Origin of the sequence: Bacillus sp. AFS015802, assembly GCF_002561455.1 — a bacterium.
Lineage (GTDB): Bacteria > Bacillota > Bacilli > Bacillales > Bacillaceae_B > Rossellomorea.
Window position 1 is genome coordinate 1 of the sequence record NZ_NTUP01000013.1, and the last position, 57,671, is coordinate 57,671.

Genomic DNA, 57,671 nt, shown 5'->3' on the forward strand with positions numbered 1-57,671 from the left:
ATACGACTAGGTCAGTCTAAGGAGCTGTTTTTCTAACTCTTCAGCCTCCAATTTCAAATCCTTTTCATCCATTAACAACCGGAATAATCCTTTAATGATCAACTTGTCCGGATCCGATTCCCGGCATTCTGCTGAAATTCGATTCGCAATGTCCATATAATACGTAACTCTAGCTTTATCCAGGCCCTTTATCTTTTCATACAGGGACTTCCAAGCATTTTCCCTCTTTTCAAACGATATGAACGCGCCTTCCTTGTCCATGTCGACAGAAAAGGATTTCATCATGTCATCATCCAGAAGGGGTCTGCTGTTCCCACAAAGGAAATCACTTGCAAGGAGTGAAATCTGCCTGACCAAATGGGTCCCAAGTGTAGCGGGATCGAGGGTGTCATCCTGTGAAATCATCAACATCATATAAGATGAATAGATGGATTGAGTCATCCACATCAGGTCCCATTTATAGGGCCGGATTTCTTCACCATATACATCCAACAGGTTATGCTCGAGCCAGCTGAACAATCTCCCCCTCATCCTGTGCTCCATGGCCGCCAGTTTTTCACTATTCTTGGCGGACTCACCTCTCATATGCATCTTCATATAAGACTTATACTCCAATATTCCTTCGAATTGCACTTGGAACTGTTTGGCGAAACGCTCCTTTGGAGGCAAATTCCCGTCCAGCCCTACAACGAATGCCCGTTCGAAGACGAGCTGCTGATAATGTTCATAGATCGATATGATCAAATCTTCTTTTGATTGAAAGAAGGAGTATAGGGACCCTTTTGATATGCCGACGCTATCGGCAATTTGCTGCATGGATGTCTGATTGTACCCATGAGCTGCAAAGAGTTCCACTGCTGATTCAAGTATTGCATTTCGTTTATCCATTTAATCCACCTCTATATCCAGAGAACAACATTATTTTATCATTTTAACCATACCCGGTAAAAAATAGAAGAGCATTATTTCTTGACTGCATTTTATTTTTAGGTAAAATGACTAATGAGTCAATTATTAAAACAACTGATATATCAGTGTTTTATTATCTCATAAAATGAATAAATGACCCACAAGTCAAACACTATTAAAGGAGGAATCATACATGCTGAAAGCTATACTAAACCGTTCGAAAATCGTTTTGATATTCGTTTTATTGTTTGTCATTATCGGGATTTTCACATTTTTCCAATTACCCCAAAGGGAGATACCGGAAACTAGTGTCAACATCGGCACGGTAACGACCGTATATCCTGGTGCAACCGTTGACTCAGTGGAAAGGACGATTACCAACCCCATAGAGTCATCTCTGCAATCAATTGATGGCATCAAGGAAATCAATTCCTCATCAGCTGCAGGATTCTCTACCATCATTGTAGAGGTAGAAGATGGAGAAGACAAAAAAGAAGTGTTCGGGGATGTGCGGCAAGCGGTCTCGGATGCTTCAACATCTTTTCCGGAAGAGGTATTCGACCCTGAAGTCAATGAATCTACGGTGAAGATGCCGATTGTTTCTTACCACTTAACCAGTGATAAGAAGGAAACACTTCTTGAGCTGGATGATGAAGTGAGCAGATGGAAGGAAGAAGTCGAAGACCTTTCAGGTGTCTCAAGCGTGACGGTGAAAGGTCTGCCTGAGGAAGAAATTATCATCGCACTAAAACAGGATGATGTAAAGGCGGCAGGCCTCAATCCCGCTGCAGTCATGAGCGCCATCAATAATGAATATTACCCCACTCCCCTTGGTAAGCAGGAAGTGGATAAAGAAGTGGTTCAATTAACCGTTGATCACTTTAGGACCCTGGATGAGATGAACAACCTATTTGTCGGAAAGAATCCCCAAGGGGAATCGGTTTACCTCGATGACATCGCTGACGTCAAGGTATCCCCTAAAGAGATCAAAGACATCGTAACCTTTGAAGGAAAACCTTCCGTGTCCTTCACTGCATTTGTAAAACCGGGTGAAGACATCCCAACTGTAGATGAAAGAGTGAGCGATAAAGTCAAGGAACTATCAGATTCCCTGCCGCCGGATGTGAAACTTGTTCCTTACTATTCTCAAGCATCCACAGTAACGGACATTTTCGATGGATTATTTAAATCCCTTGCCATTTCGGTTGTAGCTGTCATTCTGACGACTGCCCTCGGACTGACGATTTCCGGCGCATTCGTCGTGGCACTTGCCGTACCGATTTCTGTGTTAATGGGACTGATTCCCCTGCCATTTGCCGGAGTGGACCTGAATCAGATTTCCGTCATCGGGGCCATCATTGCCCTCGGGATCCTGGTGGATGACTCCATTGTGGTGAATGACAATATTCAACGTCGTTACAAACTTGGTGACGGGGCACTGATGGGCGCTGTAACCGGTGTAAAAGAGATCTGGGTGTCAATCGTGACCTCCTCTCTCGCCATTGTGTTTACTTTTCTTCCGCTCATTTTCCTGTCAGGCGGAAATGGAGCTTTCATCAGGGCATTACCGACAGTCTTGATTACGACCATCATTGCGTCTACACTCGTCGCCCTGATTTTCGTTCCTATCATGAGATACTTGCTTTATAGTAAAACCAAGAAAAAAGTATCCGATGCTCCTGGACTTTTAGGAAAACCGTTGAATAAGATCGCGGACTTTTATGCCGATACGGTTCTTAAGAAATTTTCAAAAAGACCTTTCATCGTTTCTGCTATTGGACTTGTGTTTACGACGGCCATCTTTGGGTTGATCGCATTGACACCATTTGAATTCTTCCCGTCTGCCGACCGTGAAGAAGTAACCGTGGACGTCACACTCCCAATCGGTACAACGATAGAAGAAACATCCAGCACTCTGGAAGAAATGCAACAATTATTAAAAACAGATGAAGGTGTCTATGAAACTTCTGCGTTTGCAGGTACTGGATTACCGAATCTCTTCAACAGTTCTTTATCCAACACTGGGCAAAATACTGGCCAATTAGTGGCAAGAGTCGACCGTCAAAACCAGACTGCACAAGGATTGATTGATGAGTGGACGGACAAATTACGAAAGAAATACCCTGAAGCGAAGATCTTCATGGAAACGATCCAGCAAGGCCCCCCTGCAGGAGCACCTGTAACGGTAACGGTTTCAGGACCTGATATCGATCGATTGGTAGAGCTCCGGGATAAAATTTCGACTGAAATCAACACCTTGGATACCGATTTGGTCGTTGATAATGTCGGGGAAAAGGAACCAACGATCGAGTATGTGCCAAATCGTGAAAAACTCGAAGAAAATGGCATCACCATTAATGATGTCAGTCAACAGCTGCGCTTAGCGACAGAAGGCATCCCTATGAAAGCATTTGATAATGGGGTTACAAAACGTGATATGACACTCCTTTTAGCAGGAAACGAAGATGAAGTGGACCTTTCTTCCCTGGAAGTGCCTGCAGCCGCTTCAAACCCTGAAGGACCGCCAAAGCTGATTTCTCTTGAAGAGCTTGTGACTCCAGAGAAGAAGGAAGAACTTCAGCTGATCCCGCATAAGAATGGAGAGCGGGCCATCACGATACGAGCCTTCCCAGGGGACGAAGAGAACTATAAAGAGAATGTACAGAAAATCGTGAAAGAAGTCCGGGAAGATCTTGATGACAATAACTACTCCATTACATTGGGCGGAGAAAATGAAGCGCAAAATGATTTCTTTGCGGAAATCACCATATTGTTCATCATTGTGATTTTCCTGGTGTATTTATTAATCGCCCTTCAGTTCAACTCTTTATCTCTGCCATTTTTGGTACTGGTTGCTGTGTATCTGGCGATTGCCGGTGCGATTCTCGGTTTGTTTGTCACTCAAACACCGATCAGCTTCCTGGCCGTGATGGGCATGGTTTCCCTGACAGGAATTGTGGTGCGGAATTCGGTTGTATTAATCGAATTCATTGAGCAGGGACTGAAAAGTGGAATGAGTGTCAAAGACGCAGTCATTGAATCCGGCCGTACGCGTCTGCGCCCTATCCTGCTCACCGCCCTGACCTCGATAGTGGCACTGATCCCAGTGGCAGTCAGCGGCGATGCTTTATTCACTCCGTTAGCGGTTACGATTATTTCGGGTATTCTATTCTCAGCCATCTTAACGCTGATCATTGTTCCAATGATGTACCTGGTCTTCCACCGCTTCAGAAGAAGAAAACGTGAAGCTTAAATCGAAACATCCTGAGGGGAGACATGGTCTCCCCTTTTTTACATTTCCATACCACTTATGTGGTTAAGAATAAAAGATCAAAGACAGTTTTTTTATGAAATAAACTTTCCCCTTGAGATATTTACCTCCATCAAGCATTATAAGATGGTGTTATATTTTATACTTTTTTGGAGGAACAACATGACAACTAAAATAAATTCAAAAGCGATCCTCATAACCTTTATGATCGGTGCGTTTTTCGCCATATTGAATGAAACGTTATTAAATATCGCCCTGACAGAATTAATGGAGGTCTTTGACGTGGATGCCCCCACGGTCCAATGGCTTGCAACAGGCTTCATGCTGGTGATGGGTGTGTTGATGCCCATCTCTGCCCTCCTGATTCAGTGGTTCACGACAAGACAGATGTTCATCGGGGTCATGAGTGTATTCCTTCTCGGAACCGTGATAGCAGCCTGTGCCATGAATTTCCCCATCCTCCTTGCTGGCAGGATGATTCAAGCTGTAGGGACAGGATTATTGATCCCCGTCATCATGAATGCCCTGCTATTGATCTACCGGCCGGAAGTACGAGGGAAAATCATGGGGACATTCGGTTTGGTCATCATGTTTGCACCAGCCATCGGACCTACTTTGTCAGGTGTCATCGTCGATTTCCTTGGTTGGAGGTGGCTATTCATCACCGTCATCCCCTTTGCCATATTTTCGATCCTTTTCGCAATGAAATACTTACAAAATGTCGGTGAGGTTTCCCGTCCTGCTGTCGATGTATTCTCCATCATCCTATCATCCATCGGGATTGGCGGGATCGTCTATGGATTCAGTGCCGCAGGTGAAGAAGAAGCAGGATTCACGTCGGTCAAAATCATTGCGATAATCGCCATATCAGTAATCAGTATCCTACTCTTTGTCCTGCGGCAATTAAAGCTTGAAGAACCCCTGCTTGATGTCCGGGTCTTCCGGTATAAAAGCTATACAAGGGGTGTGACGATTTTCGTCATCGTCATCATGGCCATGTTTGCATCTGAAATCGTGATGCCGATGTACTTGCAGGGACCTCTCGGATATTCAGCTAAAGCAGCAGGTCTATTGTTACTCCCAGGTGCACTCCTAAATGGTTTGATGTCTCCCACAATGGGCTCCCTTTTCGATAAATACGGACCAAGAAAACTCATCATCCCTGGTACACTGACGTTGGTGGGGGTCATGATATTCTTTAGTTTCATCAATCCGGCAACACCCATTTGGTTATTTGTTCTAGTCTACATGCTTCTCATGTTGTCCATCTCAGCCATCATGATGCCTGCCCAAACGAATGGGTTGAATGAGCTGCCCAAACACCTTTACCCGCATGGGACCGCCATTGCCAATACATTGCAGCCCGTTGCCGGTGCCCTTGGTGTTTCCATCTTCGTCAGCATCATGACGCAAAGTCAGGCAGGGTATCTCAATGGGCACTCAGGTCCGGTAACTGAGGGTATCCTTCATCGCGCAATGACCTATGGCGTTCATCATGCATATTGGTTCGCATTGGCCCTGGCCTCAATCGCATTCTTGATTTCAATATTTATCCGTAAAGCGATTGCCCCTGATTTTGACGAAGCAGAAAGTGAATAAGTCCAATCTATATATAACAAAAAGTCCGATGCCATTTCGGGCTTTTTTCATTTTTACTTATTAAATCATATCTTCTTGAGAGCTATGACTGTACGTCACTCATCTTCAAGAGTAAAATGAGCTTGAAAACAAATAAGAGGAGGACCATTATGGAGAATGAGATAAAAATCATTGAGGATATTCGTGCTGAGTTACTAAATAGCGTGAATGATCTAACAGATGAACAATTAAACAGCAAATTGGAGGAAGATCGGTGGACGATCATGCAGGTGCTCGATCATCTATATTTAATGGAAAGATCCCTGACGAAAGCCATCCAGATGACCCTACAGAAAGGCGAAGAGCAACAAGTCGAGTCTAAACCGATTCACTTTACGGTCGATCGATCGACTAAGGTAGACGCCCCCCCTTTTGTCGTCCCTTCAGAAGAAAAACAGACCCTACAGGAAATGAAAGATAAATTGGGAGCGTCACGTAAAGATCTTCTTGCCTTCCTGGAAACCACAAACAAGGAAGCCTTACAGAAAAAAGCATATCCTCATCCTATCTTCGGTCAGATCCGTTTAGATGAGTGGGTTCCGTTCATCGGCTATCATGAGAAGAGACATTTAGAACAGATAGAAGAGTTGAAGTCAAAATTATAAACGTACATTAAAAGGATCTGTTTCTTATTGAAACAGATCCTTTTAGAATAGACATCCCCTCTACACATTCAAATCCCGCTTATCATAAAACATTAACGTCACAACTCCCAAAAGACCTATCAACACAATCGATATCCACACAAATACGAGGTCCAACCCTCCACCATCCATTACATTCTTTGCTTCAAAATACTTAAATGGAGTGAAATATTTCAAACCCTCGATTTTTTCACTCAAGTCGATGGCAAAGGATAGAATAAAGGTAAGTAACAATACGGCTGTTGCGATTGCCGCTGCTTTACCCGGCTTTTTGGAGTAGGATGCAATGGCTGTTCCTATCACTAAATATAATACTTGTAAAATGAACATTCCCAGCATGGTGATTCCGATATCGCCTGCTACCCGAGCATCACTGTAATGTCCCACAATCATCAAGGAGGAAATCCAGGTGATCAGGGAGAGTATCCCTATTTGAGTCAATGCAGCCAAAAGCTTGATCCCTATAACTTCCTTCCTGGGAAGAGGTTTGACAAATAGAAACTCGGCAGTTTTATCCCTTTCCTCCTTGGAAATGATCGTTGCACCTGTGATGGCCGCATGTATGGTTGCCAGTAACAAAATATAGAGAAAGAGCACTCCGTAATATCCAGTCGCCGTCGACATATCAAGGGTACCGATACCAAGAAATGCTTGCAGAGATTTAGGCATCTCTGCCATCAACTCATTCATGGATTGACCTGAAGACGAGAAGCCCGCATACTTGCCCATTCCAGATCCAATCAAAGCGATCATCCCTATACACCAAATGATGAGGGATTTGCGATGAGCCTTCATTTCTCTTAAATATACGTTCATATGATCTCCTCCTTCTATACCGTATGAATATCTTTTTTATTGTAGATGATAAAACCGGCGATCAGGGAGACGGCGATCAACGCGATTCCCACAACCAGGAAGGACCATTCATAACTTTCATGATTCATAATATACGTGTAATCAAAGTATTTAAAAGGTGTGAAATAACGACTCGCTTCTTCCGTTGCAGCCACCATCCCTGTTAAAAAGAAAGCGAATACCACTCCCAGAGATAGGCTGATGACGGATTTCACCTTACTAAATACTACGGCGATGAGCATTCCAATGGAAAACATGATCAATTGAGTAAAGAGAAGTGTAATAGAAATCAAGAAAAACACGTTCAGGCTGAATGCCTCCACCTTTACTATGTTGGCGACAACGATGGCTGAAATCACGTAGACGATATTTGTAATAAGGATCGACGTCAGGGCTGCCAGCACTTTTGAGGAGAGTATCCTCGTACGTGTGACGGGCTTGGTTAAAAGAAAATCAGCCGTCTTTTCCCTGATTTCCTTCGAGCATATGGAGATTCCCAGATTCATGGCCTGAATGGCACCGCATAAAGTGATATACAGAAATATATAAGAATAATATCCGTTTAGGGACCCAATGCTTTCAACCTCAATACCCAGAGCTTTTCGGACACCCTCTGGAAACCCTTCCAGCAGCTTTTTGAATTCGTCGATTTCTTTAGAAATCGACGGAAACATGGACATGAATAACATCATCAATGCAACGAGTACCAATGTCCAGGTAAGGGTCGACTTTCGGGAAGCCTTTAGCTCATACAGGAAAATATTCATAAAGGATCAGGCCTCCTTTTCGTAATAGTGCATAAAGATTTCTTCTAAGTCAGGCTCCTCGATCCATAGATTCGTAATTTCAATATCTGCTATCTTCTTCATGACCATATTGATATCCCCTCTGAATAGGAAGCTGACATGATGGTCTTTTACTTCAAGATTGCTTACGCCCGCCAGTTCAAAGTATGAAAGATCGATATCATCCATGATTTCTATCTTAAACTTTTTGTGATTGTTTTCTTTTAACGTACTGATCTTCTCGACTTGCACGATTTTTCCTTCTTTAATGATCGCCACCCGATCACAAAGTCGCTGAACTTCACTCAGAATATGAGATGAAAAGAGGATGGTCGCTCCTTTTTCATTTTCAGCCTGGAGAAGTTCAAAGAATTTTTGCTGCATAAGGGGGTCCAGCCCTGATGTAGGCTCATCTAAAATGATCAATTTCGGTTCATGCAGCAATCCCTGAATGATACCAACCTTCTTTTTATTACCAAGGGACAGATCATCAATCTTTTTGGTTACGTCCAGATTCAACATGTCGGCCAATTCTTTTATCCTCTGAGTACAATCCTTTTTATAGAAACTGGCGGAATACTTCAGAAGGTCGATCACCTTCATATTATCGTAATAAAACACTTCAGATGGCAGATAGCCTACTTCCTTAGCAATTTCAGGCGCATACTCAATGCAGTCCTTACCGAAGATGGTTGCACTTCCACTCGTAGGCCGAATCAGTGAAAGGAGCGTCCGGATAGTCGTCGATTTCCCTGCTCCATTCGGTCCGATAAAACCAAAGATCTCCCCTTCTTCTACATGGAAACTGATGTCAGTGATTCCCCTTGATTTCCCATAGGTCTTTGTCAGCGAATGAATTTCGATTACATTCATCAACTTATCCTCCCTCTACTTTCTTCTATTTATAAAATGAGACTTTCAATAATTCCACATAGGCATCCATTTCCGCCAGCACTTCTTCTTGATTGATCTCAGCTACAGAAAGTGATTTTGCTTTCTGCTGTTGTTGATTGGCAATCCCTTCAAAGGTCCAGTAAATAATTTGAATCGATTTTCCCACATCGATCCCATCCTTGAATTTTGATGTATCGACATTAGAGAATAAAGTCGCAAAACTACTCTCCACCATCTTCGCTTTATATTTCTCGATGTCGTCTTTCACATCAGGAGCTTCTTCAGAAAAAGCACTAGTAAGAAAATTGATCAGGTCGGGATATGCAGAAAAAAGTTCAAACTTAATCAATGTCACTGAGCGAATCGTGACGAAAATATCATGTTCCTCCCGGTCGATCCTCTCATATATCTTCTCTGTGAACAGATCCGATAGATGCTCATACAGGGAAACGTATAGTTCCTTTTTACTTTTAAAATAATGAAAAAGGATGCCCTTTGATATCTTCGCTTCCTTCACGATGGCATTCGTCGAGGCTTTCTCATAACCGTTCTCGGCAAACACCCGGGTTGCCGCCTTGATGATCCGTTCCTCTTTCTCCGGATCGATGTTTAGCGATTTAAACAATCGTTCTCTACCTCCTTTAAAAGGACAAGCGTTTGACCACTGTGGTCAATTTCATTTTAATACTTTTGACCACAGTGGTCAATGTTATTTTTGAATAGTAATTCTTCTTCTACTTCTTTAAAAAATGAATGGAGTTTCACGATATACAAGTATATAACCGAAAAAAATAGCAAAATTTCATAGATAAACTTGCACAAAAAAGAACAAACGTGTAGTATATTTTTAAAAGGAGGAATATTATGGTATACAGAGTACGAACCTATGAGATCATTCCAGATGTTTTACCACAGTTCAATCATTTTTTTCATGAGTATTTACTCCCCAACCAGATACGCTTTGGAGCTGTATTAATTGGCAGGTGGGTGAACATGGGAAGGACAAAAATCACCGCAATATGGAAATATGAATCAATGGATCACCTTAAACAAATTGAAAAGAGTATAAAGGAAACAAGCCTTCATCAGATAGCTCAATCTTATAGAAAGACGATTGAGCCTCTGTTTATATCGACGCATGAAGAATATTGGAACATGACAGGGAGCTATAATGGAGAAGGAGATGTAAAATGAAACCGACCATTCCAAGAGAACCGTATGTACCGCATCTAACCCTGAGCGAAATAGAGTTTTTAACAGAGCTTACATTTGGCTTGGAGGTAAAGCCGAAAGAGTGTGACGCCCTTTTCGTCTTCAGTGGAACTCATTCTTGGCATTGGGAGAAATCCGTAGAAGCTTACGATGAAGGGTATGTCCGTAAAATCATTGTTACCGGTGGTAGAAGTTTGACAGGAGTCCCTCATCCGGAATGGGAAGGAAACCGACAAGAGAATCTTTCCGAAGCCGGGATCATTATTTCCCATCTCCTGCAGGCAGGGATCCCGTCTCACTCTATCGTTTATGAAGAAAAATCCACGAATTCCCTTGAAAATGTTCTTTATGCAAAAAAGGTTTTTGATTTCAACACAGTACATTCACTGATGGTGGTATGCAAAGGTCATGCAACGGGGAGACAACTTCGTACCCTACAGAAGCATTTACCTGACGGAATCGAATATATTCCTTATACATTCCCCACCACGTATGAGGAGAACGAGGTGGACAGATACAACTGGATGGAGTCCGATATTGGTAGAAAAAGAGTATGGGGAGAGTATTTACGGATTGAAAAGTATGGGAAGATGGGGCATTTACTTCCTTTATAAAATGGATTTGTCATTACGAAAAAAGGGATCTAAACAAGCTCAGGGGGACCCCTGAGCTTTCTCATTTATTTCACCCGTACAAACGTGCGGTTTCCACGCCTAAATAAGCGAACGAAACGCCAAACGTGTAACTGAGTAAAAGATACGTAATCAGTAGTTTCCACTTTCTATCGGCAAGCAGCTGAATGTTCTCCAGTTTGAACGTGGAAAAGGTGGTGAAAGCTCCGAGAAAACCGGTTCCTAGAAGAAGGATGCCTGATTCGTTGATTCCAGTCCCAATCACGAATCCGAGAAGAAATGATCCGATCAGATTCACGCATAAGGTGGCGTATGGAAAGTCCGATGTAATATATTTCTTGAACAAGCGGCTGATCCAAAAGCGGGACATGGCCCCAAAGAAACCGCCTAATGCGACCATCATTCCTTGAACTATCATCTTTATGCCCCCTTCTGTTTAGATTGAGTGAATGTGTGTTTTCCGAACGTATAGCCAGCCCATGACATCAACAGCCCACCGAACGCACTCCCCAATACATACAAAAAGGCCGTAAACAAATGGGAATGGGAAAGAAGATTCACCGTTTCCACACTGAATGTCGAGAACGTCGTGAAGGATCCGATCAATCCCGTTCCGATGGCGGTTGCTGCCATTGGATGGATCTTCTTCAGTTGAAATAAATAGGTGGTCACCCAGCCCAAAGTGAAGCTTCCGATCATATTCGCCAGAAAGGTACCGATAGGAAACGTAAAATCCCACCAATCCCCTGCAAGTATTCCAAGATAATATCTCAATAGAGCACCCACCATACCGGCAGCACCTACGAGGATATAGACCATATTTTCACCTCAATCATTGGATTTCTTAATGAAAGGACTCCTACCAATACAACTGTATCAGTAGGAGTCCGTTTCTTTTCAATACATAAGGCAAACTCCTTTGCCGTTCACTCTATTTTACCAACCCCAGAATTTATTGCCAAATGCTCTACATTAATTTCGTAATAAACATGGTAGCAATGCCGAAATAGATGAGGAGTGAGAGGATATCATTAATCGTGGTGATCAATGGCCCCGATGCGACGGCTGGATCAACGTTGAACTTGTACAGGATGAGGGGGATGATGGTTCCTGCCAACGTCCCGATGATCAGGGTGATCAGCAAAGAGCTTCCCACTACAAGGCCAAGCACGATATTCCCCTGCCACACAAATGCGATGATGGCGATCATGAGGGCACATGTCACACCGATGATGATGCCCACCCATAGCTCACGGAAAATCAGCTTAATGACTTGTTTCACATCCAGATCATTCGAGACCAATCCCCTTACGACAACGGCAAGAGATTGCGTACCCGTATTCCCGGTCATTCCCGCAATCATCGGCATAAAGAATGCGAGCGCCACCACTTGTTCCAGGGTGGCCGAGAACCTGTCAATGATACTTCCCGACACAAGACCAATGAACAACAGCAGGATCAGCCAAGGCAGACGGCGATAGGCAGCGACGAGTGGTTTGGTTGTAAAGTCAATTGATTTACCTGATGCGGATAATTTCTCGATGTCTTCATTGGCTTCCTGGATGACAACATCAATGATGTCATCGACGGTAATGACCCCAACAAGCCTTCCATCTTCTTCGATGACAGGAAGAGTGATGAAATCATAACGGCTGATCAATTTCGCCACTTCTTCCTGATCCGTATGGACATCCACTTTCACCACACGGCTGTACATAATATCTTCTATTTTATCTAATAACTCACCAAGCAATAAATCCTTATACGAAATGACACCGATCAATTTTTTCTCTTCATCGATGACATACAAATAGTTCAGATACTCCGCAAGTTCCGCGAAATGCTTCAATTTATCCACAGCTTCACGGACCGTATAATGTTTAGGTATCCAGACATACCGATTGTTCATGATACGACCGGCCGTTTCCGGTTGATAGGTCATGAGATTCTGGACGACCTGAGACTCAGCCTGGTTCATTTCTGATAGTAGTTCTTCTATCTTCTCAGGCTCTAAGTCGGTCAATAATGTGGCGAGATTATCATTTTCCATCAAGTCGAGGACTTTCGTCGACTTTTCGATTCCCAATTTTTCCAAGACGACCAACTGATCTTCTCTTTCAATCTCCTGAATGAATTCCGTTAATTCTTCGAGAGGTAAATATAGCAGAAATTTATTCCGGTGCTTGGAGGGGATATGTAAATATTGCTGAGCGATATCATAAGGCTGCAGCTCTTCAATAATCGTTAAAAAAGTATTTTTCTTGCCATCTTTCAAGCTTTGAATGATGGCAAGGGTGATTTCATTTTCCGTCATGGCTAATGTCATAATGCGTACTCCTTATGATGTGTTTCTATTTGGATGAATGACATGGGGAGATACCTTAAGGAAAGATTCCCCCACCTTCCTAGTCTCTCCTAAATTAGATGGAAACCCCACTTCAATTCAAGTCTGAGTCTATCGATAGGATTTCCATCAACTCATCCTCCGTCATGATCTTATCGATTCTTTCATCCGGATCCAAGACTTCCTTTATCAAGTGCCTCTTTTTATCCTGAAGCTCGTTCATTTTCTCTTCGATCGTCCCTTTGGCGATAAGTTTTATCACCTGGACCTTGTTCTTCTGTCCCATCCTGTGAGCACGATCTGCCGCTTGTTCCTCGACAGCTGGATTCCACCACGTATCATACAGAATGACCGTATCGGCACTCGTTAAGTTAAGCCCAGTTCCTCCTGCTTTGAGTGATATGAGAAACAGATTGCGTTCCCCTTCATTAAATCGATTGCACATTTCCACCCGTTCTTCTGAGGGAGTGTTCCCATTAAGATAAAAGTAAGATTGTCCGTTACTGGATAGCTCTCTTCCCATCATCTCAAGCATTTTTGTAAACTGAGAAAATACAAGGACCCTTCTGCCAGACAACCGTGCCTCCTCCAGCATGTCCATGAGCTGTAAGAATTTCGCTGAGGAACCCTGATAACCATCTACGAATAGTGAAGTATGGCAGCAGATCTGTCTTAACCTGGTCAAGCCGGCGAGAATTTTGATTTTATTTTTCCTCAATGTGTTCTTATCCAGATGCTTCATTGTATCGTGCTTCAGCTTCGCAAGGTAGGCTGCGTACAACTCTTTCTGCTGGGGGAGGAGTTCCGTGGAATCTATGGACTCTTCTTTCCCTGGAAGCTCAGACAACACGTCTTCCTTCAATCTGCGAAGAACAAATGGCCGGATTATTTTCGCTATCTCTTTTTTAGTCAACCTGCTGTAATCCTTAAGACCCCGGAATAATCCGGGAAAAACAACGTGAAAGATGGCCCACAGTTCTTCAAGTGAATTCTCCACAGGCGTCCCTGTCAATGCGAACCGATTCTTTGCCTGTATCCCTTTGACGCTCTTCGCCGTTTGGGTGAGTGGGTTTTTAAATGCCTGTGCCTCATCATAAAAGACCGTATGGAATTCCTGAAGCCCAAACCACTTGCTGTCGCCCCGCAGTAAAGGGTAGGAGGTGATGATCACATCCGCATCCATCATTTTTTTCTGTTTCTTCCTTCGTTCAGCTTTGTTCCCATCCAGGATGAGGGTATTGAGGCCTGGAGCAAATTTTTCACATTCACTTTTCCAGTTATAGGTCAATGAAGAGGGACACACAATCAGAGCCGGATGCTTACCAGCCCGGATTTCTTCCAGTTCCGACACGATGAAGGCAATACTTTGTACCGTTTTCCCCAATCCCATGTCATCGGCTAAAATCCCTCCGAATCCATAATGGGATAGGGTCTTCATCCAGCGGAAGCCGGTTTTCTGATACTCTCTCAGCTTGGTGTCCAATGCGGGTGGGTCAGAAATCTCCATACTGTCCGGATTCATAATATGATTGTAAAATTCTTTAAATGAGTTTTCAAACGTAAACGGATGTCCTGCATCTACAGTATCGAGAAGATGAAGGCTCTGGTGCAAGGGAAGCTCGAGTCCCTTCACGAAATCATTCTTATCAGCCTGAGAAGTATGAAGGAATCTCTGGATCTCTTGAAATTCCTTGGACTCCAGCGACAGCAGTGAGCCGTTTCGCATCCTGTAAAATTTCCGCTTTTCTTCAAGGGCGTCCAGGATTTCCATTACCTGTCTGTCGGGGATGCCATCCATCTCAAACGAAAACTCCAACCAGTTCATTCGTTCCTTTTTCACTTTGACCCGGATTTTTGGTACATGATTCCCTTTGGAAATCCTGTTTCTTACGGCCGTAGTCGCATAGATTTGGACATCCTTTTGAAGCTTCGTCACTCCATAGGTTAAAAACTCATATTCCAGATCCTCATTGTGTAAAAAGTAGCCTCCTTCCGTTTTCCCGAAAGAAAACTCGTCCATCCATTCAAGAATCCTATCCTCTTTCTCAACATCCCGCATCAACAGGGACCCTGCTTTGGCTTGCCGGGTTTCAAGGGGATGGATGACGACATGCTCATAATGGAATTCAAGTCCCGCCAACAAACGATTTTTCACTCGGTCGAGATATAATTTGGCCACAAGGGGAACCGATTCCAAGCTTCGGGAAATGTCTTCTGATATATCGACTTTCCCTAATTTCTTCAAACCAACAGCGACTTTCTCAAGGAAAAATCCGATTTGATTTTGAGGAATCGTTATGTAATCTGCCCCAGAATGGTCCAGCAGTCGTTTTAATTCAGAAAGTCGTTTGCAGTCCATGGTTTCCAGCTGTGTAAATGAGCCATCATGAATGACAGTTTGATACTCTTCCATGACGATCATATCCATTAAGCCCGAGATGAATAGACGATATCCGCCTTGTTCCTCTTGTCTGAACTGAAACTCCAATGGAAGAGGCAGTTCCTTTTTCCCTATGCCTTCGAAGATGCGATCACTGTACTGTACTTTCACGTTTTCCTGACGCATTAATAACGATAATAAGGCCTCCCATGACGATGATGGGATAAGTAAACATTCACCCTGGTTTTTTCCCGCAGGGGAATCCTTCGAACATTTCAGGAGATATTGAATGACGGCATCCGTTTCATTCTCAAAGCAATGAAATTCGGGATTGAAGATAAAAGAGTCTGTCAGTGCAAAGGGCTTCCCTTCGGTGATGTTTGTCAGAAACTCCCCTACCCTCTGGACCTTGTGACCCTGTATGGAAAACTCAATTCCGAGCATTCCCCGCCCATCTTTGATCTGTACCGGTTTGATCAAAAATTCGGTTGGGAGTATCTGTCGGTTTTCAAAATGCCGTAGCTTACTTGTCGAGCGGAATGACTCTTCCTGAAACAGGGTGATAAATTCCTCCGTTACTCCGGTTTCATTGTTTTCAAGCGGTCTCTGTTGATCCTGTATGGCCAACAGCGCACCCGCAATATGCTGACAATCCTTATCAAATGAAGCAAGCTTCGGACAGCTGCACCGGGCTTGTATTTCTCCGGTGGTGATTTCTTGAATGATGACTTGGAAATCTTCCTCCCCCATTACGGTTACACTATAATAATCGCTGGTATTTTCGCCTATCTTCACTTTTCCGGATCGGTAATATGCCTCTCCCCGTTTGAAAGAGACTGTACCACACCGGTCTTTTATCAGTTTTTGATGTATAGCCTTCAATGGTATGGTTCCTTCCATGAAAATGTTTATGAATGAATCATAGTAGATCATTCTTATGATAACAACAAAGTGGGAAATTAGAAACAATGAGAGGGGAATACTATATTAATAGAAACGTATAATTACGGAATGATCAACATAGGATATAGGGAAGCAGAAAAAAATCCGCACTATGAGGCCAGTCATAGTCCGGAAAAATGATCATCGGATTGTCTACTTTTCGATGTGGTTCAATAAGGATATGATGAAACTTCCCGCTTGGAACATGAGCATGAAAATGTAGTATTCCTCCATCATCTTCACCTCCTTCCGGGGGAAATATTTGTCCCCATTTGATATCTATGTTGGAATGACTCATTTCATGCGTTTTTTTGTAGTGAAATGGATATTGCCGATGTAAAATCGAAAACCCTGGAGGTCTTTTGAGAGACCACCAGGGTTTTTGATTGATAAAGTAGAGACACGGACGAAGAAAAGCATCAGCGAAATATCTATTCTATTTGCGAACATGCGTCCTGCCACACACACCGTGTAAACCTTAAAGTTCATGAAAGTTTCGCTTACATCATATTTTCTATTGCATACCGGGACTTTTTTATGTAAATTAGTCAAGTATGTTTAATAGGAGGTATCATCATGAATCACACACAAACCACTCAACGGGTTCAAATAGCGGCAGCCGATCCATCGGCACTTGGACTTTTCGGACTGGCTATGGTCACCCTTGTCGCTTCGTCGGCAAAACTTGGATGGACAGACGGGGTTTCGTTCGTATTGCCATGGGCGATTTTCCTCGGAGGCATTGCTCAATTGATGGCAAGCTTTGGGGATGCCAAACATAATAATACGTTTGGAATGACGGCATTTGGTGCGTTCGGATTATTTTGGCTTGGAGTCGGAACATCCTGGCTGATCTCATTCGGAGTATTCGGTCAGGCAGCAGCTGCAGCAGTCGATCCACAACAGCTGGGGATTGCTTATATTGGCTATCTGATATTCAGTATTTTCATGACAGTTGGAGCGATGGAAACCCATAAGGTTTTATTAATTATCTTTGTTCTCATTGATTTCTTATTTATCGGTCTTTCCTTGTCTACATTGGGGATTGCACCTGAAGCTACACACAAATTGGCAGCGATCTCTGAATTGTTTATCGCCCTATTCAGCTTTTATGGTTCTGCCGCAAGTGTGCTGAACACACACTTCGGGAAAGAAACCCTTCCGGTCGGAAAGCCGTTCGGAATATTTAAATAAACACAAAGAAGAGCTGGATGAGTGACTCACCCAGCTCTTTTCATAGTAAAAATAACCACCTTAACAGACGGTCACCTCACCTCGCCAATCCTCTCTCGAATGCAGCTAAATGATTCTGTGAAGCATCTCTCAATTGTGTGAAGACGATCCTGACATCCTGAGGAAGATTAAAAGTCAAGAACCGATCATACATAGCAATATTATCAATCTCCCCTTGGACTCCTGCCCCATAGGCACTCTTGAGTGAATCAGGGGTGGTTGTGTAAGATTGGGATTGATCTTCAGGAAGCGGTATTCCGTAGCGTTGGAACAAAGTCTGCAATGCTGTTATATGGCGCAACTCTGCTTCTTTAATCCTTAGAAAAGTCCGTACGTTTCCGAAATTCTGGATGATCCGGTCATATCGGGCCTGTGCCAGGTATTCATCCTGCATGGCATATATAAGCATTTGGGGAACCGAGAGCGTAGAGGCAGCGAGAGCTCCTTTTGCACCATAATCCACTTGTCTTGATAAACCCCTGCTTCCTTTATTCTTCATCATATAAAATAAAAACCACACGGCGTGATTCTGTTCATCTGCAGCTGCACGGCTGAATGTTTCTTTTATATATGAATCTTGAACCCCATTTGCAACGCTATGATAAAAATCAACAGTATCCTGCTCATCCCTAAAGGCAAATTCAAGTCCCTTTTTGTATGAATCCGGACAACCTTCCTGCAGCTCGGGACTGGGCTTCATTCCTGTAAGGTTTGCATAGATTTCACTGAATGCCTTCAAATGACGTTTTTCGTCTTTACGGATTTCAAGAATCCGCATTCTTTCATCTTCTGTCGGTGCTTTATTCGCAAGCTTTTCGTAACAAATAATCGCACTGTATTCACCATTGATGGCTTTCTGAAGATTGGTCACCAGAGTATGACTCTCCGGTGCCCTCGAGTATGCATCCAGGTAAAAGGGTTTGAATTGACGGTAAAACTGATATGGATTCATTCTACGTAACACCTCTTTTTTTCAGTCAATACATATTGTATGAACAATAGAAAAATAGGTGTCAGTACCGGGTCAGCTCTTTCCCTGGACGTTTGTGTAGACTTCCAAAAGATCGGTCACCAACATGCCATTGATTTTCATACCTGCTAACTCACTTCCAGAAATTTCAACATTCTTCAGATTGCAATTTTGAAGCTTACTGCCACTAAGGTCACAACGGTCAAATCTTACTGGTTCATCTGCACCCTCGAGGTTGGTGTCGTGAATGGTTACACCATTCAGTGTTACATGAGCAACCTCACTGCCCGACAGATTCAGGTCGGCAATCAAGGATTTTTGCAGATTGATATTTTGGAAGCAAGATTCACTGAGATTGCAGTTGTTAAACACCGCTCCCATTAGATTGCTGTTAGTAAACGTGGAGTGACTCCCATTGATTCCGTAGAAGTCTGTCTTCTCCATATTGCAATGTTCCACCTGAAGTTCAGAAAGGTCCTCGCGCTTTAACGTATCGCCATGAACGCAAAGCCCCCTCAACTCCCCATCAAGAACAGCCTCTTCATTCATTTCTTTCTCATAGCAGAATTCATCATCGGTTTCAAAAACTTTCCTATATCCCATCTTTTCATAAAAATAATGATTGTTCAGCTGACGGCTTGACGTCTCAAGCTCCCAAGTCCTCACATGGGGATACTCATATTCCATTCGTCTCATCACGTTAGAGCCGATTCCTTTTCCTTGTTGCGAGGGATCAATGAATATCCGATCGACTCTTCCATGACGTTTGCCAACCACCGTTAGAATCAATCCACCAACAATGGCACCTTCAAAGAGGATCTTGAAATAATCCAATTCCCTTATCATATATTTTCCCATTTCTACGGAATCATAGCCGGGCGGCTGAATGTTGTAATCAACGACACCGGTGTGACCACTGAGCCATTTTTCTTTTTCCATGTCGAAAACGTTCTTTTTTATTGTGGTTAGGATGGAGGCGTCCTCAATATGCGCCTTCTCTATTTTAACTGAGCTCATGTTCGTTTCCCCTTTTAACTATTGAAATAGGTTTCTATCACTTTCAACACCCCGAAAGCACCGGAGCTCTTATTTGATAGTACAACTGCTTTGATATCCTTCTCGGGGTAATATGCAGAATGAAAGCTCACCCCTGGATCATATCCCATTACATGATGCTTATCGGGTTGATTCAACCACATCCCATACCCATAGTCCACACCCTCTTTAACCTTTGCATGGGATTTTGAAATCAGCTTTGTTCCCCTTTCACTTAGGAGCTTATTTGTCAAAAGGGATTCCCAAAACGAAATCATATCAGGTCCAGTAACGTATGCCCCTCCGTCCGCCCCGCCCTGTATGGGGATGGAAAACACATTGGTCCTCCAGGAATCTTCTGGTTCATCAATGTATCCGTAGGCCGTATTTGCTGGTAAACGATCCAGACGAAAATATCCCGAAGTGTGCATATTCGCAGGTCCGAAAATGTGTTCCTTGATATACTCCTGCACCGTCTTCCCTGAAAGCTTCTCGATCACCAACCCGAGAATGATGTATCCGGCATTATTATAATCAAACCGCTCGCCAGGAGGGAATTTCATATGTCCGTTTTGAAAAAGCGGGAGAAAATCTTCTCCCTTCCTCATTAAATACATAGGGGTCTGCTTCCATAGCTCTTCAAAATCATCCATCACATCCTCGTCAAAATAATCTGAAATTCCAGAGGTGTGTGTAAGTAAATGATGAATGGTCACTTTGTCATCAAAATGTGGGAATCCAGACCCCAGACATTCTTTTATCGGTGTATGAAAAGACACTCTTTCCTCTTCGACAAGCTGGCAGATGGCAACAGCGGTGAACAACTTACATCCTGAAGCAATTCCAAATCGCGTATCAACAGAGTTGGACCGTCCTTCACTTCGATCGGCATGGCCAAAAGCAGTTTCAACAAGCAGCTCCTCCTGTTTCTTAACGATAACCGTTCCTGAAAAACCCTCTTTTTCTGCATGTTCTTTGATCTTGATATGTAGATCCTTCATCTGGAAACCCCTTCTCTATTTTTGTGATTATGGTAAATTATAGCATATAAATCTGATCTCTTTCTCCATTCGGAGGCAAACTTATTAGACATAGATGCTCTTTACCGATATAGTTGTAGTAACATTATTGACCCGATAGAGTTTTTACATGCAAGATTAATAGATTAAAGGAGGAACGACTCGTGTCTAATGAATACAATCTGGCTTCATCGGAATTCCATTCTTTAATCACCACTTCTAAAAAATTGTTCCAAAGCATCAGTAAGCACCTCGGTGTTCAAACCGCTTACATCACCAGACGGGGTGATGATGCAATGACCGTATTAAGTTCTTATAATGAAAAGGAGGACATCATACCTGAGGGATACTCCGTTGCATACGGGGATACATACTGCCGTCTAATTATTATGAATGAGAACAATGAGATGCATAAGGTCAACCTCGCCAAAGATGTCATAACGAGGGAACTAGAAGTCACTTCTCAACTTGGGGTAAAAGGATTCCTGGGAGTAACCTTAAAGGACCCAACTGGAGGAGTGTTCGGCACACTTTGTGTGATGGATAAAAATGAAAAGGTCTTTTCTCAGGAGGATATTGACTATCTTCACGTGATGGCGGACGTCCTTTCTCACATCTTGGAGTTGGATCAGACTAAATTTAATTTGAATTACTTGAGTGTCCCCATCATCCCCATAACGGAAGGAATTGCATGCCTTAGTATTCAGGGGATCATGGATGCCAATCGATCGGAACAGATGATCAATAAGGTCCTGGAACATGGAGCAAGTCACGGTACAGATTACTTTATCATCGATTTGACCGGGCTTCTCATTCTGGATGGGAAATTTCCCGTTGCATTCAGTAATCTCGTACAGTCTCTTCACCTAATGGGCATTGAAACCATCTTAACGGGCATCACCCCGACCATCGCCATGCACGAAAAGGAGAATGACCAACTCAATCATCTGCCTATCGTCAAGGTGCGTAATCTAGAATCTGCACTTAAGCATATTGGATTCAAGCTGACTGAAACGTCCATCCATTGACACAAAGAAAAAGGAGAGTCTCCCTTTCTGACTCTCCCTGACTGTCACCCTGCATCAATCTGTTTCCGGGGCAGGCTTCCTGGTGCCTTTATTTTTTCAAGATTAGCTTCTTAAACTTCCTCTTCCCCACCTGAACAATCATTCCATCTTTGATTTCCACGACCGACTGCACATCCAAAACCTTTTCCGAATTGATTCTGATGCCTCCATTTTGAATCATTCTGCGTGCCTCACTTTTTGAACTTTGCATGTTAAGGGCCACCAGAAGATCGACTATGGAGATCTTTTCTTCACCCTCCCATTCTATTTCTGGAATTTCATCAGGAAGGGCACCTTTTTGGAATACGTTTTTGAACTGGCTTTCCGCTTGTCGAGCCGCCTCTTCTCCGTGATACATTCTAACCATCGTTTTTGCTAACAGAATTTTGGCGTCTCTCGGGTGAAGGGTCCCTTCGTCTAATTCTTTCGCTAACCTCTTCTTCTCTTCCAGTGATAAATCAGTGATCAGATTAAAATATTTGATGATCAACTCATCGGGAATCGACATCGTCTTTCCGAACATTTGATTGGGATCTTCATCAATCCCGATATAATTATGCTTGGATTTCGACATTTTATCTACACCGTCAAGACCTTCAAGCAAAGGAAGCAAGATGACCACTTGTTTCTCCTGGTTGTAATGTTCCTGTAGATGTCGTCCCATCAGGACATTAAACTGCTGGTCCGTCCCTCCGAGTTCTACATCGCTCTCTAGTGCGACGGAATCGTATCCCTGCATCATAGGGTAAAACAGCTCGTGAAGTGAGATCGGTTTCCCTTCTGATAACCGGCTGGAGAAGTCATTTCGCTCAATCAACCGGGCGACGGTGATCTTCGATGATAATTGGATGACATCCTCCAGATTCAAGGCTGAAAGCCATTTTGAATTGTAATGGAGCTCCACCTTTTCTTTGTCGAGGACTTTGCCAAATTGTTCAAAGTATGTCTTTGCGTTTCGCTTCACTTCTTCATCCGTCAATTGTTTTCTTGCTGCGGTTTTTCCGGTTGGATCCCCGATCTTACCGGTGAAATCGCCAATGATAAGCTGGACGATATGACCGTTTTCCTGAAACTGCCTTAATTTATTCAGAACGACCGTATGACCGATATGAACATCTGGTGCGGTTGGATCAAGCCCCAGTTTGATCTTTAACGACTTTCCAGTTGAGATTGAATTCACCAGTTTTTGTTTCAATTCCTCTTCCGGAATGATATCCTGTACTCCATTTCTGTATTGTGCCAACTGCCTTTCGACTTCGTGTTGTTTATCTTTTGTAAGTGATTCCCATTTACAAACCATGATTGTTCCTCCTTGACTGATGATGGTAAAAAAGCATTTCAATTTAAATCTCCGTTATATTTGTGATTTCGCAGCTAAAGCAAATGTTTTTCCGTTAGCTACTCAAAATCAACTTAAAAAACCACGCCCCTAAAAAAAGGGACGTGGTTTACGCGGTACCACCCTTATTGAAGATCTCTCTTCCACTCGATACGGATAACGGACCGTCCGTTCTTTGCTACTGTTGTGTTCACAAAAAATGTTCAGGGAGGTAATTCGCGCTTATCCGTGTACTGATTTTCACCAAGCATCAGTTCTCTACGACAGGGAGATAAGTCACTACTGATTCCCATCATGACATGTATGATTTTGAATTTTCATTCATTTTACAGAAAAATGAAGAGTATGACAATAAGAATGTTAAATATTATTTCACAACTCCCATTACAAAACCATCGTACCCCTTTGATCCGACGGTCTGAACGACTGTTGAGTCAATCCTGTCTTCTTTCGATAACATATCGACAAAGGTACGCACACCTTGAACACTATCGTCTTCGCTGTTTTCATCGATGACCCTTCCGGAGCGAACGACGTTATCCGTAATGATGACCGTTCCAGGCTGTGACAATTGAAGCGCCCACTTCAGATAATTGGCATTATTTTGTTTATCGGCATCGATGAAGATGAAGTCAAAGGTCCCCTCGAGTGTCGGCAGTGTATCAAGTGCTGCGCCTACCTTGATTTCCACCTTTTCTCCAAAACCTGCATTCCTGATATTCTCCTCTGCGACCTTTGCATGTTTATCACTATATTCCAAGGTAACAAGCCGTCCATCCTCAGGGAGAGCACGGGCAAGCCAAATGGTGCTATAGCCTCCAAGAGTCCCGATTTCAAGAATGGATTTTGCCCCTTTGAGCCGGGCAAGTAATGAAAGGAATTTACCCTGATTCGGGGATACATCAATAGCTGGCAGTTCTGCTTCACTATTCGCTTTCAATACAGATTCCATGATTGAATCCTTTTTTTGAAGTTTACTAGTATAATATTGATCGACTTTCGTCCAAGTATTGGCTGAGGTCATCTTTTTCACTCCTTATGTATTGAACTTGTTTTATCATAGCATATTTTACCATATTTAGTGACATTGTTTTAAACTGTTTTCAATCTCTATGATTGAATAATCCAACCTAAAAGAAAAAGCACCCGGCCGGACGCCGGGTGCTTTACACGTAATTATTTCTCGATTTTATTCCCTTCGTATATCTTCACATCAAGAGGTGCAGCCAAGTATTCTGGTGCCCTTCCTACAAATGATGTGAAATGTTCACTCGTATTGTGACTCTCGACGGCAGATGAGTCCTTCCAAACCTCTACCATAGTATAGACACTTTCCCTCTCCGTATCTTTCATTAGATCATAAGAAATGTTGCCTTCCTCGGACCTGGATGAGGACACAAGAAGGCGTACCTCTTCTAAAAATGCCTGTTCTTTGATTGGGTTAATCTGAAATTCTGCATGAATGATAATCATATTATTTCTCCTCTCTATCGTAACGTTATTTCCATTCCGTAATGGATTCGATCGGTAAACGGACCGATTTGTATCCTGCGTCCGCAGCTTTACCGATTGATATCAGCATAACTGGATAATAACGGTCTTTATCCATACCGTATGCTTCAGCAATTTGATCCTTTTCGTAACCGCCAATCGGATTTGTATCGTATCCATGGGCACGAGCCGCAAGCATCAACTGCATCGATACCAATCCTGCATCGATCAGATTCATTTCCCTGAACTGATCCACTGACATGGTTTCAAGCAAACCTTTAATGGCAGGAAGTTGTCTGTCTCTTACTTCTGCTGGCATATAGCCTTCTTCCACTGCCTTATTATAAATTTCATCTGCATAGTCAAGACTGTTCATATCAACGAATACAGCAATCACGGCAGAAGAAGTCTTCACCTGGGTTTGATTGAATTTAGCAAGTGGTGCAAGGGTTTCTTTCCCTTCTGCACTGTCGATCACAACAAAGCGCCATGGCTGCAGGTTAACAGATGAAGGTGCCAGTGTTGCTTCCGTAAGGATTTCCGCCATTTCTTCTTTGCTTATTTTCACAGATGGATCATAGTTTCGGATGGAACGGCGACCTGTGATGATTTCATTAAAGTCATTGATTTTTGTTTGATTCATGATGCATTCTCCTTTTACGCTAATGTTTAGAATTTAATGTCTTGTACATTATGTTGAATTCGATTCAGCATATCGGACAGAACCGAACGTTCTTCTTCTGTGAAAGTCTTGAAGACATTAGAGATGAAAATTTCCTTCTCTTCCCGGTAAGCTTGTATCTTCATTCTTCCCTCATCCGTCAAGCGGACAAAGGTAAACCGGTTGTCTGCAGGATTTTTACGCCGGGAAACCATCCCTTTTCCTTCAAGATGCTTTAAGTGCCTGGTCACAGCAGCCCCATCAATATTGACTTCACGTTGAAGGGCGGTCTGACTGATTTCTTCCACCTCAAACAGCTTGTGCAAAAGTTCCAGACGAGATTGACTGATACCGGTACAACGCTCAAATTTCGGACTCATTTGCTTATATATATCATTGAGTTGAACGATGATCTTCTCTTCTTCACGACACGAGTTGGTCAAAGCATCCTCCTCCTTTTAAATGGTTGACAGGTCAATCATTGACCCGTCAATTAATATAATATATTTCTAGATCATAGTCAATCAATTGGATTTTAGAAAGAAAAAGCCGGCTAAGATGGGTACTACCCCCTTAACCAGCCATAATCATTTCTTCACTTCCCTGTATTCAGTAGATAGCACCTTTAATTTAGTAATGATATCTGATTCATAGTCACCTGTCAGGGGGATATGATCATCTGCATATCTGGAGAGCCCCTCGTGATATCCTACCATGACGGAATACCTCGCTTTACTGAACATACTGATATCATTTGCATCGTTACCGAATGAAATAAAGTCTTCTTCAGCCACTCCGAAGGATGATAGTGCACTCCATTTATGTATATTAGCGGGACTGATATCCACTACCATTTCATTCATATGTATATTCACGACAACCTCCATTGCTTCCAATTCACGTGTTAAACCCTGAAAGTTCGAAGAGGTTAACAGCAATACCTTCACAATCGGATCCAATGATTCGACAGGAAGTGCCTTGGCAAGATTGGCAGGATCAAGGAAATGTAGAATGGGATGATTCTTTGGTCCTGTGTAAGAATAATCCCACTCGCCATCGATTAAATAAGTCGCTTCATAGTGATCAATCAGCTCATGGATCTTTTGCAGATCTTTTGGATGGAAGGAAGTAGAGTGAATCATTTCTCCCTCCTGATAAAGTAAAGATCCGTTTCCACCTATCAAAGGAAAAGAATGCAATCTCACATCCAGTACAGGAAGCATATCCCTGATTGGTCTTGCAGAAGCAAAATATATTTCGTGCCCACTCGATTTTAGTTCCAATAAACAATTGACGATTTTTTCTGAAACCGGTTTCCCTTTAAAGCATATCGTCCCATCTAAATCAAAAACAAACTTCATGAAAACCACCCTCTCTCAATATGTATGATTTTACCACATGATTGAAAAGTGAGTAATCATTTTTTTCAGTAAAAAGACTTACTCCTTCGGTAAGTCCATTGCTTGATAGGCTGCCTGATACTTTCCACCATCCGCCACTTCCGAATGATACAGCGCTTTAAGGGCGAACGTTCTCTCTAAATTCATCTCTTCCATCAATACCTTCAGTCGTGCCTGCAATTCCTTATTATCCCTGACTAAAAGTTTCATTTGTGATTTCATATATCTCATAAGGCTTTCATTCCTCTTTTCTTGTTGAACAATTCATCAAGTATAACACTGATGGTGCCGGTACTGAAGGTATTTATTATGGTACACCCTGTTCAATCTTTCACAGCATACCCATTGGCAAGAACTATCCGCTATTTCTATTCCATGAACAACCCGGTCACGATGATCCCTACCCCATTCAATGCAAAAAAAATACCATAAATCATCATGATCATTCCCGTTCCAAACCCATAAGGATCGAATGGGCTTACGGATAAACCAGTCAAGATAAATACCGCGGGTGTGAGCACTACACATACGAAGCCAGACCAAATTCTCTTCTTTTTATTCTTTCCTGAAAGCTTCACTACCGTAAAATTGGTTAAAGCTAATATCGTCATAATGATGATCAACAACAGAAACAAAACGCCCCAATCAGACAAAAAGAGCCCTCCTTATTTTCTCTAAATATACGCAATCCAGAATGAAATCCCCCAGCTAAAAGCGAGAAACAACAGACTCGCAATCAAATATGGACTTTTATTCGAAGTGCTTGCTGATTCATAATCATGCTTAAATTGGTTATTCGTAATAAACTTAGCGACGGTTCCTGCCTGATTGATTTGTGCTTTCTTCGAAATATTGGTGATCCATCCCAGTCCAAAAAAGCAGAGACTGGAAATGAAAGCCGTATCCATTAAGCTCCATTCTTTCAATAAGCTGACCATCACAGTAGAGCCCGTCATCAGCGAAAACAGGATCAATATGATCGTCAAGGACAGGAACCTGGAAGGAATAATCTTTTCCAGTTGTTTACTGAATTGATCAATAAAAAATGCCAAACCGGTTCCTATTATCAAGATGACAATCGTTAATAATAAATTGAAGTAATAACTCAAACTCGGGCTGCCTCCATTCATCGACTATTCATCTCGTTTGTAGGATAATGGCAAAAAGCGAGTACCTATTCAGGGGATCTGTTCAAGCACCACCTTCTTTTGCCATCCTTCGAACCAAAAAAATCCTTTCTGTTTCGTCTTTTCTACTAAATACGAAAAAACAAACAGAAAGGTTTCAAATTATCCCAAAATGATTATTATTTGGAAATTCCTATCTTGCCAGGTGTTTCCCCAAATAAATGCCACTTGCCGCTGCCTGCGATAAGGAATGGGTTTCTCCTGAGCAGTCTCCTGTCAAGTACAAATTGGAGACATTTGTCTCAAAGTACCGGTCCGTTTCTAACTTAGGCTCATAAAATTTCGCATCCAAACCGTACAATAGTGTGTCTGGGTGCATCGAATCACCAATAAGCCTTTCCACTGAGGCTAAAAACTCCTCAAGGGCCATCCCATACAATTCAGGAACCTCTTCCCGAACATTTCCGCATTCCGCGTTAAGGGACGGACCTACCAGATTTCCTTCCAACGTTTCAGTGTTCCTATGTAATTTGAAATCTTCCAATCTCTGTACGACAATCCGCTCCCGACCTTGATTAATCCCTCCTATGATATCCACTGCATAGTCCATCGCTTCATCATGGGATTGAAAATAGCGTGGTACGAACAAGCTGAAGTTCAGATTCGCACTTGGTGTATCTTCTTCACGGGCATTCTGTCCGTCCGGCATCACCACTCCATGCTGGTGTTTCCTTATGATCCTCCCCCGTGGATTCATACAATAGGTGGTCGCACTGAATGAATCCCTTTCGATCTTAAGCTTGGTTTCAAATGTATCCTGTAAGATCGATTGAAGCTGATCACCCTTCATTTCCACTCGAATCCCCATATCCAGCCTTGTCTTTCCCGGATAAAGCCCAAGTGATCCAGCTTGTTCTTTCAGCCACTTGCTTCCACTCATTCCGGTACCGATCACTAATTTTTCTGTAGTAAACTCACCTTTAGTGGATTTTAAGTGAAAGCCCGCCTCGTCTTTAGAAATGGTCTCGACACGGGTTTCAAAACTGAATGTAACACGATTTTTCAGCACCTCATACATCTTATGAAAAATGTCACTTGCCAGGCGTGTTCCTAAATGCCGGACCTTCGTTGAAAGAACCTTCACATCCACCTCAGCCGCTCTACTTGAAAGCGTCTCATTTCTAGTACTATAAGAAGGGATGATGTCACCGCCAAATTCACAGAGGATACGGTCTACTTCAATCATCAATTCAAGTGTGGTTTGCTGTCCGATTTTCCTGCCAAGTTCCCCGCCGAAATCATTCGTATAATTAAATTTCCCCTCGGATTTCCCAAGGCCAGCAAACCCAATGTACTTACTGCACAGCCCTTCACACGTACACTCTCCTCCCTCATCCAAACCACATGTACGTTCGCTCAGTTTCTTGCCAAGATCAATCATGTGGATCGAAGCATATTCATTGTGCTTCATCAATGTATAAGCGAGAAACACACTGCTTACGCCTGCTCCGATAATGGTGATGTCGTGATGATTCGATTGCATTCTCCCCTCTCCTTTCTTAGTTATAATTGTGGTTGTGCCACTTTTCCAGCACAGTTTCGATATGATCTCTCACTTTGATTCCTGCCCCCTGCCACTTCAGGCGGAAGTAACAGGTCTTAAAGAAATTTTCGATGTTCATTTTCTTCCTATAGAAAAGATAGGAATAGCCTTCTTCCTTGAAATGTTTATTTACCAGCTCCGACAACTCTTTTATCCATACGAATAGAGATTCAGCATTCATTTCTTTTTCAAGGAGTGCTTCAATGGCAAAAAATAGTCGACCATCCTCCTCGTCCATATAAGCACCATCTTTCAATAAACACCCTTTTATTACATTCAGACAACGTTGATGAAGCTCACTAGGAAAAGCAGGATGACGGATCCCTTCCACCAAATAATCCGCTCCGTGTGCAATGCTATGCGCCCATCCTTTTCCGTCTACATAGCCACGCGTATCTTCTTCAGCTTCTAAGTAAAGAAAACTAGCTTCGATTGCTTTATGAACCTTGTCAGCAGACAAAAAAGGCTGAGCACGATCTTTATTTAGAAGTACCGCTAGGACTAATGATGAAAATGCCCGGGTGAAAACCGAATCATCCTCCCTTTTTCCGATGCCAAAAAACAAATGATGTTCATCCATACAAGTATCGAGAAGAAATGACATTTGTTCTGATGATAAATAGTTTCCTTCCATGAATCTGTAAAAATTTGTATAGATTAATTGATCTCTAAGTTCTCCATCGGTCGAACCAATATGGATGATCATTTCATTTAAAAGCTGATCCAAATCCATACCTTTCAATGAATCAGGATGATTAAAATCAATCTTTCTTAATTTCTCTTTCAATAGACTTTCTGTATACATATAGGCATTCTCCTCACCAAAAGGTTTCCATTTCCATCCTATCATATATAACGGCTTGAGGTCCGTCCCTCTACTTATCTTTCAAACTGTGATGAAGATAGGGGATGGAGGCGAGTGTGGAAATGGTTCCAGCCAGCATGATGGTCAGGTTCGTTCCAATGGCCTCGGCCAGTACTCCTGCGAGGAATGCTGCGAGGGGCATGAATACCCATGTCATGAGGCGGCTTGTGGCCTGGACCCTTCCCAATAAGTGATCGGGTGTCAACGTTTGCCGGATCGTGATGATGCAGGGACTCATCATCGAAGCACAGAAGGTTCCGACTGCATTCATGATCACAAGAGCGAAATATGAGTCCAGCATACCGAAGCACAAAATGGAAAGCCCTCCGATGACTGATGAGGTGAACAGGATCCCACGATACGAAAACCGTTTTCGAAGGAGGGATGAGGCTACCGCACCTGCTATGGCACCTACTCCACCCATTGAGAGTAACCATCCAATCATGACCGTATTTAGTTGAACGGAATCTTTTAGATGAAAGACCAATAAGGTAAGGAATAATGTCGTTCCGAATACAGAAGAGACCATGGCCAGATTGGTGTAAAGGATCGGCTTGGTCTTTGCAACAAACTCAAATCCTTCCCGGATCTCACCCCAAATGGAATACGTTGAGGGAATTCTCTCCTTCACCTTCATCCGAAGACTCGCAATGGCAAGAAATGATACAAGGAAGCTGATGCTGTTTATCAACAGGGCAAATCCGGGGTTGCAAAAGGAAATGATCAACCCTCCTAAACCGGGTGCTAAAAAAACTGCTAAGTTGAATATCCCCGAATTCAGTGAATTCACAGCCTGAAGGTCTTCTCTCCTCACCAGGCCAGGCACTGAAGCAAATTGAGAAGTATTATAGATTTGGCTTAATGCTCCGATACCAAACACAACGGGATATACCATCCACATCTCCAGGGCACCCATGATAAATAGAATCCCGATCATCCCGACAAGTATACAACGTCCTAAATCGCATAATAGGAGAAGGCGCTTCCGGTTAAATTGATCAGACAAAATACCCGCAAAGGGCTGCAATAGAATCGGCAGCCGCTCAAGAGCTGCTACAATCCCCATACTGACTGGTGATCCCGTGATGGATAACACCATGAGTGGAATCGCAATTAAATAGATTTGATCCCCGAAAAAAGAAACCAGATTCCCACCCATAAACCTGAAAACAGAATAGTTTTTCTTTAAGGGCGGGAATTCATCCAATTGATTTAACTTGACCGCACGCTCTCCCATGTACATCCCCCTTTTACTAATCAGTTAAATACTGCATCAGTTCATTCGATAATGATTGAACAGCATTCTCTTTCAAGCGATACTTACCATCTCCTGTTTCCACAAGCCTTGCGGACCTGAGAATTTTCAAATGGTGATGGACGGTGGATTTCCCCATGTTCAGCTCATTCGTGATTTCCTGGAGTGTACGCTCTGAGCCCTTCAGCAATTTCACCATTCGGAGGCGCGCTTCATCACCAAGGGCTTTATGCTTCTGAACCAGAAAGTTACTTGGCATGTATTTATCATCCGGATAGATGCTTTCGTTGGCTACAGGGTAATAAAACACCTTTACTCCTTCCACATCCCCTTCCACGTTCCAAGGGCGGTAAATGGACTGGGGGATCAACAGAACTGTATGCACACTCGGCTCGGGAAGATATGTGATACCGCCTGTCGCCCATTCCACCATGGCCTCTGGCTTCAGATTTCTTCTCATCTTCTCCTTGGATTGTTTATCCCTTTTCAGTATTTGAGAAAGATTCTCTTGCTCCGGAACGATCACCTCTTCATACCACAGAGTCATGACCCTCTTCAGGTGATCACGAAGATCGCGAACATTTGTAGTGCAAATAAACTCAATATAATCGGGAAAATACGGGTTATCCTCTGTATACTTCTTCAATTTGTTTCGTGATGACACATCTCCCTTTGAAGCAAGTATTCGAAGGTCTTGAAATTTGAGTCCTATGTATGGAATGCAGATGAATCTGAGTTTTTCATCGTCCAACTCATCCAGAAACGTGATAAATTCAGATAAATCCTGGAATTCTTTTTGATGCAACAAAAGGAGCAGGGATTTCCACGTATTATTCTTTTCAATCAATTTCAAGTCCACTATCAAGGGTTCAGATAAAGATTTTTTCAGCCTGTCCCATGATTCTTTTGATTTTTCCAACGTGTCAATAAGCCTTGAATTCGTGATTGCAGCAATACCTAACGCGCATTCCCATAGAAGAGAAGCCTCGATCCTCACCTCATACGTCTCTCTTTTTCGACTGATCATATGGAGCACATCCATTTAGAAACACCTCTTTTCCAAAAATTTCTTCCTTACGTATATTCTATATTTATAGAATGTAAAATTCAATGATAATCGAAACTAAATTTTTGTAAAGATGCTATTTTTTTTAAAAAAGTAATTCTCCATTCATTTTCTGATAAAAAAGGGCTAGAAACTGATGAATCCATTAGATTTGAAAAATAAAAGCGGATATATATGTACATATTCATAGAGAGTGTGGTGGTTCCCGATAGGAATTCGCGTCATTTCAGATAACCATTGCGTCATTATTTACTAGAATTGCGCCCTTTAACAAATTATGGAATCCATTCTCCCATCCCGCACCGCTTTCAACCTGCAAAACAAAAAAGCACACAAATCCCATACCGGAATTCATGTGCTCCATCAATAATATTACGACTTAACTTTATCCTTCTTAATCTGCTTACTTCTCAACTGACCGCAGGCTGCATCGATGTCCGTCCCTTGTTCTACGCGGACTCCACAGTTGATTCCGTGCTCAAGTAATGTACCGTAAAATTCCACGATCGCTTCTTTCGTACTTCTTTGATATTGGTTGTGTTCGTCAACGGGATTATAGGGAATCAGGTTGACGTACGAAAGGTGACGCTTATTCTTGAGGAGTTTGGCCAGCTGAAGGGCCTCTTCCTTATGATCATTCACATCACTTAAGAGAATATACTCGAAGGTGATGCGACGATTGGTCTTTTCGAGATAATAATCAATCGCCGGCATGAGCTTCTCTAAAGGATACGCACGATTGATCTTCATGATCCTTGTACGCAATTCATTATTTGGCGCGTGCAGTGAAACGGCCAGGTTGATTTGAATATTTTCGTCAGCGAATTTGTAGATCTTATCTGCGAGACCACTTGTGGAAACGGTAATGTGACGCGCTCCGATGGAAAGACCTTTTTGGTCATTTACCACACGGAAGAAGTCCATCATATTATCATAGTTATCGAACGGCTCACCGATTCCCATCACAACGATATGACTGACACGTTCTCCGTTCCCTGCTTCATCCAGATGGTGCTGCACATTCATGATCTGTTCCACAATTTCACCGCTGGATAAGTCGCGGTTCTTCTTCAATAGTCCACTTGCACAGAATGTACACCCGATGTTACAGCCTACCTGTGTTGTGACACAGACACTCAGGCCGTAGTTGAAACGCATCAAGACGGTTTCAATCAGGTTTCCGTCTTCAAGCTTGAATAGGAATTTAATCGTACCATCCTTTGATTCCTGCTTGATTTCCTGAGTGAGCGTATGAAGATAGAAGTTTTCCTCTAGAAGCTGAACACAATCAGCGTTCAGGTTCTTCATATCGGCAAAGTTTGTCACTCTCTTTTTATATAACCAATCCCACACTTGAGCCGCGCGGAATTTCTTTTGTCCGTTTTCAACAAGCCAAGACGTCAGTTGATCTAATGTTAATCCATATATGGATTTCTTTTCCATTTAAAACCCTCATTTCAAAACTCTACAATTTTCTACTTATCTATACTACTTAAAGTATGGGAATGTTTCAAGGGATTTATAAGTGTTGAGAAGAATTGGAATTCCGTAATTTAGTATAAAAAGCACCAAAGTACGCCGGGTATTTGACCCGGCGCATGGTGTTAATGATTGATCCGGTGGATGAAATCATCCAATTTTTCTTTAGATCGCAGCTTTTCATTACATTCACCACTGTCCTGACAAATATAATTCCCCTTCTTTATAAAGGTTCCCTGAGCAGAGGCTTTGGATTCGGACATGTAAAATCCGATGCTTCCAAACGTATTGCAAATCGTGCAAATCCCTTTTTTACTGCTATTTTTAAACGTAGCTTTGAACCCTTTCAATTTCCCTTCGTATTCTGCGACAATATATTTTCTTTCCTGACCATAATCATTCCAGCCTAAATAGGAAATGTCCCTGAGATCAATCTCATCCAAAGCCGGGGTTTTCAGCTTTTTTACCTTAGGGAATAATTTCTTCACAGAGTGATCACTCACTGTTGGAAAGGGGATCACATATGGCTTTAACCCAACCAGAAAATCTTCTGCGTGTTCCGAGTCCCGGATATCCACAATCGGTTCAAGTACCGTTCTCTGTGTTGGGGAGAGCACTTCAAACAGATTGGTCACCTTATCTTGCACGAGGCCCTTCATGGCCTGTAGAACACCAAGGTCATTCACGGTTGCATATCCATTGATCAGCACCTGTGTCTGATACGTAATGAAATTGTATTGATCATTCCGAATAAACGGCTCCATTCTAATCGCTCCTAGAAACATTTGTTATATTACATCCTAAATTCTATGTTTAAATCGAGTCAAGCATCACGTTTAAGTGCCTTCCCTTATACTATATACCTCAGCACCCCATAAGCATATGTAGAGTTTCATTTAGAATTGATCCTTACACAGAAAAAAAAAGCACTGATAGATCTCAGCGCTTTTTGTAAACGATTTTCTTGATTGTTTCACTTGAAAGGTAATATTCATCTGCCAGTTCATGAATCGTCTTTCCATGTAAGAAAGCTGCTTTGATTTCTGCATTTCGTTCATCAATGGCCCTTCTGCTACCGGAACGGCTGCCCCATTTTCGATACTCGGCTTTCGGTTTTGGTATATAGAGGGTTTCACCTTGAACGTATTTTTGGATCTCCCTTACCAACGATTGAGGTAACACAGCTTCCGCTTTCACATATTTCATTTCAGTCAGCTCCTTATTTTTGAATGAATCAGTCAATAAGGTGCAAAGCCGACTTACTAGAAATGTACTTTCATGGCGATTAGATCAGGTACCGCCCCATGCAAAGTATCGCCTTTCTAATAATAGGCTTTGCATGAGACGCTCGGGACTCTGGCAAGATTGTCATCGTAGCCAAGTCACCACCTCCTTCAAATCATTTTCTTCTATTATAAAATAAATCACCTTTTTTTTCACTTTACTTTTCAGCGTTACCATTTAAATAAAAAGCAGTTGAACATATGTAGAATATGGTATAATCTTCTAAATACTACAAAGGAGTCGGTTCCCATGTTTTCATTCACGGTTGATCAAGAAATTTCCATCGAGCTTTTCCAGCAGCATCATAAAGAGGAGTTGTATGAACTGATTGATTCTAACCGGGAGCATCTCCGTCAGTGGCTGCTATGGGTGGATAAACGCACGTCCCCAGAGGATCTGGTGCCGGTCATCCCCATCTGGATCCGAAATTATGCTGATAATAATGGATTCGATGCGGGTTTACGTTATCATGGGCAATTAGTCGGGATGATCGGGCTCCATTATATCGATTGGAAAACGAGGAGCACAAGCATCGGCTATCTTCTTTCGGAAGAGGCACAAGGAAAAGGGATCATCACACGATCCATGTCCTCTCTATTAAATTATCTTTTTAATGAAATGGATCTTAACAGGGTAGAAATCCAATGTGCCTTTAACAATAAGAAGAGCATGGGTATCCCCGAACGGTTGGGGTTTACAAAAGAAGGGGTCACGCGGGATGGTCAATGGTTATATGATCACTATGAAGACCTTGTAACCTATAGTATGTTGAAAAAAGATTGGACTTCTTAACCTTGTATTAAAAAACAACCAGCCAGGGATGTATAGGCTGGTTGTTTTTCAATCATTTAGATCGGATTCATAAAAAGTAAAAAACCATTCAGTTTTTTAAGGAATCAGCCAGATTACCTTTCCACGAAATGTTTCGATCTCCTCAAGTATCAAACAATCTTCCCTCCAAAGCTTTCACGTATCGCTCTGCAGACATTTTCACTCTTTCGTGAGCATTCTCCTTCACAACCCGGTGGAAGGCATTATATAGCCGTTCAAATGTCAAACCTTCAATAACGGACGCCATCTCTTTTACTTTTGATGCAGGCAGGGGGATGAGATTTGGATAGCTGTACATAAAGCTGACCCACTCCCTATCAGCCACGACCTGGATGATGTCCCCTGTAAGGAGGATGCCTTTGTGTTTGTAACCTGCTTTCCATTCAAGTACGGCACCGCCTTTAAAGTGACCGCCCAGACGTTGGATGGTCAGTCCACTATTTAATTCTAAAGACTCGCCGGACCAATATACAATGTGTTCACTTTCCCTCATCACCCATTCCCGATCATCCTCGTGTATGTATATAGGGACCCCGAAGACTTCCGCCCACTCTGCCTGTGTGGAATAATAATGGGGGTGGGATAATGCGATGGCATCCAATCCTCCCAAATTCGTGATCTCACTGATCGTTTTTTCATCCAGGTACGAGATGCAGTCCCATAAAAGGTTAAATCCCTCCTGTTGAACCAGATAAGCCGTTTGACCGATCGCGAATTCAGGCATTGTCTTCAAACTATACAACCCTGACTCTTCAAGAGTGAAGATGTTCTTAAATGATCCCCTCTTCATATTTTCCAAGGTGGTCCATGTTTGACCGGCAGGACTGACATATTGTCTTTCTTCTTCACAGATGACACAATGATCTGGGACCACTGTCGATTCTTCATATTGAACTCCACATGTTTCACATATGTACTTCTGCAATTGAAAACCTCCTATTATCATTATTGGAAATTATTACATTATGATTCTATCGAATAAATCCATTACCTGCAAAAACTACCTTTACTCATTCAGTAATGCATTTAAATCGTGTAAATGCTTTTCACCCTTCAGAGATTTTTCCATACACACACGTATCCGTTAAACGTTCTCCATCAACAGATAGGTCTTCATTACGCAGGATTCCCTCCAAGTCATAACCAAGTCTTTCCGGAATTGCCCTGCTTTTGTCATTCGTGGATTCGCACCTTATCTCCACTCTTTTTCCACCCAATTCATTCAGGGCAAAATCGTTTAATTTCCCGACCGCCTCTCCCATGTATCCATTCCCGCTCATCCGGGTGTCGATCCAATATCCGATTTCAAATTTTGGGACACTCCAATCGATGTTATGGAACCCGGTTGAACCGACAAATTCATTCGTGCGTTTCAAAAAGATCAGGTATCTCAAACTTTCCCTTGTAAGGAATTTCGCGTATGCTTCCCGTGTGTTGGCTTCCGTATCATCCGGGGAAGGGTTGCTCTGAGCGAAGCCCAGCCAGGGCTGTAATTCAGATAAGGAATTCTTGATCGCTGTGTTGACTGCACGACCGTCACCCGGTTGGGGCATCCTTAATTCTAATCTTTCGGTTTCAATCACTGTAGGTACATCCACTAAAACTGGATTCATTTCTAAACACTCCTTTAATAAAGTAAAAAGCTCCCACCTTCAAGAACGAGACCTTGAGGACGAGAGTCACCGCCTCGGTTTATCGGCATAGCGGCTTCATCATTATCATCGTCACAATTGGAAATATTTTAAATTATTGGAATCATAAAGGAACTCTCCTCATTTTGTCAATATACCTGGTATACTATTTTTCGCCTATACTAAATATGTGTAATGCTCTATAATAAAAGAAAAAGTTTCAACTGGAGGATGAAAATGACTCACCACACAATCACCACTTCCATCGGGGATCAATTAATGGAAAGAAAAGGGGAAATCGCCAATACGATCTTCTCTGAACTTGTATTCACTTACCCCTCCCTTTATATGGAAGAAAGAAGAGCTGACAGCCTGCCGTATTTTATTCAGCTTATTGAACTCATTGGCAGGAGTTTACTAGAAGGAGAAAGTGTTGACAGCCATACATATGACTGGGGAAAAGAAGTTGGAAGACTTGCTTCCGGTCAAGGCGTTCCCCTCAATACGTCGATAAGTAAATCCTCCTTATATAAAAAAGTGGTTTTAGAAGATATCATCCTTCACAATGACGATACATTGACGAAAGAAATCCTTTTGACTATTACACATGATATTGATCAATCTTTCACGACGATGATTTCCGCCTTTTGTGAAGCGTATAGTGAGTATGCAGATGAGCAGCTGAAAATCTCCGAGGAAAAGTACCTGTCCCTATCAACTCCTGTCGTACCGATCTTCTCGGATCTTGCTGTACTTCCTCTTATCGGTCAAGTCGATGAAGTCCGTGGAGAAATGATGGCAGAGCATGTTCTCCTTGAGTGCAAGAAACTTTCGATTCACCGCTTGATCATCGATCTTTCAGGTGTGTATGAAGTAAATCCGTTATTCCAACAAGGGATCATGAAACTGATTGATAGTCTTAAATTACTTGGAATCGAACCGATTTTATCTGGTATGCGTCCAGAGATGAGTATCGAATTTGTTCAAATGGGCATCAATATTTCAAGTATTAAAATCTATCAAACACTCAACAAAGCCGTTGAAGCACATTAAACGTTTGATCTGTACGAAAAAGGACTCCGGAACTTGGAGTCCTTTTTCGATTGACAAACATGCTTGGATTTATCCTTACTGTTTGGGAATTACTCAGCTTATTTTCCTTGATTTAATGATGAGGAATGAAGGTCTTCTTTCTTCATTCCTCAAATTCGGCAAGAGATCCAGACCTTGCTGAGTGGGCAGGGGTTCAAGCACTTTTTCCAACATGAAGCCATGTTCGATCAGCCCATTCATCAAGGTAGGAATGGTCCGGTGATATTTGATCACACCATCCACATACCAATGCTGCTCCCGTTTCCCTTCCTCCCGGTAGTGATCAAATGCCCAGTGCATCCGGTCCCCCTCAGGATTTACCCACCAATTGTTCATATCTTTCCTTGCCGTGACGATGGGATGCTCAATGGAGTAAATAAGCATGCCGCCCGGCGCTAATAAGGAGTGGAGCTTCTCTATTAGAGATTCATAATCTTCTACATAATGAAGTGCAAGTGAGCTTACAATCAGGTCAAACGACTCTTTAGAAACAGACAGGTCTTCAACCGGACTGCAGATGTATTGTATTCTTCCGTCATGATTTTCTTGTAACGCCCGTTTGATCATTTTCTCTGAAATATCCACTCCCAGGACGGAAGCAGCCCCCAATTCAATACAATGTTTCGATAAGCCACCTGTCCCGCAGCCGAGATCCATCACCCTTTTCCCCTTAAGGTCTGGCAGCTCTCCTTTCATGGCAGGCTGTTCCAGGAAATCGTTATATGTCTTTCCAGAATCCCGCAGTTTCATATAACCTTCAAAAAATGCAGGATCATCGTAAATGTTTTGCTTCATAGGTCTCCTTCTTTCTCTTCTCATTATCTACTACTATAGCTAAAATCCATAGAAAGAGCGGTGCGTGGAACTTTAAATGATGCAACCCGGCTCTATCCTCCGCTTCATATCTCTATCCATAACATAGGCTGGGCTGGTGCCTAACACTTCCATTCTGCCATCCTTCATTTGTAATCCGGTTTCTTCACTCAAGGCTATGACAGATTGCTGATTGGCCGTTATAAATTGGTGGATCAGAGGATCATGATCATCCGTGTAATGACACCATATTGAATAGTCATGAATTAGGCCTAATCCATTTATGGTCTTCAACTCAACAGCATTCTCATCCATATGTGCGCATGTTGCTATATTGCTTCCCAACACGATGGCTCCGGCACTTCCCCCATAGATGATTCCACCCTCTTTGAAGGTCGATAATGCACTGTGGAAATCTGCTTGAAGAATGCTATGCATTAAGCGGTATGTGTTTCCACCACCAATATACACAGCGGAAAACTTCTTAAGATCATCCAGAGTCTTGCCCCTAAGATTTCTCCACATGGTAATATCGGTTATACCAAAGGGAGCAAATACACCCTGAATCCACTCATAACACTCTACATACGGAATCTCACCCTGATCCATGGCAATCGGCAGGTACAATAATGGTTCTCCCCTGCCCAATTCCCTTGCAAACACACTGTCAATCCCCCACGACTGCTTCTCATCCCCACCACCAGAAAGATACAATCCACCCATTTCATCTACCCCTTCCTACTGGAGGGACGGACCTCCAATAATGCATTCCTGATACTGTTAATTATAGCAATAAATAGTGATCACGCTACTTTTTATCCTGAACTTGGAGGTCCGTCCCTCATGATTCCATATTATGGATTATTTTTGTTTCTTTTCATAAATCAGGCTTATTTCATGAAAATTTTCCGGATTTGGAGTATATAGAGGGCGTTCCTTACACGTAATTAGTCCTGCATTTTCTCAATACCGTCTCTTCGTATCCTGTGATAACCTTTTGTTGACAGAATAATTAGAAAAAAGAGGAGGAAATGAATTGAAAAAGAAAAAAATCATTGGTATGGGATTATCCGTGGGCATCCTTTCAGGGATGCTTGCCACCGGGAGTTTAGCTGCTCCTTCTGAAAATGCGCACTTCCAAATGAGCAAAGCGGGAACACCTGAATTCATATCAGGTGTATTAACCGCTCCTTCCGCTAAAAATGCGGAATCCGTTGTCCTCTCCTTTGTGGAACAGAATAAGAAGACGTTTAAGCTTTCTGACAAAAAAGCAGACGAGCAGTTCAACGTACTCTCTGTCGAAAAAGACAGCCTTGGGAATACCGTCGTCCGCATTCAGCAAACTTATCATGGTGTGCCTGTCTGGGGGTCCACACAGTCAGCCGTCGTAAAGGAAAATGGTGTTCTTCAAGCATTCTCCGGTTCGGTTGTGGCAGATTTGGATAATAAAATGTCATCCTCCAAAAAGAGACTACACCCAAAGAAGGCTATACAGATCGCTAAAGAAGACCTTGAGGTCCAACCGAAATTAGAAAAAGATGCAAAACCGGAATTAGTCGTTTATACACATGATGGAAGCGCTTCGTTCGCTTACTTTGTAAACCTGAATTATTTAGAACCAGCACCCGGTAACTGGAATTACTTTATTGATGCAGCGACGGGGGAGATCTTAAATAAATACAATGATATGCATGAAGTCAGCGGAACGGATAGCGTCGGGACGGGAAAAGGCGTGCTGGGGGAAACAAAGCCGCTGAACACAACCCTATCAAGCGGGAAGTACTACTTGCAGGATAATACAAGGGGAAACGGCGTGTATACATACAACATGAACAACCGCACCTTTTTCCCACAATTTTTCTTACCCGGTACACTGTGGTCGGATAGTGATAATGTGTTGAATGCCGCGTATGATGCTCCGGCGGTTGACGCTCATTATTTCGCAGGGGTCACGTATGATTATTATAAAGAACAGTTCAATCGCAATTCATACGATAATCAAGGTGCCCGATTAGTATCCTCCGTTCATTACAGCAATGGATATAATAATGCGTTCTGGAACGGTTCACAGATGGTGTACGGGGATGGTGATGGCTCTACCTTCGCACCACTTTCAGGGGGAATTGATGTCGTTGCCCATGAACTCACCCATGCCGTGACAGACTTCTCTTCTGATCTTGTATACCAAAATGAATCGGGAGCTTTAAATGAGGCCATTTCAGATATTTTTGGAACATTGGTAGAGTATGAGAATGGATTTAATCCGGACTTTGAAATCGGAGAAGATATTTATACACCCGGGACCGCAGGAGATGCCCTACGTTCTATGAGCAACCCTGTGAAATATGGCGATCCGGATCATTATTCAAAACGTTATACGGGGACCGGTGACAATGGAGGGGTGCACACGAACAGTGGTATCATCAACAAACAAGCCTATTTATTAAGTGAGGGCGGCTCTCATTATGGGGTGACCGTCCCTGGGATCGGACGTGAGAAGCTTGGTGATATCTACTATCGAATGAATACGGTGTACCTGACAGCCTCTTCCACTTTCAGCCAGGCAAGAGCCGCCGCCATTCAATCAGCCACCGACTTATACGGAAGCACCTCTCAAGAAGTCAATGCTGTAAAGCTGTCCTTTGACGCCGTTGGTATCAACTAAAGAATTTTCATTGGAGGGACGGACCTCCCAAACGTCATTCCCTTCTATCCAAGTGCCTGATGTAAACAGGGTCCATTGGGTTATGTAGAACGAAATGGGAGGTCCGTCCCTCTTACAATAAAAGCGGATCCTTCAGCGCTGAAGGATCCGCTTTCCTATTTAATTACTTTCCTGTTTCAGCAAATGTCTTTATGCGATCGCTGATTTCGTCGCGTACTCGTTGGAAAAATGCCCATTTTTCTTCATCGTTTCCTTCTGCTTTGGCAGGATCATCAAAGCCCCAATGCTCACGTTTGACGTGCGGAGGTGTCACCGGGCATTTATCGGCTGCATCACCGCATAACGTGACGACTAAATCGGCATTGTTTAAGATTTCTGGATCAATAACGTCTGAGGTTTGCTTTGAAATATCAATCCCCGCTTCCTTCATGGCCTTTACTGCATTGGGATTCAGCCCGTGTGCCTCGATACCGGCACTCTTCACGTCCCAGTCTTTCCCCAAATGGTGCTTTGCCCAGCCTTCCGCCATCTGGCTTCGGCAGGAATTGCCTGTACATAAAAAGTATAGTGTTTTTCTAGTCATATCAATCGAGCTCCTTTAATTGTAAATTTTACGATAGGATCAATAACCAGATATATAGACCAACCAGGGTTATAAATAAGGTCGGTAAAGTTAAAATGATCCCTGTTTTAAAATACTGCCCCCACGATATTTTCACTCCCTTTAATGATAGGACGTGCAGCCATAAAAGAGTGGCGAGTGAACCGATAGGGGTGATCTTTGGACCAAGATCCGAACCTATGACATTGGAATAGATAAGGGATTCCCGGATGACACCGGTCGTACTCGTATCCATGATGGCAATCGCATCGATCATTACCGTCGGCATATTGTTCATGACCGAGGACAGGATGGCCGCGATGAATCCCATTGATATCGTGGCGACAAAAAGCCCTTGATCCGCCGCAACCTGGACGACATCGGTCAGCACATTCGTCAGTCCTACATTCCTCAAGCCATAAACGACTACGTACATTCCGACTGAGAAGAAGACAATGGCCCATGGAGCCCCTTTAATGACGGTTCTGGTGTTAACTGCGGAACTTCTTCTGGCCATCAGTAGAAAGAATATGGATACAATCCCCGCGATGATCGATACAGGGATGTGTATGGATTCACTGATAAAGTAACCAACGAGGAGGATACCCAGTACGACCCATGAAAGCTTGAACATATGCTGATCTTTAATCGCTTCAATTGGTTTTTTCAATTGGCTTGCATCATAATTCTTTGGGATGCTTTTTCTAAAGAACAGATACAGAACCAGAATACTCGAAATCAAAGAAAAAAAGTTCGGAATAATCATTCTGGAGGCATATTCCACAAATCCGATATCAAAGAAATCGGCAGACACGATATTCACGAGATTACTTACCACGAGCGGCAAGGATGTTGTGTCGGCAATGAATCCACTAGCCATGATAAAAGGAAACACCATCTTTTCTTCGAAGTTCAGGTTCCTCACCATAGCCAACACAATCGGCGTCAGGATCAATGCAGCTCCATCATTGGCGAAAAAAGCGGCGACGACCGCACCTAACAGGGAAACGTACACGAACATTTTTACGCCATTTCCTTTTGCCGCCCTTGCCATATGAAGAGCAGACCATTCAAAAAAGCCGATTTCATCCAAAATTAATGAAATGATGATAATGGCGATGAATGCAAGCGTGGCATTCCATACAATCGCTGTGACAGCCATAACATCCTGGAAGTCGACAACTCCCGCCAGGAGTGCAAGGACCGCCCCTCCACAGGCAGACCAGCCGATCGATAAGCCTTTTGGCTGCCAGATGACCAGCACCAGGGTAACCGCGAAGATCACGGTAGCTAAAATGACGGATAACAATTAAAACCCTCCTATTAATGACAAGAAATTCGCAATCCTTGTTTTTCTAATTCTGCCAGTCGGTCATTTTGATCAGGCAGATGTTCCAATAAACTTTGAACAAAAGGATACGTATCACTGTCTTTGTTAAGAGAGTAAAACACCCATTGGCCCTTTCTTGATTCATTCACAATACCGGCATCCTTCAATTTCCGGATATGCTGAGAGATGGCCGGTTGACTCATCTTGAAGATCTCTACAAATTCGCAGACACAACAGTCATTCGTGTCCAGTAACTTCACCATGGTCAGACGGGTTTTATCTCCCAGTAGTTTTAGCATCGTTGCCGCCCTTTCAATTTGTATGATAGAAGAAAGCAATTTTTCACACCCCCGAAACTTTGTAGTAAGGTCTATCATCCACACATATAAGCACATGATTATATAATAAAATAGTTATATCATTCTATCAAGTGTTTTCCAATAAAAAATCCCTGATCATCTGATCAAGGACTTTTTAAATGACGATTTAATGGTTAACGGCTTTATCCAATCCACCCGGCTTATTATGAACGGCCAGTTTGTCGATTAACTTATTACTTTCTGTATTCAGACCGATCAGATTGACTTTCACACCATTCTGATGGTATTTGATCACGATTTTGTCAATCGCTCCAACCGCGGAATCATCCCACAGATGAGCGTGAGTCAAATCTAATGTCACTTCTTTAATATCTTCACTGAAATCGAAGCTTTCCACAAATTCAGTGACAGAAGCAAAGAATAATTGCCCTGAAACTCTGTACACTTTCTTATGTGTATCCTCAGAAGCCAAGGTCGTTATTTGCACTTTTGAAATTTTAGAAGCAAAGAAAACGGCACTTAAGATGATCCCTACCAAAACACCTTTAGAAAGGTCATGCGTCAATAATACAGTTCCTACGGTTACGACCATGACAAGTGTATCGGTAAAGGGTGTTTTATGCAGGTTCTTTAGGGATGACCAATCAAACGTACCGATCGATACCATGAACATGACCCCGACAAGGGCAGCCATTGGAATCTGAACCAGGAAATCATTCAGTACAAGGATCAGGATCATTAAGAAGACCCCTGCAACAAGAGCGGAAAGTCTTCCTCTTCCTCCGGATTTCACGTTGATGACAGATTGGCCGATCATGGCACATCCGGCCATTCCACCAAAGAATCCAGACACGATATTGGCCATCCCCTGACCTCTTGCTTCCTTGTTCTTATCACTCGCTGTATCCGTCATATCGTCGACGATGGAAGCAGTCAAGAGAGACTCAACCAATCCAACGATGGCAATAGATAAAGAATAAGGGAAGATGATTTGTAATGTCTCGAATGTCAAAGGAATATCAGGAATCAAGAACAGAGGTAACGTTTGTGTTAGTTCCCCCATGTCCCCGACTGTGCGAACACCGCTTCCTGTTAACACTGCAAATACGGTAACCGCTATGATCGCTACCAATGCAGATGGAACAGCCTTAGTAAAACGCGGCAAAATGTAGATGATGGCCAGCGCTCCGGCAACCATAGCATACATAATCCAGGACTCACCAACAAAATGAGGCAATTGTGCCGAGAAGATCAAGATGGCCAATGCGTTGACGAATCCGACCATAACAGAACGTGGTACAAACTTCATTAAACGCCCTAATTTAAGGACACCCATGACAATTTGGATCACTCCTGTTAAAATCGTTGCCGCCAGTAAATATTGCAATCCGTGATCAGCCACAAGCGTTGTCATCAACAGAGCCGTCGCCCCTGTAGCAGCGGATATCATCCCTGGTCGTCCACCTACAAATGCTATGACCACTGCAATACAGAATGAGGCATATAATCCAATCATCGGGTCTACACCTGCAATAATGGAAAATGCGATAGCTTCAGGGATCAAAGCCATGGCAACGACGATACCTGATAAGATATCCCCTCTCACATTTCCAAACCATTCATATTTAATTTTTTCACTTAAATTCATAATGCACCTCTTCCTTTTAAATGGTGACTTTCAACTCTCATGAAAGTCGGGGCCGTTTAACACAAGGGACATTATATAATGGATAAAACTATTTGTGAAATTGTAATGAAAGCGTAAACAAAAGCATATTTCTTTCATTTTCTATTGTTTTCGTCACTTTATGCTCTCTTTCAATAAGTTGTAAAAAATTTCTTTCATTCTTTAAAGGAATATGAAGAATAAACTAGAACTAAATACTAAACCTAAACGATTTAAGGGGATGGAGGGAAAAAGTCCATGTTCAAAAGCATTCTTCTTGCTACTGACGGATCCGAACACTCCTTGAGGGCTGGAGAAAAAGCGATTGCTCTCGCAAATTGCCAGAAAGGCTCAAAAATCGATATTGTATATGTCATAGATGGCAAGCATTCAAAAGAGGACGTTCTGCATCATTGGGGTCTGAATGCAAGTGACAAGCGCAAACAAAAGCTTCAACTGATTGAGCAAAAGGCCAAACATGATGGAATAGAGTATGAAATCATCTTTTTACATGGGGAACCGGGACCTACCATTGTGGAGTATGCGAATACTCATGAATTTGACGCAGTCGTCATCGGCAGCCGCGGATTGAATGTATTTCAGGAAATGGTTCTTGGAAGTGTGAGCCATAAAGTAGCCAAACGGGTAAAATGCCCCGTCATGATCGTGAAATAAAGAAAGACTCCCAAAATGGAAGTCTTTCTTCAATCCTTAAACAAATAATCGAAGATCCTTGGTACCCTTTCTCTCCATGCGATTTCATTATGTTCTGCACCTTCAACTACTTCAAAGCGGCAATCCTTAACCTTATCCTTAAGGAGTCGATAGACATCCCTGCTTGAATCGATATACGTTACATCATCGATCGTTTCCGTATTTTCTTTAGTCCCGATGTCCATGTAAAAACGCTCCACTTGTGATAAATCACTCTCTTGAATAAAGTTTTCTATATCCAGTTGATTAAACCAATATGCGGATGAGATGGAGGCGACTCTCTTAAAAATGTGAGGGTATTTACACGCAGCATAGGTAGAAATCAGTCCACCCATTGAACTTCCTGCCATGCTCGTTTTTTCCGGGTTGGTCCTGTAGGTATGATCGATGAACGGCTTCAATTCCTTCACTATGTAGTCAATATATTCTTTCCCTTCTCCTCCTATCGATGTTCGATCCGACGAGAAGACATCCGCCATCGCATTGCTTTCCCATGGACCATATTCGTCCAACCGTTTTAGACCCTCGTTGCAGTCGATCCCCACCACGATGAGATCCATATCTGCCTTATCTAAATATTCCCCAATCCTCCACGACATCCCGTATCCTGCATCTTCATCACGATAAAGATTTTGCCCGTCATGCATATAAAGGACACTGTACCTTTTCGATTCCTTCTCAGGATAATCATCAGGCAAATAGATACGGACCGTTCTCTTCCTATTAAATGGAGTTAAGGTGACTTCAACATGTTCATACATTGTATTTACTCCTCCAGTGCTTTTTATCTAAAGTGTAGCATGAAACGGGCTATCAGGGACTATGTATTTCAAATACCTCCTTATGGTGTAGCATATAGTCTTATTACATTAAAAGGTGCACTTCTTCAGTAGAAGCGCACCTTACTATTTTACTTACTCACTCTCACTTCGATTGTATGAACTCTCGGGAAGCGTATCCCAAAAAGATGTATCCACCTCTTCAATGGTGCCATCAGCAATCGCCTTTGCTGTAGCTTCTAAGCTGATGACCGCTTGCTTTATGAGATAGCCATTGCTCTTCTGGCCGAGAACATAATCATCTCTATAATGATCGGCCATACCTCTCATTTCAAAAAGAAGTGTGGCGATACCGTACTCAACCGCAAGGCCGTTTCGGCTTATCGTCTGAGCGGAGCCGCCAATGTATTTAGACAATGTTCCGAATCCTCTGCTTTCAACGGTGTTATAAAGGACTGCACCAAGCTGCTTGGATTTTTCTACGACTTCCGGATCTACTTCTTCATTAGTCGGATATAATATGGAACCGGAGACAAGCTCATCTGTATCCCCAAGAGTGGTTTCTGCCCCTTGATGATGAAGGTCAATCATGTAATCAGGCATATATTCCTGGAGGACGTTTTCATGAAGTGCCTTTGTTTCAGGCTGATTCCGATCGACATGATCACGATTCAAATCCACCCCATTCGCATTGTAGCGCGTATGGGTCCCCGACACATAATCATCCAACGAAAAATCCACGTCTCCTTCTGCCCCATCTACATTCAAGCGGGGAACAACCAGAATGTTCACGTTTTCCAGCAATTCGCTCACTTCTTTTGAGTTGGATGTCAAGTGCTTGATAAACTGAAGAGCTCCTTCAGTCGTCAAGGTTTCATTTCCGTGCTGCTGAGTCAAATAAAGGACTGTCGGATTCTCCTCATTATTCCCGAATTTCGCGAGATAAAGATCTCTGCCTTTGACAGACTGTCCGAAGACTTCCAGTGAAAGAGCATCTGACTTCTGATCCAGATGTTGCAGCATGCTTGCCATTTCTTCATAACTGTGAAGACGCTCGTTTTTAATCGTCTCGCTTCCTTTGTAATCTGGACCATCCGCAAGAACCGATACACCCGGGGCAGTGTAGGAGATTCCTGACGCTACCAACGCACTTGAAAGAGCACCAATCATTAGTTTCTTCTTCATTATGTATTCCTCCTCATATATTTCGTCTCCCTGATATACTTAGAGATTACAAGATCGAAACCCTTTCTCTTTTTGAAAAATGAAACAATAGAACCGAGTTCCGGAATAGCGTGTGGATAATCAGTCCTATCATTCCCAAAAAATGTTTACTTTTGTCAAACTATAGAAGGGAGACGAATGGTTCAGATTTACTTTTGTGTTTTCCAAAAAAAGAGAAGCCCACCATCATCAGCTTCTCAAAAACTCTTATTCACCATTATTTACTGCCCATACACCTTCCCTGTTGCATCGACATAAATCGTCTTGATGATGGTTCGTTTGAAGTCATTTTTGTCCTTTTTACCATCTACATCAATGGTGACATTGTATACCCCTTCTCCGAGATTCGGCAGCTTTAATGAGCCATTCTTGGACTTCGCATTACTCTCTTTCAATTTCCCATCTTTATAGTATTCCAGTGTCATGTCGTGCATCAAATCTACCTTTTTGTCCTTTTTCTTCAAAATGATTTCATCCTGAACTATATTCACTGCAACGCTATCATTCAATATGCTGTCAAAGGAAACGACCATAAGATATTTTTCTGGTGATGAAGGGTTTGATTCCAAGGTCCACTCACCATAAGCGGGTTTTTGAATCGTAAGTGTGTGATGATAAGCCCCATTGAAATATTCACTGTCGTCTTTTTTCACATGGAAGGACGAAGACATTTTCCCTGAGGGATCTTTCAAAGTCAAGTGAGAGGAAGAGCTATCACTGATCCAATCAAAGGTAACGGACTCTGCACCAGCTTCAACCATGACTTTTTCTTGTTTCTTCCCACTGCTTTCCCCTCCCCTGACAAACGAGGATGCCTCATTATGGAAGGAAGATGACTGCTCCTCGCTTTGAGTCTTCAAACCCGTTGAATCAAGGGTGGTTTCATTCAAATAACCCTTAAATAAATTAAATGTGGAAGACCCTCCCTTGATGGTGAAATGATTCCAGTCCCCTACCCTCAATTCTGTGGCATAAGGGAGTCTTGAACTATTGACCGTAACCGCCCCGTCATTGCTTCCATAAGGTCTCAGATATAATCCACCCCAGTACAAGGAACTTCCAAAGCTCCCCCACTTCGTCCCTCCGAACGTATAGATTGGATTTTTATTGACATTCACATGCTGGTCGGTTTCTGAGCGGAAATAAGCCATATACCCCGTTTGAAGTGAGTAAGTGGCATCATTCTTACTGCCAAGGATACCTGCGAGCCATCCGGCCCAGCTGCTATAAGCAAGGTCAGCCAATTGTGAGCCGTGATGTGGTGTAGAGAGGGTTATCATTCGTGATACATAAGGATAAGCTCCGTAGTGGACAAGGGCAGACTGAGTGTCGATTCCACCTTTACTATGGGCTACGACCACCACTTTTTCTCCGTAGTAATGGTAAATGTCCCGTATTTTTTGTGCCAGGAGCGCACCATTATCCCACATATTCTTAGTTGGATACAGGTCGATAAAAGCGGTTTCATAACCGTTTTGATAGGCGGTGTCGTACATATTATTATCGTTCCACCATGTATTAGAAGAACTGTTTAAACCGTGTACAAAAAGGATCGGCTGCTTTGAAGGAGCTACGTACGAAGGGGTCGTACCTACATACCACTGCCCGGGAACACCTGAAGGATCATCATTACCAAAAGAACCCGCCTGACTCCAGGACGGCAGTAGTAAAAACAATACCAAAACCGTCATACCAATCTTTTTGATCATACACTCTCTCCTTTTCCGTTGAAATGAACCTGTAAAGTATATCGGCTAATTTCTGAAGATATGACTTGTCTAACTGAATTCAGGAAGAAAGAACCAAAAAATGTTCATATACTGATCTTTCACGGAAAAAAATCATCCCCCCTACATCAGAATCCCTGTTAAAATGGTGGTACAACAATAAAATCGGGAGGGTTTTGCCATGCCTGACTGGTCCTATCACGGAATATTCAAACCCGTTTTATCCAAACTCCCTGCCTACATATCGAGAGAATTCATACACAGAGGAATGAGTACGGTCGCTTCTCTCCCCCTTGGATCTCATATGATCCAATTTCTGGGTCGGGAAGAATGTTCCCCCTATCTAAAGAGACAAATAAAAGGAATTGAATTTGCCAATCCGGTCGGTCTTTCCGGTAAAATTGATCCGTTACTAACCGGCACCCCTGCATTTACCCATTTGGGATTTGGCCTTATGGAAATCGGGCCGGTAATGTTACACTCTAACCGAGACGCGTCCCATCCCATTGTCAATCACAATGAAAAGCGGATTCATTTTTCGGACCCCCCTGAATCACTTGGATTAGAGAGGATTCTACATAAATTAAGAAAGATTAGAAAAAAACAGCCCCTCATCATACGCCTGTCGGGTACAGCGCAGGAAATGATTGAAATGATGGGTCAGTTAGATAGATTTGCAGACGGATATATCATCGATTCTGATGAAATCCACCCTGATATACATAGTGATAAACCAATCTTCATCTCTAATCCGACTTTAGAATTTCTCCATCATCCATACGTGGATGAGATGTCAGGAATCGTTGTAGAAGCAGATGAATTCAATTCTCTCCTTTCAACTGTTCGTACGTACAAAAAGGCAATGCCTGCCCTTTCCATCATCACTACTGGTGGAGTCCATGAACCGGGTCAGGCCCTATCCCTGCTATATGCGGGGGCAGACCTTATTCTTTTGGCAGAAGGATATGTCTTTTCGGGTCCGGGTTTAACCAAGCGCATTAACGAAGCATCACTGGATGATGCAAACGTTCCCTTATCCACTCCTCAAAAGGGTTGGAAGTCTTACTGGTATTTTGGCTTATTGATTTTTATGGGTGGACTGTTAGCTCTCCTTTTTAGTTTAACGACAGTGATTCTGCCATATGATGAATATTATCTGGGAATGCCCAGGGAATCGATTACCTTATTCAACGAGCGGATCGTGAACTTTATGGCTCATGATCGGATGACGTTGGCAGGTACAATGATATCTGGAGGGATCGTGTATATGCAGCTCGCCTTCCATGGGGTCAAAAAAGGTCTCCTATGGGCAAGGCAGTCAATAGACATTGCTGCCATTACAGGATTTATGGGGATATTTTTATTTATCGGCTACGGGTATTTCGACTGGCTTCATCTTTTATTTTGGCTTATTTTGATACCCTTTTACGGACATGGGTGGATCCATACCAGGAAGATCAGAGGAACACCAACGTCTGGAAATCGCAGAAATCATAAAGATTGGTTACACTCCCTTTACGGTCAGCTGGCATTTGTCGTCCTCGGGTTGTCATTTGTTCTTGGAGGTCTTGTCATCTCTTACTTTGGGGTTACTTCTGTATTTGTTCCGACTGACCTCCTATACCTCTGTATGCCAAAAGGGGTACTTCAAGAGTTCAATCAAAACCTCATTCCCGTCATCGCGCACGACCGGGCGGGGTTCGGCAGTGCTTTATTAAGTGTCGGATTATTGGTCTTGACTCTTTCCCTTTGGGGTTTTCAGCAGGGTAATAAGTGGGTTTGGTGGACAATGCTAATTGGGGGGCTCCCTGCCTTTATAGCCGGCATCTATATTCATTTCGCTATCGGGTATACCTCGTTCCTCCACCTTCTGCCCGCGTACTTAGCCATTGGATTGTATTTATTTGGACTAGTCAAAACCTATCCCTTTTTTCATAAATCCAGTGATAAAGTTGAAGATTAGCCGTATCCAGTGTGGATACGGCTTTTTACTGAGGGAGGTTTTCACGCATTTTCAGTCAAAAGCTGAAAAACAGAAGGGAAGCACCTCCATTAAGAGTTTGTAAATTTGGCCTTAGCTCTTTAATAGAATCATTCATCATGTTATAGTTTTTGTATATAATTCCGATATCGATTTTCGATATCGACTTTCGATTTGAATTTTCGGGGAGGTGTTTCATTGGAAGACAAAGTCTTACGAAAACTTTTTCTCGGTTTTATCCAGATTCATATTTTGCATCATGCCAAGGATGAGCCCATTTATGGTACCTGGATGCTTGAGGAACTGAGAGAACACGGATATAGCATCAGCTCGGGTACGTTGTATCCGATCCTGCATTCGATGGAGACAGACGGCCTTCTTACGAAAGAAGATAAGAATGTAGACGGGAAGATCAGAAAGTATTATACAACAACTGATAAAGGAAGTATGGTTTTGTCAGAAGCCAGAAGTAAAGCATATGAGCTCTTTAAAGAGATCAAAGATTGATAAGAAGGTGGATGATCATTGAAAACATCAAGAAATATAAAAACGTTATTGGAGATCCTTTTTATATCAACCAGACTGGGTTTCACCTCATTTGGGGGACCCGTCGCGCATCTGGGATATTTCCATGAAGAATATGTAAGGAGGAAGAAATGGCTGGATGAAAAAAGGTATGCAGATCTTGTTGCGCTCTGTCAATTCCTCCCAGGGCCTGCCAGCAGCCAGGTCGGGATCGGAATCGGCATCATTCGAGGCGGAGTGCTAGGGGGAATCGTTTCATTCTTAGGCTTTACACTTCCCTCGGTACTTGCATTGATCCTCTTTGCCCTCCTTCTTCAGGGGGTGGGTATGACGGGTGCCGGGTGGATACATGGATTGAAAATTGTGGCGGTGGCTGTTGTCGCTCATGCGATTCTGGGTATGGCAAAAAAATTGACGCCGGATTTAAAGAGAAAAGCCATCGCCCTCCTTGCTTTGGTGGTCATATTGATCTGGCAAACCACAATCACACAAGTCGGAGTGATTGTTCTGTCTGCCTTTATCGGTTTCCTCCTTTATAGACATCAATCTCCTGAGGATGAAGCAGGTGTTGAATTCCCGATTTCAAGAAGATTTGCTATGATCTGCTTATTGATATTTCTTGGATTATTGATTTTGCTTCCTATTTTCCGTGAATACAGTACATTGGAATGGGTCGCACTCTTTGATAGTTTTTACCGGTCCGGCTCATTGGTATTTGGGGGTGGCCATGTGGTATTACCACTTCTTGAACGTGAATTCGTACCGACGGGATGGATGACTGAAGAATCATTTTTAGCCGGATATGGTGCAGCCCAGGCTGTCCCCGGACCTCTTTTCACTTTTGCCGCTTATATTGGGGCGGTGATAAACGGTTGGAAAGGTGGAGTGCTGGCGACGGTCGCGATTTTCCTTCCTGCATTCCTGCTTATTTTAGGTACCTTGCCGTTCTGGGACTCCCTTAGACAGAATCCAAAAATAAAGGGAGCATTGATGGGAGTGAACGCTGGAGTCGTCGGAATTCTGATTGGGGCTTTCTACCACCCGATCTGGACATCCTCCATTCTTGCCCCGATCGACTTCGCTTTCGCAGCGATTTTATTCAGCATGCTTGTCTTCTGGAAGCTGCCTCCCTGGGTTGTTGTGGTCACAGGTGCCCTTGGCGGAGTTCTGATGGGCATGGTTTAACTCTTTTTTCTAAAATGAAAAGAAATGAGCCGGGCAGTCGTTGCCTGGCTCATTTCTGATTCTTGCCTTCCCGTATTTTTCTAAAGTTGAAGAGGGACCGCCTATTCACCTTCTAATAAATCGATAGGCAAGATAAGCAATATATAGAGGCGTTGCAATATAGATTAAATAAGGAAATGCCTCATATGTACCTTTATAGATTACATATAACAATGCACCGATGAAAATGGTCACGATTGTGCCATACTTAGGCAGCGGGACTTCCTTCAAGCTCGGGATTCGAATCCTGCTCACCATGAGGAAGCACATCGCTGTAAAAATAACGGTTGTCACAATGTTAGGGATCCATTCCCCGAATAAGGTCAAAATAGCCAGGATCCCTCCGGCTGCCGTAATGGGAACACCCACAAAATAGTGTAATGAAGATTTAGGCGGGCTTGTATTGAAGCGAGCCAGGCGGTATGCCCCGAATAATGGGAATAGACCGGCTACAATGAACCCTAATAAACCGAATTGAAAGAAATAGGTATAGTAAACCAGGAAGGATGGCGCCACTCCGAATGTCACAATGTCTGCCAGAGAGTCCAATTCCTTACCGAGGACACTGTCTGCATTGAGCATTCTCGCAAGCCTTCCGTCCATACTATCGAGCATCATGCCTATAATGATCAACACCGCAGCGTTCTTGAATTGGCCGCTTGCGGCAAATCCAATGGATAAGAATCCGCAATACAAGTTCCCCAAGGTCACCATATTGGGTATTTTTTTTGTTAATTTCATACTTCGTCCTCACTCTGCAAAAAATCTATTATTACTAGAATACCATTTTATAGCTTCTTTTAAAGATATCTGATAAAGAAATTTCATTTTCCCTCATAAAAAACGGCTGTTCCCATTTACAATCTAAAAAATTAGCCATACTATATACAAAGATGACCGTAGTAATATAGACCGAAATGACAAATCTTGATATAACTGGTGATGATAGAATGTTGAGAAAAAAACTGCGTGAGTTCAAATGTCTTACTCTGAAGCTGTTGCGGCTAAAAGATAATGCCCACAGCATTGCACTGGGATTCACTGTCGGCTTATTGATAAACTTTATTCCCTCCTTTGGTATTGGACCTGTCATATCTACTGCCTGTGCCAAGATTTTCAGGGGTAACCCCTTCGCCGGATTGGTCGGCGGGGTGTCCCTGATCTGGGCGTTCCCTTTTTTCTTTTACCTGAATGTTGTTGTAGGACATCTCTTTTTTCCCATTGATGCGGCAGCCCCCTCAACAGATGCTGTGGATACCACAAGTGAGGCTTTAGGCTTCGGTTTACAAATCGGTAAAGCCTTCATTACCGGAATGTTCATCAATATCCCCTTATTCGGGATCCTTACTTATACCATCACAAATTCCGCGGTAAAAAAATACCGTGGTTCTATGTTGTCGTTTGTTCAGAGAAAGTGGAATATATAGTATTCCGCTTTCTGTATGCGTAAGCCCCCTTCCAACATGAACCCTCTTTTATAAAATGATGAAACTCTTTCAAGCTCCCATACGTATATTCTTTTATACACGTTTTCTTCTATGTGATGACCACATTCTATACTATTTCATTTCGTGTTTTGTTATAATTTAACTATTATATGTCAAGCGCGAAATGAGAAAGAGGAGGATTGAAATGACTGGAACTATAGCTGTTATCATGATTTTTTCCATACCCATTCTCGGGATCATCACAGACCATTTCCAAAAACAATCCAAGCTGAAACAGAAAATGATGGAAGATGAACTGGAGTTGGAAAAACTCAAACATGAAAATTTCGTCATAGAGACCCAGAAACTGAGGCTTGAGTTAGAACAAATGAAACTTCAGGACCCAAAGGACAAAACGCAGATACTATAAAAAAGAAGCCCAACCAGGCTTCTTTTTTATAAGAAACACCACTACTATTTCAAATATTCGTTGGCCAAGTCAGGATTGAGATACCTGGCCATGCCGGTCTTCACGTTTTCCATCCCGAATTTCCTATAAAATGCTTCATTTCCTGTCGTAGCAATCAACTGGATGCATGATATGTCTTTAAGCTGTTCCAGCAGGTTTTTCATGATCTGACTGGCGATTCCCTTGCGCTGATGATCGCGGTGGACGACTATATCATAAATCGCTGCATTGAAAACACCATCCGTCAGTGCTCTTCCCACCCCCACGATGCGTCCATCACAAACCGCAATGGAAATGACATCGCTTCTTTGAAACACTTTTGAGATTACATCATTTGTATGCTTAACCCATCCAACGGAATGATAAACGGCTTCGATCTCATCCAGTTTATCTCCTTCAAATTGGTTCATGATGCTGACCTTCATCTTCACTGCCCTCCCTATATATACCACATTTTCACAAATCCATAGTCGATTCAAATGTTGAATGAAGTCCAAATTCTTATCCCCTTGGATCGCACGTTTTTTTTATTTCAACCCTGGTTCTTAAAGTCTGGTTTTTTCATGATTAATCAGGGTTCCCCATCTTTGTCCAGTGCAAATCTTTTTCATGGTCCCCACTTGATCAAAGTTAAAGATGTGTACAGGTAGTTTATAATCCCTCGCTAATAGAAGCGCTGACTGATCCATGACTTTAATATTGTTCAAAACGACGTCATCATAGTTTAAGTTATGGTACATCTTTGCCTCTTTATCTCGTTTAGGGTCAGAGGTGAATACACCATCCACTCCTTGCTTCGCTACCAGGATAGCATCACAGTTCGTTTCAATCGCCCGTTGGACACTCGGATAATCTGTCGTGACGAACGGCTGGCCGTTCCCCCCTCCGAATATGACAATGTATCCCTTATCCAAATGATGGACGGCTCTAAGCCGTATATAAGGTTCGGCCACTGTTGATACAGGAATCGAGGTCATGACCCTGACTTCTTTATCGGTTTTACTTTTTAATACCCCTCTTAGCATCAGACTGTTTATGATTGTTCCAAGCGTTCCGATACTATCGGCTTCCACCCGTTCGATACCCCAAGTATCCGCTAAACTGCCACGAAAAATATTCCCTCCACCCACAACCAGGGAGACTTCTATGCCCATATTCACAATGGATATGATTTCGTTCGCAATATGCTCAAGCTCTGCTGTTCCAAAATTATTCCCTTCTTTATCTGCCAATGCACCACCGCTTAATTTAA

59 protein-coding genes and 1 other annotated feature (1 of these 60 running past the window's edge) are annotated in these 57,671 nt (G+C 42.7%); of the genes, 16 read left to right on the plus strand and 43 right to left on the minus strand.

Annotated features, from left to right (window positions below):
• Positions 1-6 precede the first annotated feature (6 nt).
• Positions 7-888: a TetR/AcrR family transcriptional regulator gene (locus tag CN378_RS09000; protein WP_098351556.1), complete on the minus strand. Its 882-nt coding sequence runs from the start codon at positions 886-888 to the stop codon at positions 7-9.
• A gap of 214 nt (positions 889-1,102) precedes the next feature.
• Between CN378_RS09000 and CN378_RS09005 the strand changes: the two genes are divergently transcribed.
• The 3 genes from CN378_RS09005 to CN378_RS09015 all read left to right on the plus strand — a co-directional run bounded on the left by CN378_RS09005 (position 1,103) and on the right by CN378_RS09015 (position 6,423).
• The gene (locus CN378_RS09005; RefSeq protein WP_098351557.1) at positions 1,103-4,162 is read left to right on the plus strand and encodes an efflux RND transporter permease subunit; all 3,060 of its coding nucleotides are present in this window, start codon (positions 1,103-1,105) and stop codon (positions 4,160-4,162) included.
• A gap of 180 nt (positions 4,163-4,342) precedes the next feature.
• Positions 4,343-5,779, plus strand: coding sequence for an MDR family MFS transporter (locus CN378_RS09010; RefSeq protein WP_098351558.1), 1,437 nt, complete (start codon positions 4,343-4,345; stop codon positions 5,777-5,779).
• A gap of 149 nt (positions 5,780-5,928) precedes the next feature.
• Positions 5,929-6,423, plus strand: coding sequence for a DinB family protein (locus tag CN378_RS09015; RefSeq protein WP_098351559.1), 495 nt, complete (start codon positions 5,929-5,931; stop codon positions 6,421-6,423).
• Between the two features lie 60 nt (positions 6,424-6,483).
• Here CN378_RS09015 and CN378_RS09020 read toward each other — a convergent pair whose 3' ends face one another.
• The 4 genes from CN378_RS09020 to CN378_RS09035 are packed head-to-tail and all read right to left on the minus strand — an operon-like array spanning position 6,484 to position 9,621.
• Complete coding sequence (locus CN378_RS09020; protein WP_098351560.1) at positions 6,484-7,278, minus strand: ABC transporter permease subunit; 795 nt, start codon at positions 7,276-7,278, stop codon at positions 6,484-6,486.
• A 14-nt stretch (positions 7,279-7,292) separates the two neighbouring features.
• Complete coding sequence (locus CN378_RS09025; protein WP_098351561.1) at positions 7,293-8,084, minus strand: ABC transporter permease subunit; 792 nt, start codon at positions 8,082-8,084, stop codon at positions 7,293-7,295.
• A gap of 6 nt (positions 8,085-8,090) precedes the next feature.
• Positions 8,091-8,975, minus strand: coding sequence for an ABC transporter ATP-binding protein (locus CN378_RS09030; protein ID WP_098351562.1), 885 nt, complete (start codon positions 8,973-8,975; stop codon positions 8,091-8,093).
• A gap of 25 nt (positions 8,976-9,000) precedes the next feature.
• Positions 9,001-9,621 carry a TetR/AcrR family transcriptional regulator gene (locus CN378_RS09035; RefSeq protein WP_098351563.1) on the minus strand — a complete coding sequence of 207 codons (621 nt, stop codon included), beginning with the start codon at positions 9,619-9,621 and terminating at the stop codon, positions 9,001-9,003.
• Positions 9,622-9,860: 239 nt separating this feature from the next.
• Here CN378_RS09035 and CN378_RS09040 point away from each other — a divergent pair, with 239 nt between their 5' ends.
• Positions 9,861-10,190 (plus strand): NIPSNAP family protein, encoded by a 330-nt coding sequence (locus tag CN378_RS09040; RefSeq protein WP_098351564.1) that lies wholly within the window; start codon positions 9,861-9,863, stop codon positions 10,188-10,190.
• The gene (locus CN378_RS09045; RefSeq protein ID WP_098351565.1) at positions 10,187-10,822 is read left to right on the plus strand and encodes a YdcF family protein; all 636 of its coding nucleotides are present in this window, start codon (positions 10,187-10,189) and stop codon (positions 10,820-10,822) included. Before CN378_RS09040 ends, CN378_RS09045 begins: the two co-directional genes overlap by 4 nt.
• Positions 10,823-10,892: 70 nt before the next feature.
• Here the strand turns inward: CN378_RS09045 and crcB (CN378_RS09050) are convergent, their stop codons facing one another.
• From crcB (CN378_RS09050) to CN378_RS23125, 5 genes are all read right to left on the minus strand, one after another.
• Complete coding sequence (gene crcB, locus CN378_RS09050) at positions 10,893-11,258, minus strand: fluoride efflux transporter CrcB (protein ID WP_098351566.1); 366 nt, start codon at positions 11,256-11,258, stop codon at positions 10,893-10,895.
• Between the two features lie 2 nt (positions 11,259-11,260).
• Positions 11,261-11,659: a fluoride efflux transporter CrcB gene (gene crcB, locus CN378_RS09055; protein ID WP_098351567.1), complete on the minus strand. Its 399-nt coding sequence runs from the start codon at positions 11,657-11,659 to the stop codon at positions 11,261-11,263.
• Positions 11,660-11,807: 148 nt separating this feature from the next.
• Positions 11,808-13,166, minus strand: a complete 1,359-nt coding sequence (mgtE, locus tag CN378_RS09060) for a magnesium transporter (RefSeq protein WP_098351568.1) — start codon at positions 13,164-13,166, stop codon at positions 11,808-11,810.
• 112 nt (positions 13,167-13,278) lie between these two features.
• Complete coding sequence (locus CN378_RS09065; RefSeq protein WP_306471855.1) at positions 13,279-16,446, minus strand: DEAD/DEAH box helicase; 3,168 nt, start codon at positions 16,444-16,446, stop codon at positions 13,279-13,281.
• 213 nt (positions 16,447-16,659) lie between these two features.
• Positions 16,660-16,743, minus strand: coding sequence for a putative holin-like toxin (locus tag CN378_RS23125; RefSeq protein WP_368731158.1), 84 nt, complete (start codon positions 16,741-16,743; stop codon positions 16,660-16,662).
• Positions 16,744-17,082: 339 nt separating this feature from the next.
• On the opposite strand from CN378_RS23125, the gene CN378_RS09070 reads away from it, so the two are divergent.
• Complete coding sequence (locus CN378_RS09070; RefSeq protein ID WP_098351569.1) at positions 17,083-17,700, plus strand: acetate uptake transporter; 618 nt, start codon at positions 17,083-17,085, stop codon at positions 17,698-17,700.
• Positions 17,701-17,776: 76 nt separating this feature from the next.
• On the opposite strand, the gene CN378_RS09075 is transcribed toward CN378_RS09070, so the two are convergent.
• The 3 genes from CN378_RS09075 to CN378_RS09085 all read right to left on the minus strand — a co-directional run bounded on the left by CN378_RS09075 (position 17,777) and on the right by CN378_RS09085 (position 20,745).
• Entirely contained in the window at positions 17,777-18,691 is a 915-nt protein-coding gene (locus tag CN378_RS09075; protein WP_098351570.1) for a ferritin family protein, read from the minus strand.
• Between the two features lie 72 nt (positions 18,692-18,763).
• The gene (locus CN378_RS09080) at positions 18,764-19,726 is read right to left on the minus strand and encodes a GNAT family N-acetyltransferase (RefSeq protein WP_098351571.1); all 963 of its coding nucleotides are present in this window, start codon (positions 19,724-19,726) and stop codon (positions 18,764-18,766) included.
• Positions 19,727-19,740: 14 nt separating this feature from the next.
• Positions 19,741-20,745: a serine hydrolase domain-containing protein gene (locus CN378_RS09085; RefSeq protein WP_098351572.1), complete on the minus strand. Its 1,005-nt coding sequence runs from the start codon at positions 20,743-20,745 to the stop codon at positions 19,741-19,743.
• Between the two features lie 182 nt (positions 20,746-20,927).
• Between CN378_RS09085 and CN378_RS09090 the strand changes: the two genes are divergently transcribed.
• Positions 20,928-21,791 (plus strand): STAS domain-containing protein, encoded by an 864-nt coding sequence (locus CN378_RS09090; RefSeq protein ID WP_098351573.1) that lies wholly within the window; start codon positions 20,928-20,930, stop codon positions 21,789-21,791.
• Between the two features lie 88 nt (positions 21,792-21,879).
• On the opposite strand, the gene tyrS is transcribed toward CN378_RS09090, so the two are convergent.
• The 16 genes from tyrS to CN378_RS09170 all read right to left on the minus strand — a co-directional run bounded on the left by tyrS (position 21,880) and on the right by CN378_RS09170 (position 35,322).
• Positions 21,880-23,130, minus strand: coding sequence for a tyrosine--tRNA ligase (tyrS, locus tag CN378_RS09095; protein WP_098351574.1), 1,251 nt, complete (start codon positions 23,128-23,130; stop codon positions 21,880-21,882).
• Between the two features lie 134 nt (positions 23,131-23,264).
• Positions 23,265-23,474, minus strand: a binding site (T-box leader).
• Positions 23,475-23,536: 62 nt separating this feature from the next.
• Complete coding sequence (locus tag CN378_RS09100; protein WP_098351575.1) at positions 23,537-24,193, minus strand: O-methyltransferase; 657 nt, start codon at positions 24,191-24,193, stop codon at positions 23,537-23,539.
• A gap of 152 nt (positions 24,194-24,345) precedes the next feature.
• Positions 24,346-24,642: a putative quinol monooxygenase gene (locus CN378_RS09105; protein ID WP_098351576.1), complete on the minus strand. Its 297-nt coding sequence runs from the start codon at positions 24,640-24,642 to the stop codon at positions 24,346-24,348.
• A 25-nt stretch (positions 24,643-24,667) separates the two neighbouring features.
• On the minus strand, positions 24,668-25,303 hold the full coding sequence (locus CN378_RS09110) for a nitroreductase family protein (protein WP_098351577.1): 636 nt from the start codon (positions 25,301-25,303) through the stop codon (positions 24,668-24,670).
• Positions 25,304-25,329: 26 nt separating this feature from the next.
• Positions 25,330-25,764: a MarR family winged helix-turn-helix transcriptional regulator gene (locus tag CN378_RS09115; protein WP_179884856.1), complete on the minus strand. Its 435-nt coding sequence runs from the start codon at positions 25,762-25,764 to the stop codon at positions 25,330-25,332.
• 144 nt (positions 25,765-25,908) lie between these two features.
• A complete protein-coding gene (locus CN378_RS09120) occupies positions 25,909-26,682 on the minus strand; it encodes an HAD-IIB family hydrolase (RefSeq protein WP_098351578.1) in 774 nt (257 codons plus the stop codon).
• 78 nt (positions 26,683-26,760) lie between these two features.
• Positions 26,761-26,952 (minus strand): hypothetical protein, encoded by a 192-nt coding sequence (locus CN378_RS09125; protein ID WP_098351579.1) that lies wholly within the window; start codon positions 26,950-26,952, stop codon positions 26,761-26,763.
• Between the two features lie 137 nt (positions 26,953-27,089).
• Positions 27,090-27,374: a hypothetical protein gene (locus CN378_RS09130; RefSeq protein WP_098351580.1), complete on the minus strand. Its 285-nt coding sequence runs from the start codon at positions 27,372-27,374 to the stop codon at positions 27,090-27,092.
• Positions 27,375-27,395: 21 nt separating this feature from the next.
• Positions 27,396-27,830, minus strand: coding sequence for a hypothetical protein (locus tag CN378_RS09135; protein ID WP_098351581.1), 435 nt, complete (start codon positions 27,828-27,830; stop codon positions 27,396-27,398).
• A gap of 211 nt (positions 27,831-28,041) precedes the next feature.
• The gene (locus CN378_RS09140; protein WP_098351582.1) at positions 28,042-29,391 is read right to left on the minus strand and encodes an NAD(FAD)-utilizing dehydrogenase; all 1,350 of its coding nucleotides are present in this window, start codon (positions 29,389-29,391) and stop codon (positions 28,042-28,044) included.
• Positions 29,392-29,407: 16 nt separating this feature from the next.
• A complete protein-coding gene (locus tag CN378_RS09145; protein ID WP_179884857.1) occupies positions 29,408-30,256 on the minus strand; it encodes a DUF2785 domain-containing protein in 849 nt (282 codons plus the stop codon).
• A 70-nt stretch (positions 30,257-30,326) separates the two neighbouring features.
• Positions 30,327-31,553 carry an MFS transporter gene (locus CN378_RS09150; protein ID WP_098351584.1) on the minus strand — a complete coding sequence of 409 codons (1,227 nt, stop codon included), beginning with the start codon at positions 31,551-31,553 and terminating at the stop codon, positions 30,327-30,329.
• A 16-nt stretch (positions 31,554-31,569) separates the two neighbouring features.
• On the minus strand, positions 31,570-32,613 hold the full coding sequence (locus CN378_RS09155; RefSeq protein WP_098351585.1) for an ArsR/SmtB family transcription factor: 1,044 nt from the start codon (positions 32,611-32,613) through the stop codon (positions 31,570-31,572).
• Positions 32,614-33,009: 396 nt separating this feature from the next.
• On the minus strand, positions 33,010-34,080 hold the full coding sequence (gene rlmN / locus CN378_RS09160) for a dual-specificity RNA methyltransferase RlmN (protein WP_098351586.1): 1,071 nt from the start codon (positions 34,078-34,080) through the stop codon (positions 33,010-33,012).
• Between the two features lie 161 nt (positions 34,081-34,241).
• Positions 34,242-34,880 (minus strand): FusB/FusC family EF-G-binding protein, encoded by a 639-nt coding sequence (locus CN378_RS09165; RefSeq protein ID WP_098351587.1) that lies wholly within the window; start codon positions 34,878-34,880, stop codon positions 34,242-34,244.
• 175 nt (positions 34,881-35,055) lie between these two features.
• Complete coding sequence (locus CN378_RS09170) at positions 35,056-35,322, minus strand: CD3324 family protein (RefSeq protein ID WP_098351588.1); 267 nt, start codon at positions 35,320-35,322, stop codon at positions 35,056-35,058.
• A gap of 327 nt (positions 35,323-35,649) precedes the next feature.
• Between CN378_RS09170 and CN378_RS09175 the strand changes: the two genes are divergently transcribed.
• Positions 35,650-36,192 (plus strand): GNAT family N-acetyltransferase, encoded by a 543-nt coding sequence (locus tag CN378_RS09175; protein ID WP_098351589.1) that lies wholly within the window; start codon positions 35,650-35,652, stop codon positions 36,190-36,192.
• 142 nt (positions 36,193-36,334) lie between these two features.
• Here CN378_RS09175 and CN378_RS09180 read toward each other — a convergent pair whose 3' ends face one another.
• Entirely contained in the window at positions 36,335-37,156 is an 822-nt protein-coding gene (locus CN378_RS09180; RefSeq protein WP_098351590.1) for an MBL fold metallo-hydrolase, read from the minus strand.
• Between the two features lie 121 nt (positions 37,157-37,277).
• Positions 37,278-37,844 (minus strand): GNAT family N-acetyltransferase, encoded by a 567-nt coding sequence (locus tag CN378_RS09185; RefSeq protein WP_098351591.1) that lies wholly within the window; start codon positions 37,842-37,844, stop codon positions 37,278-37,280.
• A gap of 255 nt (positions 37,845-38,099) precedes the next feature.
• On the opposite strand from CN378_RS09185, the gene CN378_RS09190 reads away from it, so the two are divergent.
• Positions 38,100-38,915: an STAS domain-containing protein gene (locus CN378_RS09190; protein WP_179884858.1), complete on the plus strand. Its 816-nt coding sequence runs from the start codon at positions 38,100-38,102 to the stop codon at positions 38,913-38,915.
• 93 nt (positions 38,916-39,008) lie between these two features.
• On the opposite strand, the gene CN378_RS09195 is transcribed toward CN378_RS09190, so the two are convergent.
• Together CN378_RS09195 and CN378_RS09200 are read right to left on the minus strand one after the other, a co-directional pair.
• Entirely contained in the window at positions 39,009-39,749 is a 741-nt protein-coding gene (locus CN378_RS09195) for a class I SAM-dependent methyltransferase (RefSeq protein ID WP_098351593.1), read from the minus strand.
• Positions 39,750-39,821: 72 nt separating this feature from the next.
• A complete protein-coding gene (locus CN378_RS09200) occupies positions 39,822-40,490 on the minus strand; it encodes a Type 1 glutamine amidotransferase-like domain-containing protein (RefSeq protein WP_098351594.1) in 669 nt (222 codons plus the stop codon).
• A 337-nt stretch (positions 40,491-40,827) separates the two neighbouring features.
• Between CN378_RS09200 and CN378_RS09205 the strand changes: the two genes are divergently transcribed.
• Positions 40,828-42,432 (plus strand): M4 family metallopeptidase, encoded by a 1,605-nt coding sequence (locus CN378_RS09205; protein WP_483295074.1) that lies wholly within the window; start codon positions 40,828-40,830, stop codon positions 42,430-42,432.
• 163 nt (positions 42,433-42,595) lie between these two features.
• On the opposite strand, the gene arsC is transcribed toward CN378_RS09205, so the two are convergent.
• From arsC to CN378_RS09225, 4 genes are all read right to left on the minus strand, one after another.
• On the minus strand, positions 42,596-43,015 hold the full coding sequence (gene arsC / locus CN378_RS09210; RefSeq protein WP_098351596.1) for an arsenate reductase (thioredoxin): 420 nt from the start codon (positions 43,013-43,015) through the stop codon (positions 42,596-42,598).
• 28 nt (positions 43,016-43,043) lie between these two features.
• A complete protein-coding gene (locus CN378_RS09215) occupies positions 43,044-44,342 on the minus strand; it encodes an arsenic transporter (RefSeq protein WP_098351597.1) in 1,299 nt (432 codons plus the stop codon).
• Positions 44,343-44,356: 14 nt separating this feature from the next.
• Positions 44,357-44,662, minus strand: a complete 306-nt coding sequence (locus tag CN378_RS09220; RefSeq protein WP_179884859.1) for an ArsR/SmtB family transcription factor — start codon at positions 44,660-44,662, stop codon at positions 44,357-44,359.
• Between the two features lie 187 nt (positions 44,663-44,849).
• Entirely contained in the window at positions 44,850-46,331 is a 1,482-nt protein-coding gene (locus CN378_RS09225; RefSeq protein ID WP_098351599.1) for a SulP family inorganic anion transporter, read from the minus strand.
• A gap of 276 nt (positions 46,332-46,607) precedes the next feature.
• Here CN378_RS09225 and CN378_RS09230 point away from each other — a divergent pair, with 276 nt between their 5' ends.
• Entirely contained in the window at positions 46,608-47,024 is a 417-nt protein-coding gene (locus tag CN378_RS09230; RefSeq protein WP_098351600.1) for a universal stress protein, read from the plus strand.
• Between the two features lie 29 nt (positions 47,025-47,053).
• Here CN378_RS09230 and CN378_RS09235 read toward each other — a convergent pair whose 3' ends face one another.
• From CN378_RS09235 to CN378_RS09245, 3 genes are all read right to left on the minus strand, one after another.
• A complete protein-coding gene (locus tag CN378_RS09235; protein ID WP_098351601.1) occupies positions 47,054-47,824 on the minus strand; it encodes an alpha/beta hydrolase in 771 nt (256 codons plus the stop codon).
• Between the two features lie 153 nt (positions 47,825-47,977).
• Complete coding sequence (locus CN378_RS09240; RefSeq protein ID WP_098351602.1) at positions 47,978-49,027, minus strand: M14 family metallopeptidase; 1,050 nt, start codon at positions 49,025-49,027, stop codon at positions 47,978-47,980.
• A gap of 260 nt (positions 49,028-49,287) precedes the next feature.
• Entirely contained in the window at positions 49,288-50,775 is a 1,488-nt protein-coding gene (locus CN378_RS09245; RefSeq protein WP_098351603.1) for a lipase family alpha/beta hydrolase, read from the minus strand.
• 199 nt (positions 50,776-50,974) lie between these two features.
• On the opposite strand from CN378_RS09245, the gene CN378_RS09250 reads away from it, so the two are divergent.
• The 3 genes from CN378_RS09250 to chrA all read left to right on the plus strand — a co-directional run bounded on the left by CN378_RS09250 (position 50,975) and on the right by chrA (position 54,484).
• The gene (locus tag CN378_RS09250; protein ID WP_098351604.1) at positions 50,975-52,756 is read left to right on the plus strand and encodes a dihydroorotate dehydrogenase; all 1,782 of its coding nucleotides are present in this window, start codon (positions 50,975-50,977) and stop codon (positions 52,754-52,756) included.
• Positions 52,757-52,972: 216 nt separating this feature from the next.
• Complete coding sequence (locus tag CN378_RS09255) at positions 52,973-53,281, plus strand: PadR family transcriptional regulator (RefSeq protein ID WP_098351605.1); 309 nt, start codon at positions 52,973-52,975, stop codon at positions 53,279-53,281.
• Between the two features lie 18 nt (positions 53,282-53,299).
• Positions 53,300-54,484, plus strand: a complete 1,185-nt coding sequence (chrA, locus tag CN378_RS09260; RefSeq protein ID WP_098351606.1) for a chromate efflux transporter — start codon at positions 53,300-53,302, stop codon at positions 54,482-54,484.
• A gap of 105 nt (positions 54,485-54,589) precedes the next feature.
• Here the strand turns inward: chrA and pssA are convergent, their stop codons facing one another.
• Positions 54,590-55,264 carry a CDP-diacylglycerol--serine O-phosphatidyltransferase gene (pssA, locus tag CN378_RS09265; RefSeq protein ID WP_098351607.1) on the minus strand — a complete coding sequence of 225 codons (675 nt, stop codon included), beginning with the start codon at positions 55,262-55,264 and terminating at the stop codon, positions 54,590-54,592.
• A gap of 209 nt (positions 55,265-55,473) precedes the next feature.
• On the opposite strand from pssA, the gene CN378_RS09270 reads away from it, so the two are divergent.
• Positions 55,474-55,950 (plus strand): DUF2062 domain-containing protein, encoded by a 477-nt coding sequence (locus CN378_RS09270; RefSeq protein ID WP_179884860.1) that lies wholly within the window; start codon positions 55,474-55,476, stop codon positions 55,948-55,950.
• 205 nt (positions 55,951-56,155) lie between these two features.
• Entirely contained in the window at positions 56,156-56,380 is a 225-nt protein-coding gene (locus tag CN378_RS09275; protein WP_098351609.1) for a hypothetical protein, read from the plus strand.
• 44 nt (positions 56,381-56,424) lie between these two features.
• On the opposite strand, the gene CN378_RS09280 is transcribed toward CN378_RS09275, so the two are convergent.
• Complete coding sequence (locus CN378_RS09280; RefSeq protein ID WP_098351610.1) at positions 56,425-56,844, minus strand: GNAT family N-acetyltransferase; 420 nt, start codon at positions 56,842-56,844, stop codon at positions 56,425-56,427.
• Positions 56,845-56,964: 120 nt separating this feature from the next.
• On the minus strand, positions 56,965-57,671 hold the 3' portion of the coding sequence (gene pyrH / locus CN378_RS09285) for a UMP kinase (RefSeq protein WP_483295072.1). The gene runs 22 nt beyond the window's last position; 707 of the gene's 729 nt are visible here — the last part of the coding sequence; its start codon lies beyond the right edge, outside the window; the stop codon is at positions 56,965-56,967.

Coding starts and splice junctions, on each gene's coding strand:
- CN378_RS09000 (WP_098351556.1), bottom strand. CDS start 888: ATGGATAAACGAAATGCAATACTTGAATCAGCAGTGGAACTCTTTGCA.
- CN378_RS09005 (WP_098351557.1), top strand. CDS start 1,103: ATGCTGAAAGCTATACTAAACCGTTCGAAAATCGTTTTGATATTCGTT.
- CN378_RS09010 (WP_098351558.1), top strand. CDS start 4,343: ATGACAACTAAAATAAATTCAAAAGCGATCCTCATAACCTTTATGATC.
- CN378_RS09015 (WP_098351559.1), top strand. CDS start 5,929: ATGGAGAATGAGATAAAAATCATTGAGGATATTCGTGCTGAGTTACTA.
- CN378_RS09020 (WP_098351560.1), bottom strand. CDS start 7,278: ATGAACGTATATTTAAGAGAAATGAAGGCTCATCGCAAATCCCTCATC.
- CN378_RS09025 (WP_098351561.1), bottom strand. CDS start 8,084: ATGAATATTTTCCTGTATGAGCTAAAGGCTTCCCGAAAGTCGACCCTT.
- CN378_RS09030 (WP_098351562.1), bottom strand. CDS start 8,975: ATGAATGTAATCGAAATTCATTCGCTGACAAAGACCTATGGGAAATCA.
- CN378_RS09040 (WP_098351564.1), top strand. CDS start 9,861: ATGGTATACAGAGTACGAACCTATGAGATCATTCCAGATGTTTTACCA.
- CN378_RS09045 (WP_098351565.1), top strand. CDS start 10,187: ATGAAACCGACCATTCCAAGAGAACCGTATGTACCGCATCTAACCCTG.
- crcB (WP_098351566.1), bottom strand. CDS start 11,258: ATGATAGTTCAAGGAATGATGGTCGCATTAGGCGGTTTCTTTGGGGCC.
- crcB (WP_098351567.1), bottom strand. CDS start 11,659: ATGGTCTATATCCTCGTAGGTGCTGCCGGTATGGTGGGTGCTCTATTG.
- mgtE (WP_098351568.1), bottom strand. CDS start 13,166: ATGACATTAGCCATGACGGAAAATGAAATCACCCTTGCCATCATTCAA.
- CN378_RS23125 (WP_368731158.1), bottom strand. CDS start 16,743: ATGATGGAGGAATACTACATTTTCATGCTCATGTTCCAAGCGGGAAGT.
- CN378_RS09070 (WP_098351569.1), top strand. CDS start 17,083: ATGAATCACACACAAACCACTCAACGGGTTCAAATAGCGGCAGCCGAT.
- CN378_RS09075 (WP_098351570.1), bottom strand. CDS start 18,691: ATGAATCCATATCAGTTTTACCGTCAATTCAAACCCTTTTACCTGGAT.
- CN378_RS09080 (WP_098351571.1), bottom strand. CDS start 19,726: ATGAGCTCAGTTAAAATAGAGAAGGCGCATATTGAGGACGCCTCCATC.
- CN378_RS09085 (WP_098351572.1), bottom strand. CDS start 20,745: ATGAAGGATCTACATATCAAGATCAAAGAACATGCAGAAAAAGAGGGT.
- tyrS (WP_098351574.1), bottom strand. CDS start 23,130: ATGGTTTGTAAATGGGAATCACTTACAAAAGATAAACAACACGAAGTC.
- CN378_RS09100 (WP_098351575.1), bottom strand. CDS start 24,193: ATGACCTCAGCCAATACTTGGACGAAAGTCGATCAATATTATACTAGT.
- CN378_RS09105 (WP_098351576.1), bottom strand. CDS start 24,642: ATGATTATCATTCATGCAGAATTTCAGATTAACCCAATCAAAGAACAG.
- CN378_RS09110 (WP_098351577.1), bottom strand. CDS start 25,303: ATGAATCAAACAAAAATCAATGACTTTAATGAAATCATCACAGGTCGC.
- CN378_RS09120 (WP_098351578.1), bottom strand. CDS start 26,682: ATGAAGTTTGTTTTTGATTTAGATGGGACGATATGCTTTAAAGGGAAA.
- CN378_RS09125 (WP_098351579.1), bottom strand. CDS start 26,952: ATGAGATATATGAAATCACAAATGAAACTTTTAGTCAGGGATAATAAG.
- CN378_RS09140 (WP_098351582.1), bottom strand. CDS start 29,391: ATGCAATCGAATCATCACGACATCACCATTATCGGAGCAGGCGTAAGC.
- CN378_RS09145 (WP_179884857.1), bottom strand. CDS start 30,256: ATGTATACAGAAAGTCTATTGAAAGAGAAATTAAGAAAGATTGATTTT.
- CN378_RS09150 (WP_098351584.1), bottom strand. CDS start 31,553: ATGGGAGAGCGTGCGGTCAAGTTAAATCAATTGGATGAATTCCCGCCC.
- CN378_RS09155 (WP_098351585.1), bottom strand. CDS start 32,613: ATGGATGTGCTCCATATGATCAGTCGAAAAAGAGAGACGTATGAGGTG.
- rlmN (WP_098351586.1), bottom strand. CDS start 34,080: ATGGAAAAGAAATCCATATATGGATTAACATTAGATCAACTGACGTCT.
- CN378_RS09165 (WP_098351587.1), bottom strand. CDS start 34,880: ATGGAGCCGTTTATTCGGAATGATCAATACAATTTCATTACGTATCAG.
- CN378_RS09170 (WP_098351588.1), bottom strand. CDS start 35,322: ATGAAATATGTGAAAGCGGAAGCTGTGTTACCTCAATCGTTGGTAAGG.
- CN378_RS09175 (WP_098351589.1), top strand. CDS start 35,650: ATGTTTTCATTCACGGTTGATCAAGAAATTTCCATCGAGCTTTTCCAG.
- CN378_RS09185 (WP_098351591.1), bottom strand. CDS start 37,844: ATGAATCCAGTTTTAGTGGATGTACCTACAGTGATTGAAACCGAAAGA.
- CN378_RS09190 (WP_179884858.1), top strand. CDS start 38,100: ATGACTCACCACACAATCACCACTTCCATCGGGGATCAATTAATGGAA.
- CN378_RS09195 (WP_098351593.1), bottom strand. CDS start 39,749: ATGAAGCAAAACATTTACGATGATCCTGCATTTTTTGAAGGTTATATG.
- CN378_RS09200 (WP_098351594.1), bottom strand. CDS start 40,490: ATGGGTGGATTGTATCTTTCTGGTGGTGGGGATGAGAAGCAGTCGTGG.
- CN378_RS09205 (WP_483295074.1), top strand. CDS start 40,828: ATGGGATTATCCGTGGGCATCCTTTCAGGGATGCTTGCCACCGGGAGT.
- arsC (WP_098351596.1), bottom strand. CDS start 43,015: ATGACTAGAAAAACACTATACTTTTTATGTACAGGCAATTCCTGCCGA.
- CN378_RS09220 (WP_179884859.1), bottom strand. CDS start 44,662: ATGCTAAAACTACTGGGAGATAAAACCCGTCTGACCATGGTGAAGTTA.
- CN378_RS09225 (WP_098351599.1), bottom strand. CDS start 46,331: ATGAATTTAAGTGAAAAAATTAAATATGAATGGTTTGGAAATGTGAGA.
- CN378_RS09230 (WP_098351600.1), top strand. CDS start 46,608: ATGTTCAAAAGCATTCTTCTTGCTACTGACGGATCCGAACACTCCTTG.
- CN378_RS09235 (WP_098351601.1), bottom strand. CDS start 47,824: ATGTATGAACATGTTGAAGTCACCTTAACTCCATTTAATAGGAAGAGA.
- CN378_RS09240 (WP_098351602.1), bottom strand. CDS start 49,027: ATGAAGAAGAAACTAATGATTGGTGCTCTTTCAAGTGCGTTGGTAGCG.
- CN378_RS09245 (WP_098351603.1), bottom strand. CDS start 50,775: ATGATCAAAAAGATTGGTATGACGGTTTTGGTATTGTTTTTACTACTG.
- CN378_RS09250 (WP_098351604.1), top strand. CDS start 50,975: ATGCCTGACTGGTCCTATCACGGAATATTCAAACCCGTTTTATCCAAA.
- pssA (WP_098351607.1), bottom strand. CDS start 55,264: ATGAAATTAACAAAAAAAATACCCAATATGGTGACCTTGGGGAACTTG.
- CN378_RS09270 (WP_179884860.1), top strand. CDS start 55,474: ATGTTGAGAAAAAAACTGCGTGAGTTCAAATGTCTTACTCTGAAGCTG.
- CN378_RS09275 (WP_098351609.1), top strand. CDS start 56,156: ATGACTGGAACTATAGCTGTTATCATGATTTTTTCCATACCCATTCTC.
- CN378_RS09280 (WP_098351610.1), bottom strand. CDS start 56,844: ATGAAGGTCAGCATCATGAACCAATTTGAAGGAGATAAACTGGATGAG.